The sequence below is a fragment of the Klebsiella sp. AqSCr genome (assembly GCF_008452795.1).
In the GTDB taxonomy this organism is placed as follows: domain Bacteria; phylum Pseudomonadota; class Gammaproteobacteria; order Enterobacterales; family Enterobacteriaceae; genus Klebsiella; species Klebsiella pneumoniae.
On record NZ_MJDM01000008.1, the window covers coordinates 1 to 57,435 of the forward strand.

The following is a 57,435-nucleotide window of genomic DNA, read 5'->3' on the forward strand; positions in this document are numbered from 1 at the left end:
GTTAGAATACCTGCCTGTCACGCAGGGGGTCGCGGGTTCGAGTCCCGTCCGTTCCGCCACTTATTTAACATTAAGCCTGCTCAAATAGCAGGCTTAGTGGTAAGAAAATTTTAGGGGCGTAGTTCAATTGGTAGAGCACCGGTCTCCAAAACCGGGTGTTGGGAGTTCGAGTCTCTCCGCCCCTGCCATTTATAAGAATCCTTTGCTCAGGCAAAGGATTTTTTTTTATCTCTAATCTCCATTGGCAATATCCCCTACGAAAATACCTTGCTGATCTCCGTCCATGGAGAGTAGCGTTTATTCCAGAATAGGGTTTTTCAGGATCTCATGGATCTGCGCCTGCTTATCGCTATTTTGTAACCAGATCGCATAAAGTGGACGGGATAACGTAGCGCTGTCCATGACCGTATGTAACCCATGCTTCTCTTTCGCCCAGCGAGCAGGTAGCCAACAGCAGCCGTTCAGGCGCGATAATTGCTGATAGATCAGTTCAGCTGAAGAGGTAGTGAGCAGCGGAACATCATCGCTTCCTATCAGTCCCACTTCGTTTTGCTGAAAATCAGGCCCCCATTCAAGGCGCAAGTAATTCAATTCATTTCTGTTTTTTGCAGGCGATGCGCAATACAGGGCAAGAGTAAAATTACCCAACAGCTGGCTGCTTAATTCATCCATCTTCGGCGATTCGGTGGTGATCAGCAGATCCAACTGGCGTTCGTGAAGCTGTTTAACCAACGACTGCCGCTGCGCGATACGGGCTTCAAACTGGAGATTGTAAGGTGCGCTGTAGAGGGTACCGAGCCAGCTGTTAAGCATACATTCCCACAGGGAGGCGCTGGCCCCAATGGAGAATTCATTATGTCGCGAAGAGTGTGCCACCTCCTTGCGCGCAGCCTGCCAGGTATTCATGAGCGTTTCGGCATAGGGGAGGAGCTTTTCGCCGGCGGTCGTCAGGCGGATGTTATTACGATGACGGGTGAACAGATTCACACCAAGTTGATTTTCCAGCTGACGAATACGAAAGCTGACTGCTGACTGTGTCAGGTAAAGCGCCTCTGCTGCTCGCCCAAAGTGACGAGTTCTACTCACTTCCAGGAAAGTCTTGAGCAATTCCGTATCCACACCGTTCTCCACAAAATTATTTGTCGTGATGATTTAAATGTTTTGTTTGACGCTCTGTCAAGCGTAACTAATACTCCGCGCCATAAATAGCTCGGCCAAAGAATCAGGAGCGTGTAGGATGGCGGAAAGCTTTACGACGACTAATCGTTTTTTCGACAATAAAAATTATCCACGCGGGTTCTCCCGTCACGGTGATTTCACCATCAAAGAGGCGCAACTGCTGGAACGTCATGGTTATGCCTTTAACGAACTGGAACTGGGTAAGCGCGAACCTGTTACCGAAGATGAAAAACAATTTGTCTCGGTGTGCCGTGGTGAACGTGAGCCGGTGACGGAAGCAGAACGCGTATGGATTAAGTATATGGCGCGTATCAAGCGGCCGAAGCGTTTCCATACTCTGTCCGGCGGCAAACCGCAGATGGAAGGCGCTGACGATTACACCGAAAGCGATGACTAAGAAAAAAGGGCGTAAGCCCTTTTTTTACGCCATCATTTTCTGCAGATGGTTGAGCATCCGATCAATTGCCCGATAGCTGAGCGCCTCCTGCAAATGACAGCGTTCAATCTCTTCAACCTCTGCCAGATCGGCAATGGTTCTCGCAACCTTTAACAGACGCTGCCAGGCGCGAATAGAAAGCCCCAGCTGCGTTAGCGTCTGTTCCAGCCAGACAGCATCCTCCCGCCTTAAGCGACAGCAGTTCTTCATTTCACGATTCTCAAGATGGGCATTGAGTTTATTTTGCCTGAGCATTTGTCGTTCACGCGCCGCCAGCACCCGCTGCCGGACCGTTGCGCTCGATTCTTCGCCCTGCGAGCCCTGACTCAGTATTCCTGGCGGCGGCAATGGGATCTCTAAGGAAAGATCGAAGCGGTCGAGGAAGGGGCCTGACAGGCGTCCAAGGTAGCGCAATGTCTGCTCCGGCGATGCACGATTATGTTTACCCTGATAATGTCCTGTCGGGCTTGGATTCATCGCTGCAATAAGCTGAAAGCGCGCCGGATAGTCAATTTTGGCGCGCGAGCGTGATATGTGGATCTTGCCTGACTCAATGGGTTCGCGTAGCGCATCCAGTACCCGCCGCTCAAACTCCGGCAGTTCATCAAGAAACAGCACGCCATTATGGGCCAGGGAAATCTCACCGGGGACCGGTATCGAGCCGCCGCCCACCATCGCTGCCAGCGAGGCGCTATGGTGGGGGGCGCGGAACGGCCTCTGACGCCACCGCGTCTTTGCGGTGTGGAGGTTGACCAGACTCTGTATGGCCGCGCTCTCCAGCGCTTCCTGATTGCTTAATGGCGGCAGGAGACCGGGGAGTCGGCTGGCTAGCATGGTTTTCCCGGTCCCGGGCGGGCCTATCAGGAGCAGGTTGTGACCACCGGCGGCCACAATCTCCAGCGCTCGTTTGCCCTGCTGCTGGCCGATAACATCGAGCAGATCTTCGTAGCGTTCATCCCGAGCAGGCGCCTCGGCGAGAGGCGGCGAAAGCGATGTCTGCCCCGCAAGAAATGCGCAAACCTCCTGCAGATGGTCGGCGACCAGACAATCGCTGCCGCCGATCAGGCCGACCTCCGCCGCATTGTCAGAGGAGACGACAATGCGCCGGCCGGCTTTGATGGCCTCCATTGCGCTGGGGATCGCCCCTGGAACGCCTCGTAACCCACCTGTAAGGGCGAGTTCGCCCACAAACTCATATTGATTCAGTCGCGTCGTGTTGAGCTGCTCTGAGGCAACGAGAAGCGCGAGAGCGATGGGCAGATCGTATCGTCCGCCTTCTTTGGGCAGATCCGCTGGCGCCAGGTTAATGGTTATCTTCTTCGCAGGAAAAGCGTAGCCGCTGTTGATCAGGGCGCTGCGGACCCGGTCGCGGGCCTCTTTCACGGTGGTTTCCGGCAGCCCGACCATAGTTAGACCAGGAAGACCGTTGCTGAGATGAACCTCAACGGTAATCAATGGCGCTTCGATACCGAGCGCCGCGCGAGTATAGACGATAGCGAGCGACATAAAACCTCCTGGACAGAGAAGAATTATGGTTGGCATGACGTAAAGCGAGAATGGAAAAAGTGCGAATTTAGAACTGCGTATCCATACTTTTCGCGGCACATCGTTACATTTAGCCGAAAATGGACGTTTGATCGCAAAACAGAGCTATGTTGGCAAAGAGGGCGCCGAAGAGCGCGGCAGGGGTGAGAAAACTGAATTTTTTTCATTTTTGATTTTTTTCATATAAAACAATTATTTTTATTGAAACCGTTAGGCTGATCAGCAACGAAGATATAAAAAAATCTTGTGCTTTATGTGATGTCTGTGGTAACTCTTTAGGTATTCCTTCGAACAAGAAGCCAGAAAGTATAGAAAATGACAGCCCTTCTACGAGTGATTAGCCTGGTCGTGATTAGCGTGGTGGTGATTATTATCCCACCGTGCGGGGCTGCACTTGGACGAGGAAAGGCTTAGAAATCAAGCCTTAACGAACTAAGACCCCCGCACCGAAAGGTCCGGGGGTTTTTTTATAACTGAAATAACCTAAGCGAGGAGCAGATGATGACTTTTAGCATAAAATTCTGTTTCTCCCGATTTATGACGGGGAACTAACTATGAATGGCGCGCAGTGGGTGGTACATGCTTTGCGGACACAGGGAGTCGACACAGTTTTTGGCTATCCGGGTGGCGCAATTATGCCGGTTTACGATGCACTGTATGACGGCGGCGTGGAGCACCTGCTGTGCCGGCATGAGCAAGGGGCAGCCATGGCGGCCATTGGTTATGCGCGAGCAACCGGTAAAACCGGGGTGTGTATCGCGACGTCCGGCCCGGGCGCGACCAATCTGATCACCGGCCTGGCGGACGCCCTGCTTGACTCTATTCCCATCGTAGCTATCACCGGCCAGGTGGCCGCACCCTTCATCGGCACGGATGCGTTCCAGGAAGTAGACGTTCTCGGTTTGTCACTGGCCTGTACTAAGCACAGTTTCCTTGTGCAGTCTCTGGACGAACTGCCGCGGGTTATTGCTGAGGCTTTCCAGGTGGCAAACTCAGGCCGTCCAGGTCCGGTGCTGGTTGATATCCCTAAGGATATTCAGATGGCGCAGGGCGACCTCGATCCCCATTTCTCTACCGTCGCCGATGAGATGGCATTTCCGCAGGCGGAAGTGGCGCAGGCTCTGCAGATGCTGGCCCAATCGCAGCAACCGATGCTGTATGTTGGCGGCGGGGTCGGCATGGCGCAGGCGGTACCGGCTTTGCGCGAATTCTTGGCGGTGACCAGGATGCCGGCAACCTGCACCCTGAAAGGGCTGGGCGTGGTGGATGCTGATTATCCCTATTATCTCGGCATGCTGGGAATGCACGGCACTAAGGCGGCCAACCTGGCGGTACAGGAGTGCGATCTGCTGATCGCCGTCGGCGCGCGCTTTGACGATCGCGTGACCGGTAAGCTCAATACCTTCGCACCGCATGCCAAAGTGATCCACATGGACATCGATCCGGCGGAGCTGAACAAGCTGCGTCAGGCGCATATCGGTCTGACAGGCGATCTGAACTGCCTGCTGCCGGCGCTGCAGCAGCCGTTAGCTATCGATGGCTGGCGCGAGCGGAGTGCCGCACTGCGTGCCGAGCATGCCTGGCGTTACGATCATCCCGGTGAGGCAATCTACGCGCCGCTGCTGCTGAAGCAGCTTTCCGACCGCAAGCCGGCGGACAGCGTGGTGACCACCGACGTTGGCCAACACCAAATGTGGTCGGCTCAGCATATGACCTATACCCGCCCGGAAAACTTTATCACCTCCAGCGGCTTAGGCACCATGGGCTTTGGCCTGCCGGCCGCCGTTGGCGCCCAGGTGGCTCGCCCTAACGATACGGTGATCTGTATCTCCGGTGACGGCTCCTTCATGATGAATGTACAGGAGCTGGGCACCGTTAAACGCAAGCAGTTACCGCTGAAGATCGTGTTACTCGACAACCAGCGGTTAGGGATGGTTCGACAATGGCAGCAGCTGTTTTTCCAGGAACGTTATAGCGAAACCACTCTGACTGATAACCCTGATTTCCTCACGCTGGCCAGCGCCTTCGGTATTCCTGGCCAACACATCACCCGTAAAGACCAGGTTGAAGCGGCACTCGACACCATGCTTTCGAGCCAGGGGCCATACCTGCTTCATGTCTCAATCGACGAACTTGAGAATGTCTGGCCGTTGGTGCCGCCCGGCGCCAGTAACTCTGAAATGCTGGAGAAATTATCATGATGCAACATCAGGTCGCTTTACAGGCACGTTTCAATCCGGAAACCTTAGAGCGCGTGCTGCGCGTTGTCCGCCACCGGGGTTTCCACATCTGCGCAATGAACATGGAAACCGCGCCGGACGCACAGAACATAAATATCGAATTGACCGTTGCCAGCCCGCGGCCCGTCGAATTACTGTTTAGTCAATTAAGCAAACTGGTCGACGTTGCCTGCGTCGAGATCCAGCAACCCACATCACAACAAATCCGCGCCTGAGCGCAAAGGAAGAAAAATGACGACGAAAAAAGCTGATTACATTTGGTTCAATGGCGAGATGGTTCCGTGGGGCGAAGCGAAAGTTCATGTGATGTCCCATGCGCTGCACTACGGTACCTCGGTATTCGAGGGGATCCGTTGCTACGACTCGCACAAAGGCCCGGTGGTGTTCCGTCATCGCGAACATATGCAGCGTCTGCATGATTCAGCCAAAATTTATCGTTTCCCGGTCTCCCAGAGCGTCGACGAACTGATGGAAGCCTGCCGCGAAGTCATTCGAACCAATAATCTGACCAGCGCTTATATCCGTCCGCTGGTGTTTGTTGGCGATGTCGGCATGGGGGTAAACCCGCCTCCGGGTTACAACACTGACGTGATCATCGCGGCGTTCCCATGGGGAGCCTACCTCGGCGCAGAAGCGCTTGAGCAGGGGATCGATGCAATGGTCTCTTCCTGGAACCGCGCGGCGCCGAACACTATCCCGACGGCAGCGAAAGCCGGTGGTAATTATCTTTCCTCGCTGCTGGTTGGCAGTGAAGCGCGTCGCCATGGCTATCAGGAAGGTATCGCCCTCGATGTTAACGGCTATATCTCCGAAGGCGCAGGGGAAAACCTGTTTGAAGTGAAGGACGGTGTACTGTTCACCCCGCCGTTTACCTCTTCCGCGCTGCCGGGCATTACCCGCGACGCCATTATCAAGCTGGCGAAAGATCTTGGTATCGAAGTCCGCGAGCAGGTGTTGTCCCGTGAATCCCTGTATCTGGCGGATGAAGTCTTCATGTCCGGCACTGCGGCGGAAATCACCCCGGTACGCAGCGTGGACGGCATCCAGGTCGGCGCAGGCCGTCGCGGTCCGGTAACCAAACGCATTCAGGAAGCCTTCTTTGGCCTCTTCACCGGTGAAACAGAAGATAAATGGGGCTGGTTGGATCCGGTAAGTAAGTAATTAAAAATGGGACGGCACGCACCGTCCCATTTAATAAACACAGATGGGAGTAAAAAGAGCATGCCTAAGTACCGTTCCGCCACCACCACACATGGCCGCAATATGGCGGGCGCCCGCGCGTTGTGGCGCGCAACCGGAATGACCGATGCCGATTTCGGCAAACCGATTATCGCCGTCGTTAACTCCTTTACCCAGTTTGTCCCCGGGCACGTGCACCTGCGCGATCTCGGCAAACTGGTTGCCGAGCAGATTGAAGCCGCCGGTGGCGTGGCCAAAGAATTCAACACCATCGCAGTGGATGATGGGATCGCTATGGGCCACGGGGGTATGCTCTATTCACTGCCATCCCGCGAGCTGATCGCCGACTCGGTGGAGTATATGGTTAACGCCCACTGCGCTGATGCCATGGTTTGTATCTCCAACTGCGACAAAATCACCCCGGGGATGCTGATGGCTTCCCTGCGCCTGAACATTCCGGTGATCTTTGTGTCCGGCGGCCCGATGGAAGCCGGGAAGACCAAGCTGTCAGATAAAATCATCAAGCTTGACCTGGTGGATGCGATGATTCAGGGGGCGGATCCGAAAGTGTCCGACGAGCAGAGTAATCAGGTGGAACGCTCCGCCTGCCCGACCTGCGGCTCCTGTTCCGGGATGTTCACGGCGAACTCCATGAACTGCCTGACCGAAGCGCTGGGCCTGTCGCAGCCGGGCAACGGCTCTCTGCTGGCGACCCACGCCGATCGTAAGGAGCTGTTCCTAAACGCCGGGAAACGTATCGTGGAGCTGACCAAACGCTATTACGAGCAGGATGACGCTTCCGCGCTGCCGCGCAATATCGCCAGCAAGGCGGCCTTTGAGAACGCTATGACGCTGGATATCGCCATGGGCGGCTCCACCAATACCGTTCTGCACCTGCTGGCGGCGGCGCAGGAAGCTGAAATCGACTTCACCATGAGCGATATCGATAAGCTCTCCCGCAAAGTGCCGCAGCTGTGTAAGGTGGCGCCGAGCACGCAGAAATACCATATGGAAGATGTGCATCGCGCCGGCGGCGTGCTGGGCATTCTGGGCGAGCTGGACCGCGCCGGGCTGCTGAATCGCGAGGTCAAAAACGTCCTTGGCCTGACGCTGCCGCAGACCCTGGAACAGTACGATGTGATGGTGACCCAGGACGACGCGGTGAAAAAAATGTTCCGCGCCGGCCCGGCGGGCATTCGTACCACCCAGGCGTTCTCGCAAGACTGCCGCTGGGATACCCTGGATGACGATCGCGCCGAAGGCTGTATCCGTTCTCTGGAACACGCTTACAGCAAGGACGGCGGCCTGGCGGTGCTGTACGGCAATTTCGCAGAAAACGGTTGTATCGTGAAAACCGCCGGCGTGGACGACAGCATCCTGAAATTTACCGGTCCGGCGAAAGTATATGAGAGCCAGGACGATGCGGTTGAGGCCATCCTCGGCGGTAAAGTCGTGGAAGGCGACGTCGTGGTGATCCGCTACGAAGGGCCGAAAGGCGGGCCGGGGATGCAGGAGATGCTTTACCCCACCAGCTTCCTGAAGTCGATGGGGCTGGGCAAAGCGTGCGCGCTGATCACCGATGGCCGTTTCTCCGGCGGCACCTCAGGGCTCTCTATCGGTCACGTCTCTCCGGAAGCGGCGAGCGGCGGCAACATTGCGCTCATTGAAGATGGCGACATGATCGCGATTGATATTCCGAACCGCAGCATCCAGCTGCAGCTGAGCGATGCGGAAATTGCGGCGCGTCGTGAAGCCCAGGAAGCGCGTGGCGACCAGGCGTGGACGCCGAAGAATCGCCAGCGTCAGGTCTCCTTTGCTCTTCGCGCCTACGCCAGCCTGGCGACCAGCGCCGACAAAGGCGCGGTACGCGATAAATCCAAGCTGGGTGGCTAATCATGGCGGATTCACAACCCTTGTCCGGCGCCCCTGAGGGCGCCGAGTACCTGCGAGCAGTGCTGCGCGCGCCGGTTTATGAAGCGGTGCAGAAAACGCCGCTGCAAAAAATGGATAAGCTCTCGTCGCGGCTGGATAACGTTATTCTGGTGAAGCGTGAAGATCGCCAGCCGGTACACAGCTTTAAGCTGCGCGGCGCTTACGCGATGATGTCCAGCCTGACTGCCGAACAGAAATCCCACGGGGTGATCACCGCTTCGGCGGGCAACCATGCCCAGGGCGTGGCGTTTTCCGCATCGCGGCTGGGCGTTAAGGCGCTGATCGTGATGCCGGTAGCGACCGCCGATATCAAAGTCGATGCCGTTCGCGGCTTTGGCGGCGAAGTGCTGCTGCACGGCGCCAACTTTGACGAAGCGAAGGCGAGAGCGATTGAGCTGGCGCAACAGCAGGGTTTTACCTGGGTGCCGCCGTTCGATCACCCGATGGTCATCGCCGGACAGGGAACCCTGGCGCTGGAGCTGCTGCAGCAGGATGCCCATATTGACCGCGTATTCGTCCCGGTGGGCGGCGGCGGTCTGGCAGCGGGCGTGGCGGTGCTGATCAAGCAGCTGATGCCGCAGATCAAAGTGATCGCGGTGGAGGCGGAAGATTCTGCTTGCCTGAAGGCGGCGCTGGACGCAGGCCATCCGGTGGATCTGCCGCGCGTCGGCTTGTTTGCCGAAGGCGTGGCGGTCAAACGCATCGGCGATGAAACGTTCCGTTTATGCCAGGAGTATCTGGACGATATCATCACCGTCGATAGCGATGCTATCTGCGCGGCGATGAAAGATCTGTTCGAAGATGTGCGGGCGGTGGCGGAGCCTTCCGGCGCGCTGGCGCTGGCGGGGATGAAAAAGTATATCGCCCAGCATAACATCCGCGGCGAGCGTCTGGCTCATATTCTGTCCGGGGCCAACGTCAACTTCCACGGCCTGCGCTACGTGTCCGAGCGCTGCGAGCTCGGGGAACAGCGCGAAGCGCTGCTGGCGGTGACGATCCCGGAAGAGAAAGGTAGCTTTTTGAAGTTTTGCCAGCTACTGGGGGGCCGCTCGGTGACGGAGTTCAACTACCGCTTTGCCGATGCCAAAGACGCCTGTATTTTTGTCGGGGTACGGCTGAGTCGTGGCCTGGAAGAGCGGAAAGAGATCCTCCAGTTACTGAACGACGGCGGCTACAGCGTGGTGGATCTCTCTGATGATGAGATGGCTAAGCTGCATGTGCGCTATATGGTCGGCGGCCGGCCGTCAAAAGCGCTGCAGGAGCGGCTGTTCAGCTTCGAGTTTCCGGAATCGCCGGGGGCGCTGCTGAAATTCCTGCATACCCTTGGCACCCACTGGAATATTTCACTGTTCCACTACCGCAGCCACGGCACTGACTATGGTCGGGTACTGGCGGCCTTCGAGTTGGGCGAGCACGAGCCGGACTTTGAAACTCGTCTCAATGAGCTGGGCTATGAGTGCCACGACGAAACGCATAACCCGGCATTCCGCTTTTTCCTCGCGGGTTAGTGGTTGGGAAGAATTTTCCAGAAAGCATCAATAAGCGGCTCATGCAGCCGCTTTTTTTGTGCGCAAACGCCCAGCTCAAACGGCGTTTGCTCATCGCTGCGCTCCAGGATCATCACCCTGTTGCGTACCGGCTCCGGACTGTTCTCCAGCACCACTTCCGGCAGCAGCGCCACGCCGCATCCCAGGGCGACCATCGACACCATCGCTTCGTGCCCGCCGACGGTGGCGTAGATCGACGGATTGCTGATTTTATGCCGCCGAAACCACAGCTCGATGCGCCGACGTACCGGCCCCTGGTCGGCCATGATAAAGGGCACTGTCGACCAGTCGGGGCGCTCGACGGTCACCTGGTTGCGCACCGGGCAGGGAAGGGCCGGGGCAATTAACACCACGGCGAGGTTCTCCAGCATCGAAAACGCCACCGACCCTGGCAGAGTCTCCGGCTTACCGGCAATCGCCAGGTCGGCTTCGCCGGTGACGACCTTCTCCATAGCGTCGGCGGCGTCGCCGGTCGAGAGCTTGATCTCCACCGAGGGGTGCGCGGCGCGAAAGCGGTCGAGGATCGGCGGCAGATGGCTATAGGCGGCGGTGACAGAGCAGAAGATGTGCAGCTCGCCGGAGAGCGAAGGGCCCTGCTGATCGATGACGTGACGAAGCTGCTGATACTGCAATAAAGTCTGTTGGGCAAAGGTACGTAACTCTTCCCCGGCTTCGGTAAGGGTCACCGTGCGATTATCTCGCACGAACAGCGGCTGGCCGAGGTCCTCTTCCAGACGTTGGATCTGGCGCGAAAGCGTCGACGGGCTGACGTGCATGGCCCGCGCGCTGCGGCCAAAATGGCGGCTTTCCGCCAGATGCAGAAAAGTTTTCAGATCGCGTAAATCCACGGCGCGTACTCCCCGGTTTTGTATTTCATAAAATGCAACGTGACGTTGTGAATATATCAATTTCCGCAATAAAATTCCTGTCATATAGTAAGTTCATTCTCGCAAAAGCGAACCGAACAATAAGCACGACACAACATCACGGAGTTACAGACATGGCTAACTACTTTAATACACTGAACCTGCGCCAGCAGCTGGCACAGCTGGGCAAATGCCGCTTTATGGCGCGCGACGAATTCGCCGATGGCGCAAGCTACCTTCAGGGTAAAAAAGTGGTTATCGTCGGCTGCGGCGCGCAGGGCCTGAACCAGGGTCTGAACATGCGTGACTCCGGCCTGGATATCTCCTATGCGCTGCGTAAAGAAGCGATCGCTGAGAAGCGCGCCTCCTGGCGTAAAGCGACTGAAAACGGCTTCAAAGTCGGCACTTATGAAGAGTTGATCCCGCAGGCCGACCTGGTGGTTAACCTGACGCCGGACAAACAGCACTCAGACGTTGTGCGCTCCGTACAGCCGCTGATGAAAGACGGCGCAGCGCTGGGTTACTCCCACGGCTTCAACATCGTGGAAGTGGGCGAGCAGATCCGTAAAGACATCACCGTGGTGATGGTGGCGCCGAAGTGCCCGGGCACCGAAGTGCGTGAAGAGTACAAACGCGGTTTCGGCGTACCGACGCTTATCGCGGTACACCCGGAAAACGACCCGAAAGGCGAAGGCATGGCGATTGCCAAAGCATGGGCTGCGGCGACAGGCGGCCACCGCGCGGGCGTGCTGGAGTCTTCCTTCGTGGCGGAAGTGAAATCTGACCTGATGGGCGAGCAAACCATCCTTTGCGGCATGCTGCAGGCGGGTTCTCTGCTGTGCTTCGACAAGCTGGTGGCGGAAGGTACCGATCCGGCGTATGCAGAAAAACTGATTCAGTTCGGCTGGGAAACCATCACCGAAGCGCTGAAGCAGGGCGGCATCACCCTGATGATGGATCGCCTCTCCAACCCGGCGAAACTGCGCGCTTATGCGCTGTCCGAGCAGCTGAAAGAGATCATGGCGCCGCTGTTCCAGAAACACATGGACGACATCATCTCCGGCGAATTCTCCTCCGGCATGATGGCGGACTGGGCGAATGATGATAAGAAACTGCTGACCTGGCGTGAAGAGACCGGCAAAACCGCCTTCGAAACCGCGCCGCAATATGAAGGCAAAATCGGCGAGCAGGAGTACTTCGATAAAGGCGTTCTGATGATCGCGATGGTGAAAGCGGGCGTTGAGCTGGCCTTCGAAACCATGGTGGCCTCCGGCATCATCGAAGAGTCTGCTTACTACGAATCACTGCATGAGCTGCCGCTTATCGCCAACACCATCGCCCGTAAGCGTCTGTATGAGATGAACGTGGTTATTTCCGATACCGCTGAATATGGTAACTACCTGTTCTCTTACGCTTGCGTACCGCTGCTGAAAGAGTTCATGACCACCCTGCAGACCGGCGACCTGGGCACAGCGATTGCCGAAGGCGCGGTAGATAACGCGCAGCTGCGCGATGTGAACGAAGCGATTCGCAGCCACGCTATCGAGCAGGTTGGTAAGAAACTGCGCGGTTATATGACCGATATGAAGCGTATCGCGGTAGCCGGCTAATTCCTCGTCGTCTTTCGACTTGCCGATGCGTTGGCTACGGTACGTACACCCCAGTCACATAGTAATCTTTGTTGCTGGGGATGTACTTCCTTGCCGCCTTCCGGCAAGCCGAAATCCATAGAGGCATGGATTTGTTTAGTAGGCCTGATAAGCGAAGCGCCATCAGGCAAAAACCCGGAGATTAAGATCCCCGGGTTTTTTTATTATTTCCGGTACAGCACTTTGATGATGTGGTAGCCGAACTGGGTATGCAGCGGGCCGGTTGGCTCCAGTTCAGGGCAGGAGAAGACCACTTTATCGAAGGCCGGTACCATCTGGCCCTGGCGGAACTCACCCAGATCGCCGCCGCGTTTGCCTGACGGACAAATGGAGTGTTTCTTTGCCAGCTTGCCGAAATCGGCGCCGTTTTTGAGCTGCTCGAGCAGATCGAGCGCCAGTTTCTCTTCTTTTACCAGGATATGCAGTGCTGCCGCGGTTTTAGCCATGATTGCGCCTTGAGTGAGTTGGGATAAATCAGGGCGCCATAGTATCACGCGCTAGCGGCGATACAGCACCTTGATGATGTGGTAGCCGAATTTGGTTTTCACCGGGCCATAGGGTTTGAGCAGCGGACAGCTGAAGACGGCTTGATCAAACGGACCGACCATCGCGCCTTGCTGAAACTCGCCTAAGTCGCCGCCGTTGCGGCCAGACGGACATTTAGAATAGCGTTTCGCCAGATGATCGAAGCTGACGCCCCGCTCCAGTTTGGCGAGGATCTCCAGCGCCAGTTTCTCTTCTTTGACCAGGATATGCAGGGCCGCTGCGCTTTTTGCCATGACATCATTCTCAGGATGGTTTGCGTGGCTGACACTTTACCATCAGTCAGTAAATCTCGGCTCCGCTTTCTGCTACAATCCCCACCCCGTTCGAAGATTGAGCAAGACTCCCATGCGTTTAAACCCTGGCCAACAACAAGCCGTCGAATTCGTCACCGGACCGTGCCTGGTGCTGGCGGGCGCCGGTTCCGGTAAGACCCGCGTTATTACGAATAAAATCGCCCACCTGATCCGCGGCTGCGGCTATCAGGCGCGCCATATCGCGGCCGTGACCTTTACCAACAAAGCCGCGCGCGAGATGAAAGAGCGCGTTGGGCAAACGCTGGGGCGCAAAGAGGCGCGTGGGCTGATGATTTCCACCTTCCACACTTTGGGGCTGGATATCATTAAGCGCGAATACGCTGCGCTGGGTATGAAGTCTAACTTTTCCTTATTCGACGATACCGACCAGGTGGCGCTGCTTAAGGAACTGACCGAAGGGTTGATCGAAGATGACAAAGTGGTGCTTCAGCAGCTGATCTCGACGATCTCCAACTGGAAAAACGATCTAAAAACCCCGGCGCAGGCCGCCGCTGGCGCGAAAGGCGAACGGGATCGTATTTTCGCCCACTGCTATGGGCTATACGACGCGCACATGAAGGCCTGCAATGTCCTCGATTTTGACGATCTGATCCTGCTGCCAACGCTGCTGCTGCAGCGCAACGAGGAGGTGCGCGAGCGCTGGCAAAATAAGATCCGCTACCTGCTGGTGGATGAGTATCAGGATACCAATACCAGCCAGTATGAGCTGGTGAAACTGCTGGTGGGTCAGCGGGCGCGCTTTACCGTGGTGGGCGATGACGACCAGTCGATCTACTCCTGGCGCGGCGCGCGGCCGCAGAACCTGGTGCTGCTCAGCCAGGACTTCCCGGCGCTGCAGGTGATCAAGCTTGAGCAGAACTACCGCTCATCCGGGCGTATTCTGAAAGCCGCCAACATTTTGATCGCCAATAACCCTCACGTCTTTGAAAAGCGGCTGTTCTCCGAACTGGGATATGGCGCGGAGCTGAAAGTGCTCTCCGCCAACAATGAAGATCATGAAGCGGAGCGCGTGGCCGGGGAGCTGATCGCCCACCACTTCATTAATAAAACCAATTACAAAGACTACGCGATCCTTTATCGCGGCAATCACCAGTCGCGGGTCTTTGAAAAGATGCTGATGCAGAACCGCATCCCGTACAAAATCTCCGGCGGCACGTCGTTCTTTTCGCGTCCGGAAATTAAAGATCTGCTGGCCTATCTGCGCGTGCTGACCAACCCGGACGACGACAGCGCCTTCCTGCGTATCGTCAACACGCCGAAGCGCGAGATCGGCCCGGCGACGCTGCAAAAGCTCGGTGAGTGGGCGATGGGCCGCAACAAAGGATTGTTCACCGCCAGCTTTGATATGGGTCTCAGCCAGACGCTGACCGGGCGCGGCTATGAATCTCTCACCCGCTTCACCCACTGGCTACGCGAGATCCAGCAGCTGGCCGAACGCGAGCCGGTCAACGCCGTGCGCGATTTGATTCGCGGGATCGACTACGAATCCTGGCTGTATGAAACCTCGCCCAGCCCGAAAGCCGCGGAAATGCGCATGAAAAACGTCAACCAGCTGTTTACCTGGATGACCGAGATGCTGGAAGGCAGCGAAATCGATGAGCCGATGACCCTGACCCAGGTGGTCACCCGCTTTACCCTGCGCGACATGATGGAGCGCGGCGAATCGGATGAAGAGCTGGATCAGGTGCAGCTGATGACTCTCCATGCGTCAAAGGGGCTGGAGTTCCCCTACGTTTATCTGGTGGGAATGGAAGAGGGATTGCTGCCGCACCAAAGCAGCATTGATGAAGATAACGTCGATGAAGAGCGCCGCCTGGCCTACGTTGGCATCACCCGTGCGCAGAAAGAGCTGACCTTTACGCTCTGTAAGGAGCGCCGGCAATATGGCGAGCTGGTGCGTCCTGAACCGAGTCGTTTTCTGCTGGAGCTCCCTCAGGACGACCTTATCTGGGAGCAGGCACGCAAAACCATTACGCCTGAAGAGCGGATGCAAAAAGGCCAGGCCAACGTCGCTAATATTCGGGCGATGCTGGCAAAGGCGAAAAAAGCTTAGCGTCTCAGGCGATAAACTGCTGCCAGGCGGCGGAGAAGGGCATCACCAGTATTAGCGAGGGCAGCATATTGGCGGTAGGGAAGGCACGGATCCCGCACAGACGGAAACCGGTCGCCAGCATAATGATGCCGCCGCAGGCGGTGAAGTCGGCGATCATCGACGGATTGATTAACGCCATGATAAAGGTTGCCGCGAAAAACAGGATAACGAAAACAATCAGCTGGGGAATAAAGATCACGGTGATGATATACCCCAGCGTGGAGGCGAAAATCGCGGCAGTAAAAAAGTCGAGGATCGACTTGGTCAGCAGAATGGTCGGGTCGCCGGTCATCCCTTCGGTTAAGGCGCCGAAGATGCCGGTACCGCTGGCGCAGAACAGGATCAGCACGGCGATAAACTGATTCATAAAATCTTCCGCACCGACGCTGGCGCTGGACTGCGCCGGAAAGATACGTTCAATGGGGCTGCGCAGCGTTGTTCCGGCTCGTTCAATCCATTTTTCAATATTCAACAGGCCGCCGATAATCGTGCCGACAATAATAGCCAGGGCAATCGGCGGCAGGTTATGCAATTTATTGACAAAGAATATGCCCATACTGATTGAGATCAGTCCGGCGATCAACGGTAAGGTTTTTTTGAAATGTTCCGGAATAAAACGATTCAGTGAAGCGCCCGCCAGCGCACCAACGAGAAGCGAGCCGCTACAGACAAATATACCTATAGCCATAATTTATTTTCCCTAATAAAAATCAGGGCCTGAATATACAGACCCTGAAATATTTGAATTAATTATTTAATGTTAAATACGCGGCTGGCATTACCCCAGGCGATTTTCTCTTTCAGGCCTGCTTCAAGTTCTAAAGGATCAAACCAGTCGCAGGCCTGATGAATATCTTCATACGGATAATCGACAGAGAACATCACGCGATCGGCGCCCATGACTTCAATAGCATTATTCAGTGAATGGGTATTGAAATGGCCGCTGGTGGTAACGATGAAGTTATTCTGCAGGTAGTGCATTAACGGTTTTTCCGCTTTACCCAGACCGCAGCCGAAACGCTGACGATAGAGACGATGTTGAGTGCGCGGCAGCATATGTACCAGCCCTTCGCCGAGGTGACCCAGCACCATATTGAGGTTAGGATAACGATCGAACAGACCGCTCATCATCAGACGAATAGCATGCACTGCCGTTTCCTGAGCGAAGCCCCAGGCAGAGCCGATCAGGCTTTCGTAACCGGTATAGATGCCACGCGCCGGGCCTTCCAGCGGTTCACGAGGATGCAGATAGACAGGCACGTTCAGCTCGTTGACCTTATCCCAGAATACCAGCATGGATTCGTCATCAAGATACAGGCCATGCTCGCTATCTTTAACGTTGGTGTAGCCGTTGATCAGCGCACCTTTCATGCCTAACTTTTTCACGGCGCGCTCCAGCTCTTCCGCCGCGGCTTCCGGGTTCTGCAATGCCAGGGTGGCGAAGGCGCTGAATTTGTCCGGATTTGGCTTAACATAATTCTCAACGATAAAATCGTTGGTATCGCGGGCAAAAGAGACGGCTTTGGCTTTATCTAAAATAGACTGGGCGCCAGGTGAAGTCAGAGAAAGAATTACATGATCAATATGACGCTGCGCCATTTCTTCCAGCTGAATGCTGCGATCCAGCAGGCGGCGTTCAACATCTTTCATATATTCTGTGCCGTTACGACCTGCTTCACCAGATGAATCCCACAGACGGTTATTTTCAGGAGTGGATACGTGTTCTTCTAAAGCAATTTTTCCGCGCATGATATTTTCCTTGCGATATGAGTCAGTGTGGCTTGATGCGAGGAGAATAAAAGCTTTCACGTATTACCAGCAATAAACCAAACGTAATAGGGGTTATTAATAAAACCAATACACGGGCGTATTTTGTTACTTAGATTTTAATAGAAGTACTCTGCTGTGCGGGATCGGCAAGCGTAGCGATCAGCGAGCGTAGCCAGATATGTCCGGGATCGCGGTGCAGCCGCTGATGCCAGACCTGACGGATGGCGATTTTGGCGAGGGGAAAAGGCAGCGGCCAGCTGCGGCAGGGATAGCGCCGGGTGATATGCCGCGCCACCTGTTCCGGGACGACGGCAATCATATCGCTTTCGGCCACCAGCTCACCGGTACCTAAAAAACTTGGTAACGTTAGCGCAATGCGCCGGGGCATGTGGTGCTCATCAAGCAGCTTATCCATATCGCCATGGGCAGTCCCCTCCACGCGGATCGCCAGATGCTTTTCCTGGCGCCAGTCTTCGGCGCGGAGCTGTGCGCGAATGCGAGGATGGTTTTCCGCAGCCAGGCAGACATATGATTGATCGAAGAGATGTTGCTGGTAGACGCTTTCCGGAAGCTGCGTCAGATAGCCGATCGCGAGATCGCATTTCCCGGATTCGAGGGCGTTGAGGGTCTGCTCATCCAGATTCTGTACCGTAAAGGTGATCCCGTCCGCCGCCTGCTGCTGGAGCGCAATTTGCAATAAAGGCAGCAGCGTCATTTGGCTGATATCGGTCATACCGATCGTAAAATTACGCTGGCTCTGCTGGGGAAGAAATTCAGGTTTGACCGCTAAATCGTTATCGGCAAGCTGGAGAAGAGTCGAGATGGTGGGGGCGATCGCGTCCGCTCGCGGCGTCGGGATCATCCGCTGCCCGACCCGGACAAACAGCGGGTCAGCAAAATGATCTCGTAGTTTTTTCAGCAAAAGGCTGCCGGTGGGCTGGCTGATATCGAGCGCGTCCGCTGCTGGGGAAACATTGCCCAAGCGGTAGAGCGCAGAGAAAAAGCGTAGCGATTTGAAATCCAGTTCTTCCCGCATCCGCCCTCCTGGCTGGATATTATTTCAGCGTATCGCCGCTGGCGACCCGAAGTATCCAGTGGACGTAGCTTTGCCACTGACACTCCTGATCGACCATCTCCCGACCCAGCGGATGTTCATCCAGCCAGTTTCCCGGCAATATCAGCGTCAGTTGTTCGTCTTGAGCGGTCAGCTGAATGGCGGGCAACAGATCGTCGCGCCGCCGGCTGGCAAACAGGATTGCCAGTCGCAGCAGACGACACAGATGCTCAGCCACCCGCGGCGGGACGGCATTCTGTTGATGAAGCGAAGAGAGGTCGATAGCGTTAGTCTGGTTAAGGAGCAGCGTGGCAATCAGCTTCTTCTGCGCCGGGGTAAACCCCGGCAGGTCGAGGTTATTGACCAGATAGGCGGCGTGCTGCGGCGCGCGCTTAAAATCCACGCTCAGCCCAATCTCATGCAGCGCACAGGCGCTAAGGAGTAAATCACGGCTTAGCGGATCCAGCTCCCAGCTGCCATCCAACTGACTGAGCAGATGACTGGCAAGGCCGCCGACGCGCTGGGCCTGTTCGGTGTCGATCATAAAACGACGCTGAATATTACGCAGCGTGCGGCTGCGGATGTCCTGCTCAACGGAGAGATGCAGCATGCCGTACACCAGGCCTTCGCGTAACGCGCCGCCCGCGAGGGTCATACACTGAATATTCAGTTCGCTGAAGATAGCGATCAGGATCGCCAGCCCGCTAGGAAACACCAGCGCCCGCTCAAGGGTTAAGCCTTCGATCTCCAGCTCTTCCAGACGTCCGCACTGGATAGCGCGCTGTTTAAGCTGCTGGAGTTTGGCGAGGGTGATTCGTTCATCCATCCCCTGCGCCATCATAATTTCCTGCAGAGCCTGAACGGTGCCGGAGGCGCCAACGCACACTTTCCATCCGTGATAGCGCAGCACATCGGCGACGGGCAGTAGCACCTCGCGCGCAGCCGCTTCGGCGAGATCGAAATTCTCTTTCGTCAGACTACGGTCGGCAAAATAGCGTTCAAGCCAGGTGACACAGCCCATCGACAGGCTAAACAGCGAGGTTGTTTGTGCGCCGGTCCCGGTCACCAGCTCGGTGCTGGCGCCGCCGATATCGACCACCAGGCGCTGATCGGCGCCGCCGGTGGTGTGGGCGACACCCTGGTAAATCAGGCGCGCTTCTTCTTCGCCGCTGATCACTTGCACTGGAGTGCCGAGGATCTCCTGCGCTTTCGCCAGAAACTCCCCCGCATTGACGGCAAGACGCAGCGTGGCGGTGGCCACGACGCGGATTTGCGTCGGCGGAATATCCTGCAGGCGCTCGGCAAACAGGCGTAAGCACTGCCAGCCCCGTTCCATCGCTTCTGCGGAGAGGGTGTTGTCGCTATTCAGGCCGGCGGCCAGTCGAACCTTACGCTTAATGCGGCTCAGCGTCTGGATGCTGCCCGCCACCTCGCGCACCACCAACATATGGAAACTATTAGAGCCCAAATCAATGGCGGCATATAGCGAGGTGGAGCTCATGCTCTTCATCGTTCAGAAGGCTCCCTGGTCGGCGGGGCGCTTAGGCCCGATCCACATCACTGAGCGGGTCGCCAGAGGAAGGTCGCCCTGGCAGATTCTGAATGACTGAGCGTATGGCATAGATCTCTTAACCTGAACGACGACGATTGCGCGGTGGACCGTTACGGCGCGGGCCGTTGCCTGGGCGCGCACGGGTCAGACGCAGCGGCTTAGGCAGGTCGGTCATCAGCGCGTCCGGGTTGTACTTACTGACCGGAATTGAGTGACCAATATAGGTTTCGATCGCCGGCAGATTCAGCGCATACTCTTCGCAGGCGAGGCTAATGGAGTGACCGCTGGCGCCAGCGCGACCGGTACGGCCGATGCGGTGAACGTAATCTTCGCAGTCGTCCGGCAGATCGTAGTTAAAGACGTGAGTCACGGCCGGAATATGTAAGCCACGGGCGGCAACATCGGTCGCGACCAGAATATCGAGGTCGCCACGGGTAAATTCTTCGAGAATGCGCAGACGTTTTTTCTGCGCCACGTCGCCGGTCAGCAGACCTACGCGATGGCCGTCGGCGGCGAGATGGCCCCAGATATCTTCGCAACGGTGCTTGGTATTGGCGAAAACGATGGCGCGATCGGGCCACTCTTCTTCCAGCAGCGTCTGCAGCAGGCGCATTTTTTCTTCGTTGGACGGGTAGAAGAGCTCTTCTTTAATACGGTGGCCCGTTTTCTGTTCCGGCTCGACTTCAACGTACTCGGCGTTATTCATTTGTTCGAACGCCAGTTCGCGGACGCGATAAGAAAGGGTCGCGGAGAACAGCATGTTCAGGCGCTGAGTGGCCGGCGGCATGCGGCGGAACAGCCAGCGGATATCTTTAATAAAGCCGAGATCGTACATGCGATCGGCTTCGTCCAGCACGACAACCTGAATGGCGCCGAGGTTAATGTGGTTCTGCTTCGCGTAATCGATCAGACGACCAGTGGTGCCGATCAGAATATCGACGCCGCTTTCCAGCACTTTCAACTGCTTATCGTAGCCGTCGCCGCCGTAAGCCAGACCCAGCTTCAGACCGGTGGCCTGCGCCAGTGGCTCAGCGTCGGCGTGGATCTGTACCGCCAGTTCACGCGTCGGCGCCATAATCAGCGCGCGCGGTTGGTTAACCTGGCGATCGGCGATAGCCGGGTGAGAGAGAAGATAATGAAACGTTGACGTCAGGAACGCCATCGTTTTACCGGTACCGGTTTGCGCCTGCCCGGCGACATCGCGGCCTTCCAGCGTCAGCGGAAGGGCGAGGGCCTGAATGGGTGTGCAATTATGAAACCCTTTCTTTTCAAGGGCTTCAATGACTGCCGGGTGCAGGGCGAAGTCGGAAAACTTCTGTTCTGTTAAATGTGTTTTGCTCATAGTGTGGTAGAATATCAGCTAACTATTGCATTAAGAAAGCGTATCCGGTGAAATAACGTCAACCTTTCGTTGGCGGTGTACGAAATTATTCAAGGTACGTCTACGGTAACTGAACGAATCCAGGATAGCTTAGACTACTAAGCGAGTCGGGAGCGATAAATCTGCAGCATGCAGTTCGCGTTCGGGCACCCTGGCGTCAACAGGCGAGTCCATGATGGATTGCGCCAGTTGGCAGGCCAGAGAATTGAGGTATCCTGAAGAATAGCGTGCATAACGTAGCCGCAGCGCGTCGTTGATGGCTACGACACCAACACACCAGGCTTATTCCTGTGGAGTTAAATATGAGCGATAAAATTATTCACCTGACTGACGACAGTTTTGACACGGACGTACTCAAGGCTGACGGGCTGACCCTCGTCGATTTCTGGGCAGAGTGGTGTGGTCCGTGCAAAATGATCGCCCCGATTCTGGATGAGATCGCTGAAGAGTATCAGGGCAAACTGACCGTAGCTAAGCTGAACATTGACCAGAACCCGGGCACTGCGCCGAAATACGGCATTCGCGGTATCCCAACCCTGCTGCTGTTTAAAAACGGCGAAGTGGCGGCCACTAAAGTTGGCGCACTGTCCAAGGGTCAGCTGAAAGAGTTCCTCGACGCTAACCTGGCGTAAGCGAATTGCTGTTCCGGCGTCCAGATTCCTATTTTTTGCGGAACTCTGGACGCCCGGCTGGAGTCGTGCTAAGTTAATCCACAGACTTCGTTTTAAACATACCTTGTTTGAATCTTGTTTTACCCGAAGCATCCCGCATAAATGCGCGTGAAGCTAATAATTCCGGGCTTTTCACTCATTCCGTCTAGTCGTTTCAGTTCTGCGTTCTTTCCTGTGACCAGGCAACGTACAGACACGAGATGAAGGCCGTTAACAGGCATGGAAGTTCCTGCCATACCATTCACAACATTAAGTTCGAGATTTACCCCGAGTTTAAGAACCCACACCACTATGAATCTTACCGAATTAAAGAATACGCCGGTTTCTGAGCTGATTACTCTCGGCGAAAATATGGGGCTGGAAAACCTGGCTCGTATGCGTAAGCAGGATATTATTTTTGCCATCCTCAAGCAGCATTCGAAGAGTGGCGAAGATATCTTTGGCGACGGCGTACTGGAGATACTGCAGGATGGATTTGGATTCCTCCGCTCCGCAGACAGCTCCTACCTCGCCGGCCCTGACGACATCTACGTATCCCCCAGCCAAATCCGCCGTTTCAACCTCCGCACTGGTGACACCATTTCCGGTAAGATTCGTCCTCCGAAAGAGGGTGAACGTTACTTTGCGCTGCTGAAAGTTAACGAAGTTAACTACGACAAGCCGGAAAACGCGCGTAACAAGATCCTGTTCGAGAACTTAACGCCGCTGCACGCGAACTCTCGCCTGCGTATGGAGCGTGGTAACGGTTCTACCGAAGACTTAACCGCTCGCGTACTGGATCTGGCCTCCCCGATTGGCCGCGGCCAGCGTGGCCTCATCGTCGCGCCGCCGAAAGCCGGTAAAACCATGCTGCTGCAGAACATCGCGCAGAGCATCGCATACAACCACCCGGACTGTGTCCTGATGGTACTGCTGATCGACGAACGTCCGGAAGAAGTGACCGAGATGCAGCGTCTGGTGAAAGGTGAAGTGGTTGCTTCCACCTTTGACGAGCCGGCATCGCGTCACGTGCAGGTTGCCGAGATGGTTATTGAGAAAGCGAAACGTCTGGTTGAACACAAGAAAGACGTTATCATCCTGCTCGACTCTATTACCCGTCTGGCGCGTGCCTACAACACCGTGGTTCCGGCTTCCGGTAAAGTGTTGACCGGTGGTGTGGACGCCAACGCCCTGCACCGTCCGAAGCGTTTCTTTGGTGCGGCACGTAACGTCGAGGAGGGCGGTAGCCTGACCATCATCGCCACGGCGCTGATCGACACCGGTTCCAAAATGGACGAAGTTATCTACGAAGAGTTTAAAGGCACCGGTAACATGGAACTGCACCTCTCTCGTAAGATTGCTGAAAAACGCGTCTTCCCGGCTATCGACTACAACCGTTCCGGTACCCGTAAAGAAGAGCTGCTTACCACTCAGGAAGAGCTGCAGAAAATGTGGATCCTGCGCAAAATTATCCATCCGATGGGTGAGATTGATGCGATGGAATTCCTCATCAATAAGCTGGCAATGACCAAGACGAATGATGACTTCTTCGATATGATGAAGCGCTCGTAAGGTAAAAAAAGCCAAAAACGCCACGCCTTTGCGTGGCGTTTTCATTTTTGGGTTTGTATGATCCAGAGACAGAGAAAGCGGGACGAAAGTTGTCGTATAATGGCGCCGGATAGCAGGCGGAGACAGCTTTAACAGACTAAAATCTATACAATAAATTTGTAATGTTCTGCTTTTCCCCTTCTGGAGTTGGGGCATCATCGCTATACTTCCCGGATTAACTATGCTGAGAGCACATGCGTTGTGAATTTACTCACTGCTATTACTGAATTAATCAGTATTTTCTTATTCACGACCCTCTTTATTTTTGTCGCGCGGAAAGTGGCAAAAAAGATCGGGTTAGTGGATAAACCCAACTATCGCAAACGGCATCAGGGGTTGATTCCGTTGGTCGGTGGTATCTCAGTTTATGCAGGTATCTGTTTCACTTTCGCCATCGCCGATTATTATATTCCTCACGCCTCGCTGTATCTGGCCTGCGCGGGGGTATTGGTGCTGGTTGGCGCGCTTGACGATCGCTTCGACATCAGCGTGAAAATTCGCGCGGTCATTCAGGCCGCGATCGCCGTGATTATGATGATGGCAGGGAATCTGCATCTGAGTAGTTTGGGCTTTATTTTTGGCTCGTGGGAACTGGTGCTGGGGCCCTTCGGCTTCTTCCTGACGCTGTTTGCCGTCTGGGCCGCTATCAATGCGTTCAACATGGTCGATGGTATCGACGGCCTGCTCGGCGGACTGTCATCGGTCTCTTTTGCGGCGACCGGGATTATCCTTTGGTTTGATGGTCAGTACAGCCTGGCGATGTGGTGTTTCGCGATGATCGCCGCCATTCTACCCTATATTCTTCTCAATCTTGGCGCCCTCGGCCGCCGCTATAAAGTCTTTATGGGTGACGCCGGCAGCACGATGATTGGCTTCACCATCATCTGGATCCTGCTGGAAACCACGCAAGGTAAAACGCATCCCATTAGCCCGGTGACCGCGCTGTGGATTATCGCTATCCCGCTGATGGACATGGTGGCGATTATGTATCGCCGCCTGCGCAAAGGCATGAGTCCTTTCTCACCGGACCGTCAGCATATTCATCATTTGATCATGCGCGCCGGGTTTACTTCCCGCCAGGCGTTTGTCCTGATTACCCTGGCCGCCGCCCTGCTGGCGCTGGTTGGCGTCGTGGCGGAGTACACCCGCATTGTGCCGGAATGGGTGATGTTAATTCTCTTTTTGGTAGCCTTCTTTCTTTATGGCTACTGTATTAAGCGCGCCTGGAAAGTGGCGCGCCTGGTTAAGCGCATCAGACGCAGAATTCGGCGACACAGCGGCAATAATCCGAAACTAACCAAGTAGAGCTGGGGATGTGATGACTCAACCATTACCGGGAGCACAAGCAGTGAACGTTGAGAACGAGCTGGATATTCGCGGGCTGTTTCGCGCTTTATGGGCAGGAAAAGGCTGGATAGTCGGCGGCGCCGTACTCTTCGCCGCCATCGTGCTGGTGTACACCTTCTTTGCTCGCCAGGAGTGGAGCGCCACGGCGATCACCGATCGGCCTACTGTCAATATGTTGGGGGGATACTATTCCCAACAGCAGTTCTTACGCAATCTGGACATTAAAGCCGACCTCGCCTCGGTCGACCAGCCTTCCGCCATGGATGAAGCGTATAAAGAGTTCATCATGCAGCTGGCCTCCTGGGATACCCGGCGCGATTTCTGGCTGCAAACGGACTACTACAAGCAGCGTCAGTCGGGTAATGCCCGCGCTGATGCGGCGATGCTGGATGACCTGATTAACAATATCCAGTTTATGCCAGGCGATGCGGCCAAGAGCATTAACGACAGCGTCAAACTGACCGCCGAGACCGGGCAGGATGCCAATAATCTGTTGCGTCAGTATGTGGCCTTCGCCAGCCAGCGGGCGGCAGGCCATCTTAACGACGAACTTAAAGGCGCCTGGGCGGCGCGGACGGTGCAGATGAAGGCGCAGGTGAAGCGCCAGGAAGAGGTGGCCGAGGCCATCTTCAACCGCCGGACGCACAGCGTGGAGCAGGCGCTGAAGGTGGCTCAGCAGCACAATATTTCACGTAGCGAAACGGATGTTCCTGCCGATCAGTTGCCGGATTCAGAGCTATTTTTATTGGGCAGGCCGATGCTGCAGGCCAGGCTGGAAAACCTGCAGGCCGTCGGGCCGGAATATGACCTCGATTACGACCAGAACCGCGCCATGCTGAGCACGTTGAACGTCGGTCCAACGTTAGATCCGCGTTTTCAGACTTACCGGTATTTGCGGACGCCGGAAGAACCTGTAAAACGCGATAGCCCGCGCCGTGTATTTCTGATGGTGATGTGGGGGATTGTGGGTGCGCTCATCGGCGCAGGCGTGGCGTTATCGCGTCGTCGTGTCCTGTGATTGCGGCCTGTGGTGAAGGGCAGATGACCTTCATCGCCTAATCGAAGAGAATCGATGTGAAAGTACTAACTGTATTTGGCACGAGGCCGGAAGCCATCAAGATGGCGCCTCTGGTCCATGCGCTGGCAAAGGATCCTCATTTTGAGGCGAAAGTATGCGTGACCGCGCAGCATCGGGAGATGCTCGATCAGGTGTTGAAACTTTTCTCTATTGTCCCGGACTACGATCTCAACATCATGAAGCCGGGGCAGGGGCTGACCGAGATCACCTGTCGCATCCTTGAAGGGCTGAAGCCGGTGCTGGAGTCGTTTAAACCCGACGTGGTGCTGGTGCATGGCGATACCACCACCACCATGGCGGCGAGCCTGGCGGCGTTTTACCAGCGGATACCGGTGGGTCACGTAGAGGCCGGCCTGCGCACCGGCGATTTAAGTTCGCCGTGGCCGGAAGAAGGCAACCGTACGTTGACCGGCCATCTGGCGACATACCATTTCGCCCCCACGGAAACCTCGCGGCAGAACCTGCTGCGGGAAAATATTGCCGACAGTCGGATCACGGTTACCGGGAATACGGTCATTGACGCCCTGTTCTGGGTGCGGGATCGGGTGCTGGGTGATGAAGCGCTACGGGAGACCCTGCTGCAGCGCTATCCTTTCATCAGCCACGGTAAAAAGATGATTCTGGTTACCGGCCACCGGCGGGAAAGCTTTGGGCTCGGTTTTGAACAGATCTGCCAGGCGCTGGCCGAGATAGCCCATACCCACCCTGAGGTGCAGATTGTCTATCCGGTTCACCTGAATCCTAATGTCAGCGAGCCGGTGAATCGTATTCTTGGTCATATTGACAATGTGATGTTGATTGAACCGCAGGATTACCTGCCGTTCGTCTGGCTGATGGATCGCGCCTGGCTGATCCTGACCGATTCCGGCGGCATTCAGGAAGAGGCCCCCTCGCTGGGTAAGCCGGTGCTGGTCATGCGCGATATGACCGAACGTCCGGAAGCGGTGGCCGCCGGCACCGTGTGTCTGGTGGGCACCGACAGCCAGCGCATCGTCGCGGAAGTGACGCGACTGCTGGAGGATGATGCTGCATACCAGGCGATGAGCCGCGCGCATAATCCCTATGGCGATGGCGAAGCATGTCGTCGCATTTTGTCTGCACTTAAAAATAATCAGGTAACGCTATGAGTTTTTCTACCATTTCAGTGATTGGCCTTGGCTATATCGGGCTGCCAACCGCTGCCGCGTTCGCCTCCCGGCAGAAGCGGGTGGTCGGCGTTGATGTTAATCAACATGCCGTGGAGACCATTAACCGTGGAGAGATTCATATCGTGGAGCCAGATCTGGCGAGCGTGGTGAAGACCGCGGTCGAGCAGGGGTATTTAAGCGCCACCACCACCCCGGTGGAGGCGGATGCTTACCTGATTGCCGTGCCGACGCCGTTTAAAGATCGCCACGAGCCGGATATGGTGTTTGTCGAGTCGGCCGCCAAATCTATTGCGCCGACGTTAAAGAAAGGGTCGCTGGTGATCCTCGAGTCCACTTCGCCGGTCGGGTCGACCGAACAGATGGCCGAGTGGCTGGCGGAGATGCGCCCGGATCTTAGCTTCCCCCAGCAGGTGGGTGAAGCGGCGGACGTGAATATCGCCTACTGCCCGGAGCGGGTATTGCCCGGTCAGGTGATGGTCGAGCTGATTAAAAACGACCGCGTTATCGGCGGCATGTCGCCGGTCTGCTCCGCTCGCGCCAGCGAGCTGTATAAAATCTTCCTTGAAGGCGAATGCGTGGTGACCAACTCGCGCACCGCCGAGATGTGCAAGCTGACGGAAAACAGCTTCCGCGACGTCAACATCGCTTTTGCCAACGAGCTGTCGCTGATTTGCGCCGACCAGGGGATTAACGTCTGGGAGCTGATCCGCCTGGCGAACCGCCATCCGCGCGTCAATATCCTGCAGCCGGGCCCGGGTGTTGGCGGCCACTGTATCGCCGTCGACCCATGGTTTATCGTGGCGCAAAACCCGCAGCAGGCGCGTCTGATCCGCACCGCTCGCGAGGTCAACGACCACAAGCCGGAATGGGTTATCGAACAGGTGAAAGCGCAGGTGGCGGACTGCCTGAATGCCACCAACAAGCGGGCCAGCGAACTGACGATCGCCTGTTTTGGCCTCGCTTTTAAACCGAATATTGACGACCTGCGCGAAAGTCCGGCGATGGAAATTGCCGCGCAGATTGCCCGCTGGCACAGCGGCACGACCCAGGTGGTTGAGCCCAACATTCACGCGCTGCCGAAGAAACTCGATGGACTGTGTACGCTGGCGACCCTTGAGGCGGCGCTGGCCAGCGCCGATGTGTTGGTGATGTTGGTCGATCATAACCAATTTAAAGCCGTTAGCGGCGATAGCGTCACCCAGGCGTTTATCGTCGACACCAAAGGAGTGTGGCGGTGAGAACCATTCTGGTCACCGGCGGCGCGGGCTTCATTGGTTCGGCGGTAGTGCGGGAGATTATCCAGCACACCGCCGATCGCGTGGTGGTGGTGGATAAACTGACCTACGCCGGCAATTTAATGTCGCTGGCGCCGGTGGCGCAGGATGCGCGTTTCGCCTTTGAACAGGTGGATATCTGCGACCGCGCCGAGCTGGATCGCATTTTTCGTCAGCATCAACCGGATACGGTGATGCACCTGGCGGCGGAAAGCCATGTCGATCGTTCGATTGACGGCCCGGCGGCGTTTATCGAGACCAATATCGTGGGCACCTATACGCTGCTGGAGGCGGCCCGTAGCTGGTGGAATACCCTGGCTACGGCGCAAAAATCGGCGTTTCGCTTCCATCACATCTCCACCGATGAAGTGTATGGCGATCTGCACGGCAGCGATGATTTCTTTACCGAGACCACGCCCTATGCGCCAAGCAGCCCCTATTCGGCTTCGAAAGCCAGCAGCGACCACCTGGTGCGCGCCTGGCTGCGAACCTATGGCCTGCCGACGCTTATCACCAACTGCTCAAATAACTACGGCCCGTATCACTTTCCCGAAAAGCTGATCCCGCTGACGATCCTTAACGCGCTGGCGGGCAAGCCGCTGCCGGTGTATGGCAATGGACAACAGATCCGCGACTGGCTGTACGTGGAAGATCACGCCAGAGCGCTGTATCTGGTGGCGACCCGCGGCGAACCGGGCGAAACTTACAATATCGGCGGTCATAACGAACGTAAAAATATCGAGGTGGTGGAAACCATTTGTCAGCTGCTGGAAGAGCTGGCGCCGGATAAGCCGCAAGGCGTGGCGCACTATCGCGATCTGATCGCCTTCGTTGCCGATCGTCCGGGCCACGATCTGCGCTATGCCATTGATGCCTCGAAGATTGCCCGCGAGCTGGGCTGGACGCCGGCAGAGACTTTCACCTCCGGTATGCGTAAGACCGTGGCGTGGTATCTGGCGAACGAGGCCTGGTGGCGTCAGGTTCAGGACGGAAGCTATCAGGGCGAGCGTCTTGGGCTGCAAAGCTAATCATCTCTGGGGGGAATGATGAAAGGTATTATTCTGGCGGGCGGTTCCGGAACGCGGCTACATCCCATCACCCGCGGCGTATCGAAGCAGCTGTTGCCGATCTACGATAAGCCGATGATCTACTACCCGCTGTCGGTATTAATGCTGGCCGGGATCCGTGAGATCCTGATTATCACCACGCCGGACGACCTACGTGATTTCCAGCGCCTGCTCGGCGATGGCTCAGAGTTTGGCATTGCGCTGCACTATGCCGTACAGCCGACGCCGGATGGTTTAGCCCAGGCGTTTATCATCGGCGAAGCCTTTCTTAACGGCGAACCGGCGTGTCTGGTGTTAGGCGACAATATCTTCTTCGGCCAAAGCTTTAGCCCGAAGCTGCGCAGCGTCGCTGCCCGCACGGAAGGGGCGACGATTTTTGGCTATCAGGTGATGGATCCTGAGCGCTTTGGCGTGGTGGAGTTTGATGATAACTTCCGTGCGCTATCGCTGGAAGAGAAGCCGAAGCAGCCGAAGTCGAACTGGGCGGTCACCGGTCTCTATTTCTACGATGGCAAGGTGACGGAGTATGCCAAACGGGTCAAACCATCCGAGCGCGGCGAGCTGGAAATCACCTCCATCAACCAGATGTATCTGGAGGATGGCGCATTGACTGTCGAACTGCTTGGACGCGGCTTTGCCTGGCTGGACACCGGCACCCACGATAGCCTGATCGAGGCCAGCATGTTCGTGCAGACCGTCGAGAAGCGCCAGGGCTTTAAAATCGCCTGTCTGGAAGAGATCGGCTGGCGTAACGGCTGGCTGGACGACGACGGCGTCAAACGTGCGGCGAAGCGGCTGGAAAAAACCGGCTACGGCCAATATCTGCTGGATCTGCTCCGTGCCCGTCCGCGCCAGTATTGACCCCCTGGAGTGGGAGAACCGCTTCTTTGCCGTGAACAGCGCGATCGTGCGCTTTGACGAGCACGCGCCGCGGCTGACGCCTGAGGCGCTGGCGGGGTGGTCGCGAGTGCAGGCGAAGATCGCCGCCAGCGACACCGTCCGGCTGGACGCGCTGCAGCGGCTGGGTTTTCAGCTGGTGGAAGGTGAGGTCGATCTGGCGCTGCCGGTGGGCAGCCCTGCAGATGCCGGCGCAGACGTCGCCGTGGAAGCGGATATTGCGCCGCTGCGCGAGCAGGCGGCGCAGGCATTTGCCATGAGCCGCTTTCGCGCGCCCTGGTACGCTGCCGACGCTAGCGGCCGCTTCTATGCCCAGTGGATTGAAAATGCGGTGCGCGGCACCTTCGATCATCAGTGCCTGATTTACCGCCATCCTGAGGGCGATATTCGCGCCTTTGTCTCCCTGCGGCAGATCACTGCGACCGAAGCGCGTATCGGCCTGCTGGCCGGACGCGGCGCCGGGGCGCAGTTGATGCAGGCGGCGCGGTACTGGGCCGCCTCGCGCGGACTTTCTACACTGCGGGTGGCGACCCAGATGGGCAACACCGCCGCGCTTAAACGTTATATTCTCAGCGGTGCTAACGTGGAAAGCACCGCCTACTGGCTATACAGGTGACCCCCATGATCCCATTTAACGCGCCGCCGGTGGTTGGAACCGAGCTTGATTACATGCAGTCTGCGATGAACAGCGGCAAGCTGTGCGGCGACGGCGGCTTTACGCGCCGCTGCCAGCAGTGGATGGAGCAGCGATTTGGCACGGCAAAAGCGCTACTGACCCCTTCCTGCACGGCTTCGCTGGAGATGGCCGCGCTGCTGCTGGATATCCAGCCGGGCGACGAAGTGATTATGCCCAGCTATACCTTTGTCTCCACCGCCAACGCCTTTGTGCTGCGTGGGGCGAAAATCGTCTTCGTTGATATCCGTCGCGATACGATGAATATCGACGAAACGCTCATCGAAGCCGCCATCACCGATAAAACCCGGGCGATTGTCCCGGTGCATTATGCCGGCGTAGCCTGCGAGATGGACACCATCATGGCCATCGCCGACAAATACAACCTGTTTGTGGTGGAAGACGCCGCGCAGGGGGTGATGTCCACCTACAAGGGGCGCGCGCTGGGCACCATCGGCCATATCGGCTGCTTCAGCTTCCATGAAACCAAAAACTACACCGCCGGCGGTGAGGGCGGGGCGACGCTGATCAACGATCGCACGCTGGTGGAACGCGCGGAGATTATTCGCGAAAAAGGCACCAACCGCAGCCAGTTCTTTCGCGGCCTGGTGGATAAATATACCTGGCGGGACATTGGCTCCAGCTATCTGATGTCCGACCTGCAGGCCGCCTATCTGTGGGCGCAGCTGGAAGCGGCGGAGCGCATCAACCAGCAGCGCCTGGCCCTGTGGCAGAACTACTATGATGCGCTGCTGCCGCTGGCGCGCGCCGGGCGTATCGAACTGCCGACGGTTCCGGCCGACTGCGGGCAAAACGCCCACATGTTCTACATTAAGCTGCGCGATATCGAGGATCGCAGCAGACTGATCGCCTGGCTGAAAGAGGCGGAGATCCTCGCGGTATTCCATTACATTCCCCTGCACAGCTGCCCGGCAGGCGAACAGTTCGGCGAATTCCGCGGTGAAGACCGCTACACCACTCAGGAGAGCGAGCGTCTGGTACGCCTGCCGCTGTTTTACAATCTGTCTGTGGTGAACCAGCGGACGGTGATTAACTCGCTGCTGAGCTACTTCTCCTGATATGTCGTTAGCAAAAGCCTCACTGTGGACGGCGGCATCGACGCTGGTCAAAATCGGCGCCGGTCTGCTGGTCGTCAAGCTGCTGGCCGTCTCGTTTGGGCCGGCGGGCGTTGGCCAGGCCGGTAACTTCCGGCAACTGGTCACCGTACTCGGCGTGCTGGCCGGGGCCGGGATATTTAATGGCGTCACGAAGCTGGTGGCGCAGCATCACGACGATCCCCCGCGCCTGAAGCAGGTGGTGGGCACCTCGTCGGCGATGGTGCTTGGCTTTTCCACCCTGCTGGCGCTGGTATTTTTACTGGCGGCGGCGCCGATAAGCCAGGGGCTGTTCGGCCATACGCACTATCAGGGGCTGGTACGCCTGGTGGCGCTGGTGCAGATGGGGATCGCCTGGGCGAATTTCCTGCTGGCGCTGATGAAAGGCTTTCGCGATGCGGCGGGTAACGCCTTCTCGCTGATTGCCGGGAGCCTGATCGGCGTGGCGGCTTACTATGCTTGCTACGTGTTGGGCGGCTATCAGGGCGCGCTGCTGGGGCTGGCGTTAGTTCCAGCGCTGGTGGTGGTCCCGGCGGGTATTATGCTCTGGCGGCGGGGTAATATCCCGCTGAGCGCCCTGCGTCCGCGCTGGGATAACGGTCTGACGGGACAGCTATCGAAATTTACCCTGATGGCGCTGATAACCTCGGTGACCCTGCCGGTAGCCTATGTGATGATGCGTAATCTGCTGGCGGCGCATTACGGCTGGGAGGCGGTCGGGATCTGGCAGGGGGTTAGCAGCATCTCCGATGCCTACCTGCAGTTTATTACCGCCTCGTTTAGCGTCTATCTGCTGCCGACGCTGTCGCGGCTGAGCGCCAAAACGGATATCACCCACGAGATAGTCAAGTCGCTGAAATTCGTCCTGCCGGCAGTAGCGGCGGCGAGCCTGACGGTCTGGCTGCTGCGCGATTTTGCCATCTGGCTGCTGTTTTCCGATCGCTTTACCGCGATGCGTGACCTGTTTGCCTGGCAGCTGGTGGGCGACGTTTTAAAAGTAGGCGCCTACGTCTATGGCTATCTGGTGATCGCCAAAGCGTCGCTGCGTTTTTATATTCTGACGGAAATCAGCCAGTTCGCACTGCTGACCACATTCTCACACTGGCTTATACCGGCGCACGGCGCGGTTGGCGCGGCGCAGGCATATATGGCCACTTATATTGTTTATTTCGCCCTTTGTAGTGGCGTGTTTTTACTCTGGCGTAAACGGGCATGACAGCACTGATACATGTACTGGGATCGGATATCCCGCATCATAACCAGACCGTACTGCGGTTCTTTAACGACGAACTGGCCGCCGACCCGCAGGCCAGGAGATTTATGATCGTCGGTGATGAGGCCTGCGTGCGTGATGGGTATCCGGCGCTGGACATCACCTGCTATCCGGGGAAGAAATCGCTGGCGCAGGCAGTGATTGCTACCGCGAAAGCCAACCGCCAGCAGCGCTTTTTCTTCCACGGCCAGTTCAATACCGGGCTGTGGCTGGCGCTGTTGAGCGGCGGCATCCGCCCGTCGCAGTTTAACTGGCATATCTGGGGGGCGGATCTGTATGAAAATTCTGCCAGCCTGAAGTTTCGCCTGTTCTATCCGCTGCGCCGTATGGCGCAGGGGCGGGTAGGGCGCGTTTTCGCCACCCGCGGCGATCTCAGCTGGTTCGCTAACCGCCATCCGCGCGTCCCGGGCGAGCTGCTCTACTTCCCGACCCGTATGGATCCGGCGCTGAATACCCTGGCCGATAACGCTCCGCGCGGTGATACCCTGACTATTCTGGTCGGCAACTCCGGGGATCGCAGCAATGAACATATTGCCGCGCTGAAGGCAATCCATCAGCAGTTTGGCGATACGGTAAACGTCATCGTGCCGATGGGCTATCCAGCGAAAAACGACGCCTATATCAATGAGGTTCGCGAGGCGGGGGCGGCGCTGTTTAGCGGTGAGCATCTGCAGATCCTCAGCGAGAAGCTGGAGTTTCATGATTATCTGGCGCTGCTGCGCCGCTGCGATCTGGGCTATTTTCTGTTTGCCCGCCAGCAGGGGATCGGCACCCTGTGTCTGCTGATTCAGGCGGGCATACCCTGCGTGCTCAATCGGGAAAACCCGTTCTGGCAGGATATGGCCGAGCAGCATGTGCCGGTGCTGTTCACCAGCGACGCACTGGACGTCAGCGTGGTGCGCGAAGCGCAGCGTCAGCTGGCGAGCGTGGATAAATCCGCTATCGCCTTCTTCCGGCCGAACTATCTGACGGGCTGGCGGCGGGCGCTACGGTTAGCGGCGGAGGGGCAGGCATGACGTTAATGCAATTTAGCGGGCTGCTGGTGGTCTGGCTACTGTCGACGCTGTTCATCGCCACCGCCACCTGGTTTGAGTTCCGTCGGGTACGCTTTAACTTCAACGTTTTTTTCTCGTTGCTGTTTCTGCTGACCTTTTTCTTCGGCTTCCCGCTGACCAGTATTCTGGTGTTCCGCTTTGACGTCAGCGTGGCGCCGCCGGAGATTTTGCTGCAGACGCTGCTGATCGCGGTGTGCTTCTACGCAGTCTACTACGTGACCTATAAAACGCGGCTGCGTTCGGCATCGCGTGAGGTTGCGCATCGCCCGCTGTTTACCATGAACCGGGTGGAAACCCATCTGGCGTGGGGCATTTTGATGGGGCTGGCGCTGCTGTGCGTCGGCATCTTCTTCGCCCACAACGGTTTCCTGCTGTTTAAGCTCAACTCCTACAGCCAGATTTTCTCTGCTGAAGTGTCCGGCGTGGCGTTGAAGCGCTTCTTTTACTTCTTTATTCCGGCGATGCTGGTGGTCTATTTTCTGCGCCAGGATTATAAGGCGTGGATCTTCTTCCTCGTCAGCACGGTGGCCTTTGGTTTGCTGACCTACGCCATCGTCGGCGGGACGCGCGCCAATATTATCATCGCTTTCGCCATCTTTCTGTTCATCGGTATTATTCGCGGCTGGATCAGCCTGTGGATGCTGGCGGCGGCGGGTGTGCTGGGTATTGTCGGCATGTTCTGGCTGGCGCTGAAGCGCTACGGGATGAACGTCAGCGGCGACGAAGCGTTTTATACCTTTCTGTATCTCACGCGCGACACCTTCTCACCGTGGGAGAACCTGGCGCTGCTGCTGCAGAACTACGACAAGATCGATTTCCAGGGTCTGGCGCCGATGATCCGCGACTTCTACGTCTTTATCCCCAGCTGGCTGTGGCACGGTCGCCCGACGATGGTGCTCAATACCGCCAACTACTTTACCTGGGAAGTATTAAACAACCATTCGGGGCTGGCGATCTCGCCGACGCTGATTGGCTCGCTGGTGGTGATGGGCGGCGTCTGGTTCGTACCGCTGGGCGCCGTGGCGGTAGGGTTGATTATTAAATGGTTCGACTGGCTGTATGAGCTGGGCAACCGGGAGAGCAATCGCTATAAAGCGGCTATCCTGCACAGTTTCTGTTTCGGCGCTATCTTCAACATGATAGTGCTGGCGCGCGAGGGGCTGGATTCGTTCGGCTCCCGCGTGGTGTTTTTCCTCGTGATCTTTGGTATCTGCTTGCTGGCGGCGAAACTGCTGTACTGGTTCCTGGATAGCGTGGGACTGATTCATAAGCGCGTAAAACCGCTTTCGCAACCGCAAGTCTGAGAAGGATGGACATGACTGGGACCATTTCCGCGCCGTTGTACCTGTTAAGAGGGCTGCAGCTCATAGGCTGGCGCGATATGCAGCACGCTCTGGATTATTTGTTTGCCGACGGCGCGCTCCGGGAGGGGACGCTGGTAGCCATTAATGCTGAGAAAATGCTGGCCGTAGAGGATAACCCGGAGGTACGGGCGCTGATTGAGGCGGCGGAGTTTAAATATGCCGATGGCATCAGCGTGGTGCGTTCGCTGCGCAAAAAATACCCGCAGGCCCAGGTATCCCGCGTCGCCGGGGCCGATCTCTGGGAAGCGTTAATGCAGCGCGCCGGCGCTGAAGGGACACCGGTGTTTTTGGTTGGTGGTAAACCTGAGGTCCTGGCGCAGACAGAATCCAGGCTGCGTCAGCGCTGGCAGGTGAACATCGTCGGCAGCCAGGACGGTTATTTCACCCCTGAGCAACGCCAGGCATTGTTCGAACGCATTCGCGACAGCGGGGCGAAAATCGTCACCGTCGCGATGGGGTCGCCGCGCCAGGAGATCTTCATGCGCGACTGCCGGCGCCTGTATCCGCACGCGCTGTATATGGGCGTCGGCGGCACTTACGATGTTTTTACCGGGCACGTCCATCGGGCGCCGAAGTTCTGGCAGGATCTGGGGCTGGAGTGGTTCTATCGCCTGCTTTTGCAGCCGAGCCGTATCAAAAGACAGTTCCGTCTGCTGCGCTATTTACGTTGGCATTATTCCGGTAAGCTCTGATATTCCACTGCAACCAGGCGAGTTTGCATACATATTCTGTGTAATCTCTTCACTCGCCTGATACTTTATTTGCCATTTCCGCAAAATTAATTAACCATTCGCAGGCTTCATACGCGCCGGGGAGACCTGCGCGTCGGCAAGGCTATGGTTTCAGTTAATAACAATAACCGGGAGTACCCGGAATACGGCAAACACAAGAGGATATATGACTGAGAAAAAAGCGGAGCTTCAGCGTGGACTGGAGGCCCGGCATATTGAACTGATCGCCCTTGGCGGGACGATTGGCGTGGGGTTGTTTATGGGGGCGGCCAGTACCTTGAAATGGGCTGGGCCTTCCGTGCTGCTGGCGTACATTATCGCTGGCCTGTTCGTCTTTTTCATTATGCGCTCAATGGGCGAAATGCTGTTCCTTGAGCCTGTCACTGGCTCCTTCGCGGTGTATGCGCATCGCTATATGAGCCCCTTCTTCGGCTATCTGACCGCGTGGTCCTACTGGTTTATGTGGATGGCGGTGGGGATCTCGGAGATTACCGCCATCGGGGTCTATGTGCAGTTCTGGTTCCCGGAGATGGCGCAGTGGATCCCGGCGTTGATTGCCGTGGGGCTGGTGGCGCTGGCGAACCTCGCGGCGGTCCGGCTGTACGGTGAAATCGAGTTCTGGTTCGCCATGATAAAAGTGACCACCATTATCGTGATGATCGTCGTGGGTCTGGGCGTCATTTTCTTCGGCTTTGGCAACGGCGGCCACTCCATCGGTTTTGGTAATCTCACCGAACATGGTGGTTTCTTTGCTGGCGGCTGGAAGGGCTTCCTGACGGCGCTGTGTATCGTGGTCGCGTCCTATCAGGGGGTGGAGCTCATCGGCATTACCGCAGGTGAAGCGAAAAACCCCCAGGTGACGCTGCGCAGCGCGGTGGGCAAAGTGCTGTGGCGGATCCTGATTTTCTACGTCGGCGCGATTTTCGTTATCGTCACTATCTTCCCGTGGGATCAAATCGGCTCCAATGGCAGCCCGTTCGTACTGACGTTTGCCAAAATCGGTATTACCGCGGCGGCGGGAATTATCAACTTCGTGGTGCTGACGGCAGCGCTTTCCGGCTGCAACAGCGGAATGTACAGCTGCGGACGTATGCTGTACGCCCTGGCGAAGAACCGTCAGCTGCCGGCGGCGATCGGTAAGGTATCGCGCAACGGCGTTCCGTCCGTCGGTGTGGCGCTGTCGATTCTGATCCTGCTGGTGGGCTCCTGCCTGAATTACATTATTCCTAATCCGCAGCGGGTGTTCGTCTATGTCTATAGCGCCAGCGTCCTGCCGGGGATGGTGCCCTGGTTTGTGATCCTGATTAGTCAGCTGCGTTTCCGTCGCGTGCATCAGGCGGCGATTGCCAGCCATCCGTTCCGTTCGCTGCTGTTTCCGTGGGCCAACTATTTCACGATGGCCTTCCTGATCTGCGTGCTGGTCGGGATGGGACTGAATGATGAAACCCGCATGTCGCTCTTCGTCGGCATTATTTTTCTGGCCGCCGTCACCCTGATTTATAAGGTGTTTGGCCTCGGAAGACAGGGGCAAGTCAATAATACGGCTGAATAACCGTCAAAACGAACAAAGCATGAGCAAACGATAATTTTCTTTAAAAAGGCACTAGACAGCGGGGTAGGAAGTCCGTATTATCCGACCCCGCAACGGCGCTAAGCGCCCGTAGCTCAGCTGGATAGAGCGCTGCCCTCCGGAGGCAGAGGTCTCAGGTTCGAATCCTGTCGGGCGCACCATTAACCCGGTGCTGGAGCTGCGGTGGTTTTAATACCGCGTAAAAGGTTTGCAGTGGTGGCTATAGCTCAGTTGGTAGAGCCCTGGATTGTGATTCCAGTTGTCGTGGGTTCGAATCCCATTAGCCACCCCATTATTTGATAGAGTTGTGAATTTGCGAAGGTGGCGGAATTGGTAGACGCGCTAGCTTCAGGTGTTAGTGTTCTTACGGACGTGGGGGTTCAAGTCCCCCCCCTCGCACCACGACTTTAACGAATTGAACTAAAAATTCAAAAAGCAGTATTTCGGCGAGTAGCGCAGCTTGGTAGCGCAACTGGTTTGGGACCAGTGGGTCGGAGGTTCGAATCCTCTCTCGCCGACCAATTTTGAACCCCGCTTCGGCGGGGTTTTTTGTTTTCTGCTGCCGTCCGCCATCTCTTATTTCTCTGATCTTGCTGATAAAAAATCTTCTCTTTGCTTAAGAATACGCGTCAGGAAAACTCTCAATTCATCACTGTGGTAGATGCAATTTCCCCGGATCCTGTGCGATAATAACCGGGTAGATGCTCATTCCATCTCTTATGTTCGCCTTCGTGCCTCATAAACTCCGGAATGATGCAGAGCCGTTCTTACGGTGCTTATCGTCCACTGACAGATGTCGCATTTATGCCTCATCAAACACCATGGACATTACGTTGAGTGAAGCACCCAATTTGTTGTTAAACAGACCTGTTTTAACGCCTGCCCTGATTTCAGCGCAGGCGTTTTTTTCTTTCAGAGATCCGTCAATGCGAAGGCGGGGGAGAAGGGCTATCGCCCCGCAGGAGGCGATAGCCATGCCAGGTTATGGCTGAGGATTATTCTGCAGCGTCAGCAGCAGTCCATCGCGGCGCATAGCGGCGGCTTCTTCCGGCTGATGCAGGCGGTCCAGGGCATCCGCCAGCCAGGCGTAATCAAAGGCATCCGGACGCTGCTTAAGCGCGGCGCGGAAGGCGATGCTGGCCTCCTGCCATTCGCCGTGCCGCATCAGCGACTGGCCCAGGGTGCTCCACAGCAGCGGACGGTCGCCAACGGCTTTGATCTGCTGGCGCAGCACTTTCTCAAGCTGTTCCGGGTTATTGGTCTTCAGACGCGGGATCGGCATCACCAGACGGTCATCATACTGTTTCTTCAGACCATCAATGATAATTTGCTGCGCGGTATCGTGATCGTCGCTCTTGATGAGGCGCTCGGCCATCGCTACCTGCAGCGGCACCAGCGCCCGCGTTTTACGGCTCTGGTTGCGCCACCATTCGCGTAGTCCTTCGCTGCCGCCATCGGCCAGCGCTTTATCCATCAGGCCAACCCAGGCCAGCTGTTCCAGCGCCGCACGGTGCGCTTCATCGCCGACGTTAGCTTTCGCCATCGACGGAATGATGTCCAGCAGCGACTGCCAGGCGCCGGTGCGGGTGTATGCCTGTTCGGCGAGGCGCAGCACTTCCGGATGACGCGGGGTAATTTCCAGCAGCTTATCGATGCCATGGCGCGCAGCGTGATTTTCATTACGCGCCAGCTGCAGGCGAACGCGAGTGATTTCCACCGGGATCAGGTCATCGCCCGCCAGCTCGGTGGCGCGCTCCAGATGCTGGTTGGCCCGCGCTTCATCGCCGCGCTGCTGGGCCGCTTCCGCCGCCAGCAGATAGTTCACCACCGGCTGTTCGGCGTGATCGGCATTTTTCGCCATCAGCTTCTCAACCTGCTGGTAATCACCTTCCGCCAGCTTAAGCAGCGCCTGCTCGGTTTGCTTACGCGCGCGACGGCGTTTACGGCCGACAAACCAGCCGCGCGTATGCGCCCCGGTGCGGAAAATGCGGCGCAGCAGCCATTCAATGGCGAACAGCACCACCATGGCGAGGATCAGGATGATCACCAGCCCGGTCACGCTGGTCTCGATATTGTAATTATCGGTCTGGATCAGGACGTAGCCCTGATGCCCGGCGATCATCGGGCCAAGCACGATCCCGGCGATCAACAGTGCGAAGAGTAAAAGAATTTTCAGCATGCGTTACTCTCCTTGCGGCGCAGCGGGGGCGGCCGGCGCAGCAGGTACGGGCGAAGGCGCGCCGCCCGCGGTAACGGCAGGCTGCGCCATCAGGTTGCGCACTCGGGTCTGCATCAGTTTTTCCAGCAACGCCTGGCTCTGCAGCGTTTCCGGCACCGTCATGGTAATGCTTTGCTGACTGAGCTTATCCACCTCGTCGAGGAAGGCTTTGGTGGTGGCGTCATCGGTATCATAATAGGCGCGTACCCAGGTCGAGACGTTATCCAGCGACTGTTTCCAGGTCTCTTCCTGATGGCGCGGAACTGCCTGCGCGGCGACCAGCAGGCGAGAGCGAATATTTTCCCGCAGATAGATATCCTGATTCGGCGCCAGCAGCGGGACCGCCGTTTCATCGCGGCGGCGCACGGTGATAAAGCTGTCCATAAAGTTCTGCCAGCTTTTCTGCAGGTTGACGCGCCATTCGCTGATAGAGCTGGAAAGCTCATCGCTATCAGCGTCCATCGGCGAATCGTCATCGTTATTATCGGCCAGCCGCAGGTTATCGATTTGGTTCGCCAGCTGATTAACCTTGAGGATCATGCCGTCGTAGTCCACCTGGCTTACCGCGGAGAGGGTGGCGATGTCGTCGGTGATCGCCCGGCGGGCGCCGATGAGGCTTGGGTCGTTCATGTCGGCGAGGCTGGCGTCAGCGCTTTTCAGCAGCGCGGCGGCGGTGGTGACATCCTGATCGCTCCACAGCTTACGTCCCGCCAGCTTGACGAGGAAGTCGGCCTGGGCCAGCAGCCAGGTTTTGGCATCGCTACCGGAAATCACCGCCACTTTTTGCTGCAGCTCATCCAACTGTTTGGCCAGCGTCTCCTGCTGGTGTTTGGCTTCGTTTAGCTGGTCGGCCTGCTGTTTGATAACACCTTCCAGTTCACTTTTTTGATTTTCCTGCGCTTTTTGCAGCGCCGCGACCTGGCTTGCTAATTCAGAGGTAGTTGCGTTTTGCCGCGTGGCCTGTTGTTTGTTCAGGCCATACAGGCCGATGCCGGCGGCTATCGCAATGGCGATAGCGATCGCGCTGAGCGCCAGGCTGGTTTTGTTACCCGCCTTCTTCTTATCGTTGTTCTCTGGCTGTGGTGTGGTTTCCACGGCCTCCCTGGTCTCTTCAACCACGGCGGATTGATTTTGTTGTTCCGTCATTATGGCTTCCAATGTTGAGAGTTATTGTAATGCGCGTAGCAGCGCATCGTTGTCGGCGCTATCGGCAACCTGAATCTCCTGCCAGCCCAGTTCCCGGGCCTGAAGGGCCAGACGTTCGCTGACAACGACAACGCGGCAGTGCAGGAGCCACTGTTCGCGATACCATTGCGGTATTAACGACCATAGCTGCTGCAGCATCTCGCCGCTGGTGACCACCAGCGTGGTGACTCCGCGAGATTGCCAGCGCATCGCTTCTTCTGCGCCATCGTAATGTTTTGCACTACGTTGATAACATTCACAAAATGTGACCCTGGCGCCGCGCTCGGTCAGCGTCGCGCCTAAGAGTTCCCGCCCGCCATTGCCGCGTAGGATCAGCGCATTTTTCCCGGCAATGTTTTGTAATTCAGGTAATTGTAGCAAGACTTCGCTAATTTCCCGATCTAACGGGTAATGGATATGCTGCCCACTGACCGTATGCAGGGCCAGCGCCGTCGTGCGGCCAATGGCAAAATAGCGCGGAGAAGTGGGCCAGGGCAGGCCCTGCTGCTGCAGACGGGCATGGGCGAATTCCACCGCATGCTGGGATAGCGCAAATAGCAGATCGTCGGGCCCCAGTCGGGCAAGCGCATCGCCCAGCGCGGGAAGCTCCCTGCCGGGCGTAAATTCTATCAGCGGAAAGCTCCAGGCCACGCGTCCCATGGCCCGCAGACGGCTGACCAGCGCTTCTCCTTGCGGTAGTGGACGAGTGACCAGGATGCTCATCGCGGGGCTTCTCCATCATAAACCGCCGCGAGAATCTCGCGGGCGCCATTATCCAGAAGCTCTTCCGCCAGCGAGATGCCGAGGGCTTCCGCTTGTTCCGCTGGCCCGCGTCGTTCGCCGCGCACCAGCTGTGAACCATCCGGAGCGCCAACCAGCGCCCGCAGCCACAGTTCCCCGTCCTTCAGTTCCGCATAGCTGCCGATCGGCACCTGGCAGCCGCCTTCGAGGCGGGTGTTCATCGCCCGCTCGGCGCGCACGCGCACCGCCGTTTCCGTATGGTTGAGAGGCGCTAACAGCCCCCGGGTCCATGCATCATCAAGACGGCATTCGATGCCGACCGCGCCCTGGCCGACCGCCGGCAGAGATTGCTCAGGCGACAGCGGCTGGCGAATACGCGCTTCCAGCTGCAGACGCTTCAGGCCGGCGGCGGCGAGGATGATGGCGTCGTACTCGCCGTTATCCAGCTTACTCAGCCGGGTACCGACGTTACCGCGCAGAGAGCGGATCGCCAGGTCCGGACGGGTGGCGGCCAGCTGGCACTGACGGCGTAAACTTGACGTGCCAACGACGCTGCCGGCCGGCAGTTCGTCAATCGAGGCATAGCGATTGGAGACAAACGCGTCGCGCGGATCGTCGCGCTCGCAGATAGTCACCAGCCCCAGGCCCTCCGGGAATTCCACCGGCACATCTTTCATCGAATGGACGGCGATATCGGCGCGCCCTTCGAGCATGGCGAGCTCTAACTCTTTCACAAATAAGCCTTTGCCCCCCACCTTTGCCAGCGGAGTATCAAGGATGACATCCCCGCGCGTGACCATCGGCACCAGCTCGACCTTCAGTCCGGGATGCGCTTGTTCCAGGCGCGCTTTAACATACTGCGCCTGCCATAGCGCAAGCGGGCTTTGCCGTGTGGCAATTTTCAAAACTTTGTCTAACATGCTTGTTACCGTCATTATCGACCACTATCCATCCTAACATTGTTGTCTTACGGATGTTAGTTTTCACGGTTTATGTGGGAGGTGGCTCCGGCCCACTCTTTTTTAACCTTTCATGCGCGTGGCGGTTGCCGGAGGCGTAGTGAGGAATTTACAGGTAATAAACGGTGCTACACTTGTATGTAGCGCATCTTTCTTTACGGTCAATGAGCAAGGTGTTAAATTGATCACGTTTTAAACCATTTGTCAGTCCGCTGCTCATCACAACCACACCGACGACGAATGGTGACGGTTTTTGTTGAAATACTGAAATCCTCCGTACTATTGTACCTCGGGTTTTTGAACATCAGGCGATATGTCTTGTACCTCTATATTGAGACACTGAAACAGAGACTGGATGCCATCAACCAATTGCGCGTGGATCGCGCGCTTGCTGCCATGGGACCCGCTTTCCAGCAGGTTTACAGTCTACTGCCAACGTTATTACATTATCATCACCCGCTGATGCCGGGTTACCTTGACGGTAACGTTCCCCGTGGCATTTGCCTCTACACGCCTGATGAAACCCAACGCCACTATCTTGAGGAACTGGAACTGCATCGCGGTATGCAGACTCAGGAGCCGCCGAAAGGCGAGCTGCCGATCACCGGCGTCTACTCGATGGGCAGTACTTCCTCCGTCGGCCAGAGCTGCTCTTCCGATCTTGATATCTGGGTATGTCACCAGGCCTGGCTGGATAGCGAAGAGCGTCAGCTGCTGCAGCGAAAATGCAGCCTGCTTGAGAGCTGGGCTGCCTCGCTCGGCGTGGAAGTCAGCTTCTTCCTGATCGACGAAAACCGTTTCCGTCATAACGAAAGCGGTAGCCTCGGCGGCGAAGACTGCGGTTCGACCCAGCATATCCTGTTGCTTGATGAGTTCTACCGCACCGCGGTACGCCTCGCCGGCAAGCGTATTCTGTGGAATATGGTGCCGTGCGATGAAGAAGAGCATTACGATGATTACGTGATGGGGCTGTATGCCCAAGGCGTGCTGACGCCTAACGAATGGCTCGATCTCGGCGGCCTCAGTTCGCTGTCGGCGGAAGAGTACTTCGGCGCCAGCCTGTGGCAGCTGTATAAAAGTATCGACTCCCCCTATAAAGCGGTGCTGAAAACGCTGCTGCTGGAAGCCTACTCCTGGGAATACCCCAATAACCGCCTGTTAGCGAAAGATATCAAACAGCGTTTGCACGACGGGGAGATTGTCTCCTTCGGCCTCGACCCGTACTGCATGATGCTGGAGCGCGTGACCACCTATCTGCAGGCCATCGAAGATGAAACCCGCCTCGATCTGGTGCGCCGCTGCTTCTACCTGAAAGTTTGTGAAAAACTCAGCCGCGAACGCGCCTGCGTCGGCTGGCGTCGCGAAGTTGTCAGCCAGTTGGTGAATGCCTGGGGCTGGGACGAAAAGCGTCTGATGATGCTCGACAACCGCGCCAACTGGAAAATCGATGAAGTGCGCAAGGCGCACAACGAACTGCTCGACGCCATGATGCAGAGCTATCGTAATCTGATCCGCTTCGCGCGGCGCAATAACCTTAGCGTATCCGCCAGCCCGCAGGATATTGGCGTGCTGACCCGTAAGCTGTATGCGGCCTTTGAAGCGCTGCCGGGGAAAGTGACGCTGGTAAACCCGCAAATTTCGCCGGATCTGTCGGAACCGAACCTGACCTTTATCCACGTACCGCCGGGCCGCGCCAACCGTACCGGTTGGTATCTGTACAACCGCGCGCCGGATATGGAATCGATCATCAGCCATCAGCCGCTGGAATATAACCGTTATCTTAATAAGCTGGTGGCCTGGGCCTGGTTTAACGGCCTGCTGACCTCACGCACCCGCCTGTTTATTAAGGGCAACGGCATCGTCGATCTGGCGAAGCTGCAGGAGATGGTGGCGGACGTGTCGCACCACTTCCCGCTGCGCCTGCCGGCGCCGACGCCAAAGGCGCTGTACAGCCCGTGCGAAATCCGCCACCTGGCGATTATCGTCAATCTCGAATATGACCCAACCGCGGCCTTCCGCAACCAGGTGGTGCACTTCGATTTCCGTAAGCTGGATGTTTTCAGCTTCGGCGAAGAGCAAAAATGCCTGATCGGCAGCGTCGACCTGCTGTATCGCAACTCGTGGAACGAAGTGCGTACGCTGCACTTTAACGGCGAGCAGGCGATGATCGAGGCGCTGAAAACGATCCTCGGCAAAATGCACCAGGACGCCGCGCCGCCGGACAGCGTGGAGGTGTTCTGCTATAGCCAGCACCTGCGCGGCCTGATCCGCACCCGCGTGCAGCAGATGATCTCCGAATGTATCGAACTGCGTCTCTCCAGTACCCGCCAGGATACCGGGCGCTTCAAAGCGCTGCGCGTCTCCGGCCAGACGTGGGGGCTGTTCTTCGAGCGGCTTAACGTTTCGGTGCAGAAGCTGGAAAACGCCATTGAGTTCTACGGCGCTATCTCGCACAACAAGCTGCACGGGCTGTCGGTGCAGGTGGAAACCAATCACGTTAAGCTGCCGGCGGTGGTGGATGGCTTCGCCAGCGAAGGGATTATTCAGTTCTTCTTTGAAGACGCGGATAACAACGACAGCGGCTTTAACATCTATATTCTTGATGAGAGCAACCGCGCCGAGGTCTATCATCACTGCGAGGGCAGTAAAGAGGAGCTGGTGCGCGACGTCAGCCGTTTCTATTCGTCATCGCACGATCGTTTCACCTACGGCTCCAGCTTTATCAACTTCAACCTGCCGCAGTTCTATCAGATTGTCGAGGTAGACGGGCGCACCCAGGTGATCCCTTTCCGCACTCAGGCGATTGCCGCCGCGATACCCACCAGCCAGGACGTTACCGCCTCGCCGGTGCTGCAGCAGCGCTACTCGTAGATTTGGCCCGGAGAAGGCGTGAGCCGCTATCCGCAGATATTCCCTGCTGGCGCTGCGCTTAGCAGGGCTACGGTTCTAAGTCGTCGGGTAGCCCGGATAAGGCGCGATGCGCCGCTATCCGGGAAACACGTCATTAACGGAATTTCACCGTCTCACCGGCCTGCTGGCTCGCCGCCTGCTCCAGCAGATCCCAGAAGGTTTCGCCGCTGCGATCGCAGATCCACTCGTCGCCTTTGAGATCGAAGTGATAGCCGCCCTGTTTGGTGGCCAGCCACACCTGGTGCAGCGGCTCCTGACGGTTAATAATGATTTTGCTGCCGTTTTCAAAGCTGATGGTCAGCACGCCGCCGTTGATTTCGCAGTCGATGTCGCTATCGCCGTCCCAGTCGTCCAGACGTTCTTCGATGGTCATCCACAGGCTATCGGCCAGGCGATGGAATTCACTGTCGTTCATAATTTGATTCTGCTTTTTTGATTTTTGAAGATGGGTCGCAGTATAGCGCGAAACAAAAGCGCGCGCAGTCGGATGCTAAAGGCTTGCTTTTACGTCTTCTCCTGCGATGATAGAAAGCAGAAAGAATGAATCACGGGCAACTATCAATGAAAAACGTTTTTCCTACGCTTGCCGTTTTGTTTGCGATCTTCAGCCTGACCGGCTGTGGTCTGAAAGGGCCTCTCTATTTCCCACCGGCGGACAAAACCGCGCCGCCGCCGACCAAACCGGTTAACCCTGGCATTCAGAGCGCAACGCCGGATCGTAACGATCGTGGCGATACCGGTGGTCCGAGCCAGGTCAATTACTAACGATAACGTTCTGTTCCGCGCAACTGGAGTAGATGATGCAGTTCTCTAAAATGCATGGCCTTGGCAACGATTTTATGGTCGTTGACGCGGTAACGCAGAATGTTTTTTTCTCGCCGGAGCTGATTCGCCGCCTGGCGGATCGCCACCTTGGCGTCGGGTTCGATCAGCTATTGGTCGTCGAACCGCCCTACGATCCGGATCTGGATTTCCACTACCGGATCTTTAACGCCGACGGCAGCGAAGTGTCGCAGTGCGGCAACGGCGCGCGCTGTTTTGCCCGCTTCGTTCGGCTGAAAGGCCTGACCAATAAACGTGATATCCGCGTGAGTACGGCCAACGGGCGTATGGTATTAAGCGTAACGGAAGACGATCTGGTGCGGGTGAACATGGGCGAGCCCAACTTCGAGCCGTCCCAGGTGCCGTTCCGCGCCAACAAAGCGGAAAAGACCTATATCATGCGTGCCGCCGAGCAGACAGTATTGTGCGGCGTGGTGTCCATGGGAAATCCGCACTGCGTCATCCAGGTTGATGATGTGGATACGGCAGCGGTGGAAACTCTCGGCCCGGTGATGGAAAGCCATGAGCGTTTTCCGGAGCGCGCCAATATCGGCTTTATGCAGGTGGTCGGCCGGTCTCATATCCGTCTGCGCGTCTACGAACGCGGCGCGGGGGAAACCCAGGCCTGCGGCAGCGGTGCCTGCGCCGCGGTGGCGGTGGGGATCCAGCAGGGGCTGCTGGCGGAAACGGTACGCGTGGAATTACCCGGCGGTCGTCTTGATATCGCCTGGAAAGGCCCGGGCCAGCCGCTGTTTATGACCGGCCCGGCGGCCCATGTCTATGATGGATTTATTCATTTATGAAACCAATCGGGGAAGAACAGCAGGAGGTTGCCAGCGCGTTGAACGATCGCGCAGTGGTGGACTATCTGTTGCAACATCCTGAATTTTTTATTCGTAATGCCGCCCAGGTCGAACATCTCCGCGTCCCGCATCCGGTACGCGGTACGATTTCGCTGGTGGAGTGGCACATGATGCGGGCGCGTAACCATATTCATGTGCTGGAAGAAAATATGTCGCTGCTGATGGAGCAGGCGGTCGCTAATGAAAGCCTGTTCCAGCGCCTGCTGCAGCTGCAAACGCGGCTGGCGGCGGCGGAGAGCCTTGACGATATGCTCAACCGCCTTCACCGCTGGGCACGCGAGCTGGGGCTGGCGGGCGCCACGGTGCGCCTGTTTCCTGACTGCTGGCGCCTCGGCGCGCCCTCGAAGTTTACCCATCTGGCATTAAACCGGCAGGCGTTTGAGCCGATCCGTATTCAACGTCTGGGCCAGGCGCGCCACTATCTTGGACCGCTGAACGGCCCGGAGCTGCTGGTGGTGCTGCCGGAGGCGAAGGCCATTGGGTCTGTGGCGATATCGCTGCTGGGGGGCGATAATGCCCCGGGGGTGATGCTCTTCAGCAGCCGCGATGCGCAGCATTATCAGCCAGGGCAGGGGACGCAGCTGTTGCAGGAGATTGCCCAGATGCTGCCCGGCCTGCTGGAGCGCTGGATTGAACGCGCATGACCGATTCTCCTCTCTTCTCCGCCGTCGCCCGCTTTCTTCGCCATCTTGGCGTTGAACGCCAGCTCAGCCCGATCACGTTACTGAATTACCAGCGACAGCTGGACGCGCTGATCGCCCTGGCGGATGAGGCGGGCCTGAAAAGCTGGTCGCAGTGCGATGCCGCTCAGGTGCGAAGCTTTGCGGTGCGTAGTCGCCGCGCGGGGTTAGGCCCGGCAAGCCTGGCGCTTCGCCTGTCGGCGCTGCGCAGTTTCTTCGACTGGCTGGTCGGTCAGGGCGAGCTCAGCGCCAATCCGGCGAAGGGGATTGCCGCGCCGAAAATTCCCCGCCACCTGCCAAAAAATATTGACGTCGATGACGTCAATCGACTGCTGGATATCGATCTCAACGATCCGCTGGCGGTGCGCGATCGGGCGATGCTGGAGGTGATGTACGGCGCGGGATTGCGTTTGTCCGAACTGGTCAACCTGGATATCAAACACCTCGATCTCGAAAGCGGTGAGGTCTGGGTGATGGGCAAAGGCAGCAAGGAGCGTCGTTTGCCGATCGGTCGCAACGCGGTGGCATGGATTGAGCACTGGCTGGATTTGCGCGGCCTGTTCGGTACCGACGACGACGCGCTGTTTTTGTCGAAGCTGGGCAAACGTATTTCGGCGCGCAACGTACAGAAGCGATTCGCCGAGTGGGGCATTAAGCAGGGGCTGAACAGCCATGTGCACCCGCATAAGCTGCGCCACTCCTTTGCCACCCATATGCTGGAGTCGAGCGGCGATCTGCGCGGCGTGCAGGAGCTGCTGGGGCATGCTAACCTCTCCACCACCCAAATCTATACCCATCTTGATTTTCAACACCTTGCCTCGGTGTACGATGCCGCGCATCCGCGCGCTAAACGGGGGAAATAATGCGTTTTTACCGACCTCTGGGCCAGATTTCCGCGCTGACGTTTGACCTGGACGATACCCTTTACGATAACCGCCCGGTGATTGACCGGACGATGCACGAGTCGCTGGCCTTTGTGCGCAGCTACCATCCTTCGCTCAGCCAGTTCGACGCCCATGAGCTTAATCAGCTGCGTCAGACGCTGCTGGCTGCTGAACCTGAGATTTATCATGACGTGACCGTCTGGCGCCACCGTGCGCTGGAGTTAGGTATGCGTAATGCCGGGCTCTCCGCCGAAGCGGCGAAAGCGGGGGCCGATGCGGCGATGGAACACTTCGCCCACTGGCGCAGCCGCGTCGATGTCCCGCAGGAAACGCACGATACGCTGGCGAAGCTGGCGAAGAAGTGGCCGCTGGTGGCGATTACCAATGGCAACGCCCGCCCGGAACTGTTCGGTCTGAGCGACTATTTCCGCTTCGTGCTGCGCGCCGGGCCGGATGGCCGCTCCAAGCCGTTTGCCGACATGTACCACCTTGCGGCGGAGCGTCTGAATGTGCCGCTCGGGCAGATTCTGCACGTCGGCGATGATCTGACCACCGACGTGGCCGGCGCTATTCGCTGTGGGATGCAGGCCTGCTGGATCAAACCGCAAGGCGCGGACCTGATGCACACCGCGGACAGCCGCCTGCTGCCGCATATTGAAATTTCACGGTTGGCATCTCTGACCTCGCTGATATAATCACCAGTCACTCTGTATATATTAACAGGGGTTCGTGGAACCCCTTCTCTTCCGGCGGTGCCAATGGACGTTTCTTACCTGCTCGACAGCCTTAATGACAAACAGCGTGAAGCCGTAGCGGCCTCGCGCACCAATATGCTGGTTCTGGCAGGGGCGGGCAGTGGTAAGACGCGCGTTCTGGTGCACCGTATCGCCTGGCTGCTGAGCGTGGAGAACTGTTCCCCGTATTCCATTATGGCGGTGACCTTTACCAACAAAGCGGCGGCGGAGATGCGTCACCGTATCGGCCAGCTGATGGGCACCACCCAGGGCGGCATGTGGGTGGGCACCTTCCACGGCCTGGCGCACCGTTTGCTGCGCGCGCACCATCTGGATGCCAACCTGCCGCAGGACTTCCAAATCCTCGACAGCGAAGACCAGCTGCGTCTGCTGAAGCGTCTGATTAAGGCGATGAACCTCGATGAGAAACAGTGGCCGCCGCGCCAGGCAATGTGGTACATCAACAGCCAGAAAGATGAAGGACTGCGCCCACATCATATTCAGAGCTACGGCAACCCGGTCGAGCAGACCTGGCAGAAGGTCTATCAGGCCTATCAGGAAGCCTGCGACCGCGCCGGGCTGGTGGACTTCGCCGAGCTGCTGCTGCGCGCCCACGAGCTGTGGCTGAACAAACCGCATATCCTGCAGCACTACCGCGAGCGCTTCACCAATATCCTCGTCGATGAATTCCAGGATACCAACAACATTCAGTACGCCTGGATCCGCCTGCTGGCGGGCGATACCGGCAAGGTGATGATCGTCGGCGATGACGATCAGTCTATCTATGGATGGCGCGGCGCGCAGGTCGAGAACATTCAGCGCTTCCTTAACGACTTCCCCGGCGCGGAAACCATCCGCCTGGAGCAGAACTATCGCTCGACCAGCAATATTCTCAGCGCTGCCAACGCCCTGATTGAAAACAACAACGGGCGCCTGGGCAAAAAGCTGTGGACCGACGGCGCCGACGGCGAGCCGATTTCGCTGTACTGCGCCTTCAACGATCTCGACGAAGCGCGCTTTGTGGTGAACCGAATTAAAACCTGGCAGGAGAACGGCGGCGCGCTGGAGCAATGCGCCATTCTCTATCGCAGTAACGCCCAGTCGCGCGTGCTGGAAGAGGCCCTCCTGCAGGCCAGCATGCCGTACCGTATCTACGGCGGCATGCGCTTCTTCGAGCGTCAGGAAATCAAAGACGCGCTCTCTTACCTGCGCCTTATCGCCAACCGCAACGACGACGCGGCGTTCGAGCGAGTGGTTAATACGCCGACCCGCGGCATTGGCGACCGCACGCTGGACGTGGTGCGCCAGACGTCGCGCGATCGCCAGCTGACGCTATGGCAGGCCAGTCGCGAGCTATTGAAAGAAAAAGCGCTGGCCGGTCGCGCCGCCAGCGCCCTGCAGCGCTTTATGGAGCTGATTGACGCGCTGGCGCATGAGACCACCGATATGCCGCTGCACGTTCAGACCGATCGGGTGATTAAAGACTCCGGCCTGCGCGCGATGTACGAGCAGGAGAAAGGCGAGAAGGGCCAGACCCGTATTGAAAACTTAGAGGAGCTGGTGACGGCGACGCGCCAGTTCAGCTACAACGAAGAAGATGAAGATCTGATGCCGCTGCAGGCGTTTCTCTCCCACGCCGCGCTGGAAGCGGGCGAGGGGCAGGCGGACACCTGGCAGGACGCGGTTCAGCTGATGACCCTGCACTCGGCGAAAGGGCTGGAGTTCCCGCAGGTGTTCATCGTCGGCGTCGAAGAAGGGATGTTCCCGAGCCAGATGGCCCTAGATGAAGGCGGCCGCCTGGAGGAGGAGCGTCGCCTGGCCTACGTCGGCGTAACGCGCGCCATGCAGAAGCTGACGCTGACCTATGCGGAAACCCGCCGTCTGTACGGGAAAGAGGTTTATCACCGCCCGTCGCGCTTTATCGGCGAGCTGCCGCAGGAGTGCGTAGAAGAAGTGCGTCTGCGAGCCACGGTGAGCCGCCCGGTAAACCATCAGCGACTGGGCGCGCCGATTGCCGAGAGCGATACCGGCTACAAGTTAGGCCAGCGCGTACGGCATCCGAAGTTTGGCGAAGGCACTATTGTCAACCTCGAAGGCAGCGGCGAGCACAGCCGACTGCAGGTGGCTTTTCAGGGCCAGGGAATCAAATGGCTGGTGGCGGCTTACGCCCGGCTGGAGGCAGTGTAACTTTAAGAAAAATATCATTATTTTGTAATATTCTGCTACCTTTATACGTTAAGGCGCCTGATTTGCGCTTTCGCGTTCCGTTGCGTGTTGACGCCGATTTTGCGCTGGCGTAACATGCGCGCACGATTACGCTAAGAGGACATTCGCCTTGGACACACCCAGTAGATGCTGGCTCAACTTCCTGTCATTCAGGAACAACTCCTAAGGCTATCCTCTTATGCTGATAGCCTTAGCGGTTGTCAGCGACCTGCCCCATTCCCGTCGCGCTGAGTCAGGCTTAATGGTCTGAAACCCAATTTGTTTCTGTGTGCCCACCGAACTGTCCGATAATTTTTTTGCATTGGGAGTCCCGGTCATGCTGAGCGCATTTCAACTGGAAAACAATCGTTTAACGCGCCTGGAAGCCGATGAGATCAAACACCTCGCCAGCTCGGTGTGGGTCGATCTGGTCGAGCCTGACGACGATGAGCGAAGCCGCGTGCAGACGGAACTGGGTCAAAACCTGGCGACGCGCCCGGAACTGGAAGATATCGAAGCCTCCGCGCGTTTCTTTGAAGATGAAGACGGGTTACACATCCACTCGTTCTTCTTTTTTGAAGATGCCGACGATCACGCCGGCAACTCTACCGTGGCGTTTACCATCCGCGAAGGCCGCCTGTTCACGCTGCGCGAGCGCGAACTACCCGCTTTCCGCCTCTACCGTATGCGCGTGCGTAACCAGACGCTGGTCGACGGCAACGCCTACGAACTGCTGCTCGACCTGTTCGAGACCAAAATCGAGCAGCTGGCGGATGAAATTGAAAACATCTACAGCGACCTGGAAAAGCTGAGCCGCGTCATTATGGAAGGCCATCAGGGCGACGAGTACGACGAAGCGCTGTCGACGCTGGCGGAACTGGAAGATATCGGCTGGAAGGTGCGACTCTGTCTGATGGATACCCAGCGCGCGCTGAACTTCCTCGTGCGCAAGGCGCGCCTGCCGGCGGGCCAGCTGGAGCAGGCGCGGGAGATCCTGCGCGATATCGAATCTCTGCTGCCGCACAACGAATCGCTGTTCCAGAAGGTGAACTTCCTGATGCAGGCGGCGATGGGTTTTATCAATATCGAGCAGAACCGCATCATCAAGATCTTCTCGGTGGTCTCGGTGGTATTCCTGCCGCCAACTCTGGTGGCCTCCAGTTACGGGATGAACTTTGAATTTATGCCGGAACTACACTGGAGCTTTGGTTATCCGGGAGCCATCGTGTTTATGATGCTGGCCGGCCTGGCGCCATATCTCTACTTCAAGCGTAAAAACTGGCTGTAAAAAAAGGGAGCGTCGGCTCCCTTCTTTACTGGCTGATGCAGGCTTAGCCTCTGCGCAACCGGCGCTGGGTATACAGCGCATCGACGATAAACACCGCCAGCGCGACCCAGATAAAGCCAAAGGTCACCATTTTATCCTTGCCCGGCACTTCGCCGTAGAACGTCACCGCCAGCAGGAACATCAGCGTTGGGCCGATGTACTGGAAAAAGCCCAGCGTGGAGAGCCGCAGACGCGTTGCCGCCCCGGTAAAGCACAGCAAAGGGATGGTGGTCACCACGCCCGCGGCCATCAGCAGCAGATTGAGCGACCAGGGGTTCTCGCCCATATGGCTGGTCGGGCTGTCGGTGATGCCGAACAACCAGATTGCCGCCACCGGCAGCAGCCACAGCGTTTCCACCAGCATGCCGGTTTGCGCATCGACAGCAATTTTCTTTCGCACCAGGCCGTAAAAGGCAAAACTGAAAGCCAGCCCAAGACCGATTATCGGCAGCGAACCAAAGGTCCACAGCTGGACCAGCACGCCGCAAAAGGCGAGGATCACCGCCAGCCACTGCAGACGACGAAAGCGTTCGCCGAGGAAAATCATCCCCAACAAAATATTCACCAGCGGGTTGATAAAGTAGCCGAGGCTGGCTTCCAGCATATGGTGGTTATTCACCGCCCAGATGAACAACAGCCAGTTACCGCCGACCAGCACTGCCGAGAGCGCCAGCAGGAAGATCTTGCGCGGCGTTTTCAGCAGCTTTTTCACCTGTGGCCACTGGCGGCTGACGCTGATGAGCGCCACCATGAAGAAGAAAGACCAGATCACGCGATGGGTTAGAATTTCATCGGCGGGAACATAGTAGATAAGTTTGAAGTACGCTGGCGCGATACCCCAGATAAAGTAGGCGGCGAGGGCCAGAATGATCCCCAACCGCGTCTGTTTCGCATCCATCGGTAAAATCCATTGCCAAAGAGAGTGATGTTACTCGATTTTGGCCAATCAACCCACCATATAGGTGGCCGTTGCGCTGGCAATATAGACCTGAGCTTCGTTATGCAGTTCCACGCGGGCAACCGCCACTTTATTGCCGGCGCGCAGCAGGGTGCTGGTGGCGGTAAAACGTTCGCCGCGGCCCGGACGCAGGTAGTCCACGCGCAGGTCGATGGTTCCCATACGGGAAAGCCGTTGGCGCAACTCTTCTTCGTTGATGGTGTCATGGCGGGTAAGGGTACTGCCGACGCAGACCAGGCCAGCGGCAACGTCCAGCGCGGAGGCGATCACCCCGCCATGCAGGATGCTTTGCGCCCAGTTGCCGACCATCATCGGCTGATTATTAAAGCTAAGCTGGGCAAACGCTTTTTCGTAGCGTTCCAGTTCGAGACCGAGGGCGCGGTTAAACGGCATGTGATAGACGAAAATCTCCCCTACCAGTTTCAGGGCTGCTTCGGCAGTAAGTTCAGACATAACACCGGTTCCATTCGTTAATAAAATGTTGATTTTATGCTTCTAAAATATTGATTTCCACTTTCGGAGCGGATTAGGGGGCAGGTGATTAATAAACAGGTAGAATGGCTTCAGGTTAAACAAAAATAAAAACTATTTTTCAGGAGACCAGCATGCGTATCTCTTTGGCCTGCCTGGTGGCGCTGTGCGCGCTACCGGCCGGTGTTATGGCGCAGGACGCGTCGGTACACGACAAACCGGCAGTGCGCGGCAGCATTATCGCCAACCTGCTCCAGGACCATGATAATCCTTTCCTGCTCTACCCTTATGAGAGCAACTATCTGCTCTATACGTGGACCAGCGACCTCAATAAAGAGGCGATCCGCAGCTATGACTGGGCCGAAAATGCCCGTAAAGATGAAGTGAAGTTTCAGCTAAGCCTGGCGTTCCCGCTGTGGCGCGGTATCCTGGGCGATAATTCGCTGCTGGGCGCGTCCTATACCCAGAAATCCTGGTGGCAGCTCTCTAACAGCAAAGAGTCGGCGCCGTTTCGCGAAACCAATTATGAACCCCAGCTGTTTTTGGGCTTTGCGACCGACTACCAGTTTGCCGGCTGGACGCTGCGCGATATCGAGATGGGGTATAACCACGACTCGAATGGGCGTTCCGACCCCACCTCGCGCAGCTGGAATCGGCTTTATGCCCGCCTGATGGCGCAAAACGGTAACTGGCTGGTGGAAGTGAAGCCCTGGTATGTGGTGGGCAACACCGATGATAACCCGGATATCACCAAATATATGGGCTATTACCGGCTGAAGGTGGGCTACCAGCTGGGAGAGGCGATCCTCAGCGCGCAGGGGCAATACAACTGGAACACCGGCTACGGCGGGGCGGAACTTGGCGTGAGCTATCCCATTACCAAACATGTTCGCGCCTATACGCAGATCTACAGCGGCTATGGCGAGTCGCTTATCGACTATAACTTTAACCAAACGCGCGTCGGCGTCGGGCTAATGCTCAACGATCTGTTTTAATCGTTGCACTCTGGCTCGCAGGCGCTGAAAATAGCGCCTGTTTTCTTTTCAGGCAAATGGGGTCAACGTGGCACAGGCGGAAGTATTAAATCAGGAATCGCTGGCTAAGCAGGTTTTACAAGAGACCTTCGGCTACCAGCAGTTCCGTCCTGGCCAGGAAACGATTATCGAGACGGCGCTCGAAGGCCGGGACTGCCTGGTGGTCATGCCGACCGGTGGCGGCAAGTCGCTGTGCTATCAGGTGCCGGCGCTGGTCATGGGCGGTCTGACGGTCGTGGTCTCACCGCTGATCTCGCTGATGAAGGACCAGGTCGATCAGCTGCTGGCCAACGGCGTGGCGGCGGCTTGTCTGAACTCGACGCAAAGCCGCGAGCAGCAGCAGGAGGTGATGGCCGGCTGCCGCAGCGGGCAGGTTCGTCTGCTGTATATCGCGCCGGAACGGCTGATGCTGGATAACTTTCTTGAGCATCTGGCGAACTGGAACCTGGCGATGCTGGCGGTAGACGAGGCGCACTGTATCTCGCAGTGGGGCCATGACTTCCGTCCGGAATATGCCGCGCTGGGCCAGCTGCGTCAGCGGATGCCGCAGATCCCGTTTATGGCGTTGACCGCCACCGCCGATGATACCACCCGCCGCGATATCGTCCGCCTGCTGGGGCTTAACGATCCGCTGATTCAGGTCAGCAGCTTCGACCGGCCAAACATCCGCTATATGCTGATGGAGAAATTCAAGCCGCTCGATCAGCTGATGCGCTACGTTCAGGATCAGCGCGGCAAATCGGGCATTATCTACTGCAACAGCCGTTCGAAAGTGGAAGACACCGCCGCCAGGCTGCAAAGCCGCGGTATTAGCGCGGCGGCTTACCATGCCGGTCTGGAAAACGACGTGCGCGCCGAGGTGCAGGAGAAATTCCAGCGCGACGATCTGCAGATCGTGGTGGCGACGGTGGCCTTCGGGATGGGCATTAACAAGCCGAACGTCCGCTTTGTGGTGCATTTTGATATTCCGCGCAATATAGAATCCTACTATCAGGAGACCGGCCGCGCCGGGCGTGATGGTCTGCCGGCGGAAGCGATGCTGTTTTACGATCCGGCGGATATGGCGTGGCTGCGCCGCTGTCTGGAAGAAAAACCCGCCGGGCCGCTACAGGATATCGAACGGCATAAGCTGAATGCGATGGGGGCGTTTGCCGAAGCGCAGACCTGTCGCCGTCTGGTGCTGCTGAACTATTTTGGCGAAGGGCGTCAGGAGCCGTGCGGCAACTGCGATATCTGTCTTGACCCGCCAAAGCAGTACGATGGCTTAATGGACGCCCGCAAGGCGCTTTCAACGATTTACCGGGTCAAT

Annotated in this window: 53 protein-coding genes and 5 tRNA genes (1 of these 58 only partly in view); 41 read left to right on the forward strand and 17 right to left on the reverse strand. The window is 57.2% G+C overall.

Translation table 11 applies throughout. From position 1 onward, the window contains the following. The first annotated feature begins 112 nt into the window (after positions 1-112). A tRNA-Trp gene (locus BHE81_RS23395) sits at positions 113-188 on the forward strand. Positions 189-297: 109 nt separating this feature from the next. On the opposite strand, the gene hdfR is transcribed toward BHE81_RS23395, so the two are convergent. Beyond that, a complete protein-coding gene (gene hdfR / locus BHE81_RS23400) occupies positions 298-1,119 on the reverse strand; it encodes an HTH-type transcriptional regulator HdfR (RefSeq protein WP_002883081.1) in 822 nt (273 codons plus the stop codon). Positions 1,120-1,237: 118 nt separating this feature from the next. Between hdfR and BHE81_RS23405 the strand changes: the two genes are divergently transcribed. Further along, a complete protein-coding gene (locus BHE81_RS23405) occupies positions 1,238-1,576 on the forward strand; it encodes a DUF413 domain-containing protein (RefSeq protein ID WP_004146520.1) in 339 nt (112 codons plus the stop codon). A gap of 24 nt (positions 1,577-1,600) precedes the next feature. On the opposite strand, the gene BHE81_RS23410 is transcribed toward BHE81_RS23405, so the two are convergent. Then, entirely contained in the window at positions 1,601-3,121 is a 1,521-nt protein-coding gene (locus BHE81_RS23410; protein WP_002883134.1) for a YifB family Mg chelatase-like AAA ATPase, read from the reverse strand. Positions 3,122-3,475: 354 nt separating this feature from the next. Between BHE81_RS23410 and ilvL the strand changes: the two genes are divergently transcribed. From ilvL to ilvA, 7 genes are all read left to right on the forward strand, one after another. After that, positions 3,476-3,574 carry an ilv operon leader peptide gene (gene ilvL / locus BHE81_RS23415; protein ID WP_001311244.1) on the forward strand — a complete coding sequence of 33 codons (99 nt, stop codon included), beginning with the start codon at positions 3,476-3,478 and terminating at the stop codon, positions 3,572-3,574. Positions 3,575-3,661: 87 nt separating this feature from the next. Then, entirely contained in the window at positions 3,662-3,712 is a 51-nt protein-coding gene (gene ilvX, locus BHE81_RS29155; protein WP_175426296.1) for a peptide IlvX, read from the forward strand. Between the two features lie 2 nt (positions 3,713-3,714). Beyond that, positions 3,715-5,361 (forward strand): acetolactate synthase 2 catalytic subunit, encoded by a 1,647-nt coding sequence (gene ilvG, locus BHE81_RS23420; protein WP_002883142.1) that lies wholly within the window; start codon positions 3,715-3,717, stop codon positions 5,359-5,361. Further along, complete coding sequence (ilvM, locus tag BHE81_RS23425) at positions 5,358-5,615, forward strand: acetolactate synthase 2 small subunit (RefSeq protein ID WP_002883170.1); 258 nt, start codon at positions 5,358-5,360, stop codon at positions 5,613-5,615. Before ilvG ends, ilvM begins: the two co-directional genes overlap by 4 nt. 16 nt (positions 5,616-5,631) lie before the next feature. Next, complete coding sequence (gene ilvE, locus BHE81_RS23430) at positions 5,632-6,561, forward strand: branched-chain-amino-acid transaminase (protein ID WP_002883171.1); 930 nt, start codon at positions 5,632-5,634, stop codon at positions 6,559-6,561. 60 nt (positions 6,562-6,621) lie between these two features. Further along, positions 6,622-8,472 carry a dihydroxy-acid dehydratase gene (gene ilvD, locus BHE81_RS23435; protein ID WP_002883173.1) on the forward strand — a complete coding sequence of 617 codons (1,851 nt, stop codon included), beginning with the start codon at positions 6,622-6,624 and terminating at the stop codon, positions 8,470-8,472. 2 nt (positions 8,473-8,474) lie between these two features. Then, positions 8,475-10,019 carry a threonine ammonia-lyase, biosynthetic gene (gene ilvA / locus BHE81_RS23440; RefSeq protein WP_002883174.1) on the forward strand — a complete coding sequence of 515 codons (1,545 nt, stop codon included), beginning with the start codon at positions 8,475-8,477 and terminating at the stop codon, positions 10,017-10,019. Here the strand turns inward: ilvA and ilvY are convergent. Beyond that, positions 10,016-10,906 (reverse strand): HTH-type transcriptional activator IlvY, encoded by an 891-nt coding sequence (gene ilvY, locus BHE81_RS23445; RefSeq protein WP_002883176.1) that lies wholly within the window; start codon positions 10,904-10,906, stop codon positions 10,016-10,018. The two genes, ilvA and ilvY, sit on opposite strands and share 4 nt — an antisense overlap. Before the next feature lie 152 nt (positions 10,907-11,058). Between ilvY and ilvC the strand changes: the two genes are divergently transcribed. Beyond that, positions 11,059-12,534, forward strand: coding sequence for a ketol-acid reductoisomerase (gene ilvC, locus BHE81_RS23450; protein ID WP_002883178.1), 1,476 nt, complete (start codon positions 11,059-11,061; stop codon positions 12,532-12,534). 203 nt (positions 12,535-12,737) lie between these two features. Here ilvC and ppiC (BHE81_RS23455) read toward each other — a convergent pair whose 3' ends face one another. Together ppiC (BHE81_RS23455) and ppiC (BHE81_RS23460) are read right to left on the reverse strand one after the other, a co-directional pair. Next, a complete protein-coding gene (ppiC, locus tag BHE81_RS23455; RefSeq protein WP_002883180.1) occupies positions 12,738-13,019 on the reverse strand; it encodes a peptidylprolyl isomerase PpiC in 282 nt (93 codons plus the stop codon). Positions 13,020-13,070: 51 nt separating this feature from the next. Beyond that, positions 13,071-13,352 (reverse strand): peptidylprolyl isomerase PpiC, encoded by a 282-nt coding sequence (gene ppiC / locus BHE81_RS23460; protein WP_002883181.1) that lies wholly within the window; start codon positions 13,350-13,352, stop codon positions 13,071-13,073. 112 nt (positions 13,353-13,464) lie between these two features. On the opposite strand from ppiC (BHE81_RS23460), the gene rep reads away from it, so the two are divergent. Then, entirely contained in the window at positions 13,465-15,486 is a 2,022-nt protein-coding gene (gene rep / locus BHE81_RS23465; protein ID WP_004181641.1) for a DNA helicase Rep, read from the forward strand. 4 nt (positions 15,487-15,490) lie between these two features. Here rep and BHE81_RS23470 read toward each other — a convergent pair whose 3' ends face one another. The 5 genes from BHE81_RS23470 to rhlB all read right to left on the reverse strand — a co-directional run bounded on the left by BHE81_RS23470 (position 15,491) and on the right by rhlB (position 21,243). Continuing rightward, complete coding sequence (locus BHE81_RS23470) at positions 15,491-16,213, reverse strand: DUF554 domain-containing protein (protein WP_002883185.1); 723 nt, start codon at positions 16,211-16,213, stop codon at positions 15,491-15,493. Between the two features lie 62 nt (positions 16,214-16,275). After that, entirely contained in the window at positions 16,276-17,274 is a 999-nt protein-coding gene (locus BHE81_RS23475; protein WP_021469958.1) for an amidohydrolase family protein, read from the reverse strand. A gap of 130 nt (positions 17,275-17,404) precedes the next feature. After that, positions 17,405-18,331 (reverse strand): LysR family transcriptional regulator, encoded by a 927-nt coding sequence (locus BHE81_RS23480; RefSeq protein ID WP_002883211.1) that lies wholly within the window; start codon positions 18,329-18,331, stop codon positions 17,405-17,407. Positions 18,332-18,350: 19 nt separating this feature from the next. Next, entirely contained in the window at positions 18,351-19,859 is a 1,509-nt protein-coding gene (gene gppA / locus BHE81_RS23485) for a guanosine-5'-triphosphate,3'-diphosphate diphosphatase (protein WP_004150419.1), read from the reverse strand. Between the two features lie 118 nt (positions 19,860-19,977). Continuing rightward, positions 19,978-21,243, reverse strand: a complete 1,266-nt coding sequence (gene rhlB, locus BHE81_RS23490; RefSeq protein ID WP_002883222.1) for an ATP-dependent RNA helicase RhlB — start codon at positions 21,241-21,243, stop codon at positions 19,978-19,980. Positions 21,244-21,584: 341 nt separating this feature from the next. Here rhlB and trxA point away from each other — a divergent pair, with 341 nt between their 5' ends. The 19 genes from trxA (at position 21,585) to BHE81_RS23590 (ending at position 38,656) form a co-directional block, all read left to right on the forward strand. After that, positions 21,585-21,914, forward strand: a complete 330-nt coding sequence (gene trxA, locus BHE81_RS23495) for a thioredoxin TrxA (protein WP_002883224.1) — start codon at positions 21,585-21,587, stop codon at positions 21,912-21,914. Positions 21,915-22,244: 330 nt separating this feature from the next. Next, complete coding sequence (rho, locus tag BHE81_RS23505; RefSeq protein ID WP_002883293.1) at positions 22,245-23,504, forward strand: transcription termination factor Rho; 1,260 nt, start codon at positions 22,245-22,247, stop codon at positions 23,502-23,504. Between the two features lie 240 nt (positions 23,505-23,744). After that, complete coding sequence (wecA, locus tag BHE81_RS23510; protein ID WP_002883295.1) at positions 23,745-24,848, forward strand: UDP-N-acetylglucosamine--undecaprenyl-phosphate N-acetylglucosaminephosphotransferase; 1,104 nt, start codon at positions 23,745-23,747, stop codon at positions 24,846-24,848. Positions 24,849-24,861: 13 nt separating this feature from the next. Next, positions 24,862-25,908: an ECA polysaccharide chain length modulation protein gene (gene wzzE / locus BHE81_RS23515; protein WP_002883296.1), complete on the forward strand. Its 1,047-nt coding sequence runs from the start codon at positions 24,862-24,864 to the stop codon at positions 25,906-25,908. A gap of 56 nt (positions 25,909-25,964) precedes the next feature. Continuing rightward, positions 25,965-27,095 (forward strand): non-hydrolyzing UDP-N-acetylglucosamine 2-epimerase, encoded by a 1,131-nt coding sequence (gene wecB / locus BHE81_RS23520; protein ID WP_002883297.1) that lies wholly within the window; start codon positions 25,965-25,967, stop codon positions 27,093-27,095. Beyond that, positions 27,092-28,354, forward strand: a complete 1,263-nt coding sequence (gene wecC / locus BHE81_RS23525; RefSeq protein WP_004186361.1) for a UDP-N-acetyl-D-mannosamine dehydrogenase — start codon at positions 27,092-27,094, stop codon at positions 28,352-28,354. Before wecB ends, wecC begins: the two co-directional genes overlap by 4 nt. Beyond that, a complete protein-coding gene (gene rffG / locus BHE81_RS23530) occupies positions 28,351-29,418 on the forward strand; it encodes a dTDP-glucose 4,6-dehydratase (protein ID WP_002883303.1) in 1,068 nt (355 codons plus the stop codon). Before wecC ends, rffG begins: the two co-directional genes overlap by 4 nt. Before the next feature lie 18 nt (positions 29,419-29,436). After that, positions 29,437-30,318 carry a glucose-1-phosphate thymidylyltransferase RfbA gene (gene rfbA, locus BHE81_RS23535; protein WP_002883307.1) on the forward strand — a complete coding sequence of 294 codons (882 nt, stop codon included), beginning with the start codon at positions 29,437-29,439 and terminating at the stop codon, positions 30,316-30,318. After that, positions 30,296-30,970, forward strand: coding sequence for a dTDP-4-amino-4,6-dideoxy-D-galactose acyltransferase (gene rffC / locus BHE81_RS23540; RefSeq protein ID WP_004146507.1), 675 nt, complete (start codon positions 30,296-30,298; stop codon positions 30,968-30,970). Before rfbA ends, rffC begins: the two co-directional genes overlap by 23 nt. Before the next feature lie 5 nt (positions 30,971-30,975). Further along, positions 30,976-32,106 carry a dTDP-4-amino-4,6-dideoxygalactose transaminase gene (gene rffA, locus BHE81_RS23545; protein ID WP_002883310.1) on the forward strand — a complete coding sequence of 377 codons (1,131 nt, stop codon included), beginning with the start codon at positions 30,976-30,978 and terminating at the stop codon, positions 32,104-32,106. Between the two features lies 1 nt (position 32,107). After that, on the forward strand, positions 32,108-33,358 hold the full coding sequence (gene wzxE, locus BHE81_RS23550) for a lipid III flippase WzxE (protein ID WP_023342565.1): 1,251 nt from the start codon (positions 32,108-32,110) through the stop codon (positions 33,356-33,358). Next, positions 33,355-34,431: a TDP-N-acetylfucosamine:lipid II N-acetylfucosaminyltransferase gene (locus tag BHE81_RS23555; RefSeq protein ID WP_004150425.1), complete on the forward strand. Its 1,077-nt coding sequence runs from the start codon at positions 33,355-33,357 to the stop codon at positions 34,429-34,431. Before wzxE ends, BHE81_RS23555 begins: the two co-directional genes overlap by 4 nt. Beyond that, the gene (wzyE, locus tag BHE81_RS23560; protein WP_004186365.1) at positions 34,428-35,774 is read left to right on the forward strand and encodes an ECA oligosaccharide polymerase; all 1,347 of its coding nucleotides are present in this window, start codon (positions 34,428-34,430) and stop codon (positions 35,772-35,774) included. The genes BHE81_RS23555 and wzyE overlap by 4 nt, the downstream gene beginning before the upstream one ends. Positions 35,775-35,785: 11 nt before the next feature. Next, on the forward strand, positions 35,786-36,526 hold the full coding sequence (gene wecG / locus BHE81_RS23565; protein WP_004181648.1) for a lipopolysaccharide N-acetylmannosaminouronosyltransferase: 741 nt from the start codon (positions 35,786-35,788) through the stop codon (positions 36,524-36,526). Positions 36,527-36,731: 205 nt separating this feature from the next. Continuing rightward, positions 36,732-38,117 (forward strand): bifunctional threonine/serine APC transporter ThrP, encoded by a 1,386-nt coding sequence (thrP, locus tag BHE81_RS23570; RefSeq protein WP_002883322.1) that lies wholly within the window; start codon positions 36,732-36,734, stop codon positions 38,115-38,117. Between the two features lie 102 nt (positions 38,118-38,219). Beyond that, positions 38,220-38,296 (forward strand) — tRNA-Arg (locus BHE81_RS23575). 55 nt (positions 38,297-38,351) lie between these two features. Next, positions 38,352-38,427 (forward strand) — tRNA-His (locus BHE81_RS23580). Between the two features lie 23 nt (positions 38,428-38,450). Then, positions 38,451-38,537, forward strand: a tRNA-Leu gene (locus BHE81_RS23585). 42 nt (positions 38,538-38,579) lie between these two features. After that, positions 38,580-38,656: transfer RNA gene (locus BHE81_RS23590), tRNA-Pro, on the forward strand. Positions 38,657-39,117: 461 nt separating this feature from the next. On the opposite strand, the gene hemY is transcribed toward BHE81_RS23590, so the two are convergent. The 4 genes from hemY to hemC are packed head-to-tail and all read right to left on the reverse strand — an operon-like array spanning position 39,118 to position 43,199. Then, a complete protein-coding gene (gene hemY / locus BHE81_RS23595) occupies positions 39,118-40,314 on the reverse strand; it encodes a protoheme IX biogenesis protein HemY (RefSeq protein WP_023302334.1) in 1,197 nt (398 codons plus the stop codon). A 3-nt stretch (positions 40,315-40,317) separates the two neighbouring features. Then, entirely contained in the window at positions 40,318-41,499 is a 1,182-nt protein-coding gene (gene hemX / locus BHE81_RS23600) for a uroporphyrinogen-III C-methyltransferase (protein WP_023302335.1), read from the reverse strand. Positions 41,500-41,520: 21 nt separating this feature from the next. After that, positions 41,521-42,261 carry a uroporphyrinogen-III synthase gene (gene hemD, locus BHE81_RS23605; RefSeq protein WP_002883380.1) on the reverse strand — a complete coding sequence of 247 codons (741 nt, stop codon included), beginning with the start codon at positions 42,259-42,261 and terminating at the stop codon, positions 41,521-41,523. Continuing rightward, positions 42,258-43,199 carry a hydroxymethylbilane synthase gene (hemC, locus tag BHE81_RS23610; protein WP_002883381.1) on the reverse strand — a complete coding sequence of 314 codons (942 nt, stop codon included), beginning with the start codon at positions 43,197-43,199 and terminating at the stop codon, positions 42,258-42,260. The genes hemD and hemC overlap by 4 nt, the downstream gene beginning before the upstream one ends. A 357-nt stretch (positions 43,200-43,556) precedes the next feature. Here hemC and cyaA point away from each other — a divergent pair, with 357 nt between their 5' ends. Then, positions 43,557-46,109: a class I adenylate cyclase gene (gene cyaA / locus BHE81_RS23615; protein WP_002883383.1), complete on the forward strand. Its 2,553-nt coding sequence runs from the start codon at positions 43,557-43,559 to the stop codon at positions 46,107-46,109. A 133-nt stretch (positions 46,110-46,242) separates the two neighbouring features. On the opposite strand, the gene cyaY is transcribed toward cyaA, so the two are convergent. After that, entirely contained in the window at positions 46,243-46,563 is a 321-nt protein-coding gene (gene cyaY, locus BHE81_RS23620; protein WP_002883389.1) for an iron donor protein CyaY, read from the reverse strand. A gap of 146 nt (positions 46,564-46,709) precedes the next feature. Between cyaY and lptM the strand changes: the two genes are divergently transcribed. From lptM to corA, 8 genes are all read left to right on the forward strand, one after another. Then, the gene (gene lptM, locus BHE81_RS23625; RefSeq protein WP_002883392.1) at positions 46,710-46,913 is read left to right on the forward strand and encodes an LPS translocon maturation chaperone LptM; all 204 of its coding nucleotides are present in this window, start codon (positions 46,710-46,712) and stop codon (positions 46,911-46,913) included. A gap of 35 nt (positions 46,914-46,948) precedes the next feature. Then, positions 46,949-47,773 (forward strand): diaminopimelate epimerase, encoded by an 825-nt coding sequence (gene dapF / locus BHE81_RS23630; RefSeq protein WP_002883394.1) that lies wholly within the window; start codon positions 46,949-46,951, stop codon positions 47,771-47,773. Continuing rightward, positions 47,770-48,477 carry a DUF484 domain-containing protein gene (locus tag BHE81_RS23635; protein WP_002883395.1) on the forward strand — a complete coding sequence of 236 codons (708 nt, stop codon included), beginning with the start codon at positions 47,770-47,772 and terminating at the stop codon, positions 48,475-48,477. Before dapF ends, BHE81_RS23635 begins: the two co-directional genes overlap by 4 nt. After that, the gene (gene xerC / locus BHE81_RS23640) at positions 48,474-49,376 is read left to right on the forward strand and encodes a tyrosine recombinase XerC (RefSeq protein ID WP_002883396.1); all 903 of its coding nucleotides are present in this window, start codon (positions 48,474-48,476) and stop codon (positions 49,374-49,376) included. Before BHE81_RS23635 ends, xerC begins: the two co-directional genes overlap by 4 nt. Further along, positions 49,376-50,092, forward strand: a complete 717-nt coding sequence (gene yigB, locus BHE81_RS23645; protein ID WP_002883397.1) for a 5-amino-6-(5-phospho-D-ribitylamino)uracil phosphatase YigB — start codon at positions 49,376-49,378, stop codon at positions 50,090-50,092. The genes xerC and yigB overlap by 1 nt, the downstream gene beginning before the upstream one ends. 63 nt (positions 50,093-50,155) lie before the next feature. Further along, positions 50,156-52,318, forward strand: a complete 2,163-nt coding sequence (gene uvrD / locus BHE81_RS23650) for a DNA helicase II (protein ID WP_023302336.1) — start codon at positions 50,156-50,158, stop codon at positions 52,316-52,318. 148 nt (positions 52,319-52,466) lie between these two features. Further along, entirely contained in the window at positions 52,467-52,523 is a 57-nt protein-coding gene (gene ysgD / locus BHE81_RS29160) for a YsgD/CorL family protein (RefSeq protein WP_349815745.1), read from the forward strand. A 150-nt stretch (positions 52,524-52,673) separates the two neighbouring features. After that, a complete protein-coding gene (gene corA, locus BHE81_RS23655) occupies positions 52,674-53,624 on the forward strand; it encodes a magnesium/cobalt transporter CorA (protein ID WP_002883400.1) in 951 nt (316 codons plus the stop codon). A gap of 43 nt (positions 53,625-53,667) precedes the next feature. On the opposite strand, the gene rarD is transcribed toward corA, so the two are convergent. Both rarD and yigI read right to left on the reverse strand, forming a co-directional pair. Further along, positions 53,668-54,561 (reverse strand): EamA family transporter RarD, encoded by an 894-nt coding sequence (rarD, locus tag BHE81_RS23660; RefSeq protein ID WP_002883402.1) that lies wholly within the window; start codon positions 54,559-54,561, stop codon positions 53,668-53,670. Positions 54,562-54,609: 48 nt separating this feature from the next. Further along, positions 54,610-55,074: an acyl-CoA thioesterase YigI gene (gene yigI, locus BHE81_RS23665; RefSeq protein WP_002883404.1), complete on the reverse strand. Its 465-nt coding sequence runs from the start codon at positions 55,072-55,074 to the stop codon at positions 54,610-54,612. Positions 55,075-55,226: 152 nt separating this feature from the next. Here yigI and pldA point away from each other — a divergent pair, with 152 nt between their 5' ends. Together pldA and recQ are read left to right on the forward strand one after the other, a co-directional pair. Continuing rightward, positions 55,227-56,087 (forward strand): phospholipase A, encoded by an 861-nt coding sequence (pldA, locus tag BHE81_RS23670; RefSeq protein ID WP_002883408.1) that lies wholly within the window; start codon positions 55,227-55,229, stop codon positions 56,085-56,087. A 67-nt stretch (positions 56,088-56,154) separates the two neighbouring features. Continuing rightward, a protein-coding gene (gene recQ / locus BHE81_RS23675; RefSeq protein WP_004152055.1) for an ATP-dependent DNA helicase RecQ crosses the window boundary here: on the forward strand, positions 56,155-57,435 show its 5' portion. It continues 546 nt past the right edge of the window; only the first 1,281 of its 1,827 coding nucleotides appear in the window; it begins with the start codon at positions 56,155-56,157; its stop codon lies beyond the right edge, outside the window.

What these genes read in the sequence shown, in the direction of transcription:
- BHE81_RS23405 (WP_004146520.1), top strand. Translation starts at nt 1,238, where the DNA reads ATGGCGGAAAGCTTTACGACGACTAATCGTTTTTTCGACAATAAAAAT.
- BHE81_RS23410 (WP_002883134.1), bottom strand. Translation starts at nt 3,121, where the DNA reads ATGTCGCTCGCTATCGTCTATACTCGCGCGGCGCTCGGTATCGAAGCG.
- ilvL (WP_001311244.1), top strand. Translation starts at nt 3,476, where the DNA reads ATGACAGCCCTTCTACGAGTGATTAGCCTGGTCGTGATTAGCGTGGTG.
- ilvG (WP_002883142.1), top strand. Translation starts at nt 3,715, where the DNA reads ATGAATGGCGCGCAGTGGGTGGTACATGCTTTGCGGACACAGGGAGTC.
- ilvM (WP_002883170.1), top strand. Translation starts at nt 5,358, where the DNA reads ATGATGCAACATCAGGTCGCTTTACAGGCACGTTTCAATCCGGAAACC.
- ilvE (WP_002883171.1), top strand. Translation starts at nt 5,632, where the DNA reads ATGACGACGAAAAAAGCTGATTACATTTGGTTCAATGGCGAGATGGTT.
- ilvD (WP_002883173.1), top strand. Translation starts at nt 6,622, where the DNA reads ATGCCTAAGTACCGTTCCGCCACCACCACACATGGCCGCAATATGGCG.
- ilvA (WP_002883174.1), top strand. Translation starts at nt 8,475, where the DNA reads ATGGCGGATTCACAACCCTTGTCCGGCGCCCCTGAGGGCGCCGAGTAC.
- ilvC (WP_002883178.1), top strand. Translation starts at nt 11,059, where the DNA reads ATGGCTAACTACTTTAATACACTGAACCTGCGCCAGCAGCTGGCACAG.
- ppiC (WP_002883180.1), bottom strand. Translation starts at nt 13,019, where the DNA reads ATGGCTAAAACCGCGGCAGCACTGCATATCCTGGTAAAAGAAGAGAAA.
- ppiC (WP_002883181.1), bottom strand. Translation starts at nt 13,352, where the DNA reads ATGGCAAAAAGCGCAGCGGCCCTGCATATCCTGGTCAAAGAAGAGAAA.
- rep (WP_004181641.1), top strand. Translation starts at nt 13,465, where the DNA reads ATGCGTTTAAACCCTGGCCAACAACAAGCCGTCGAATTCGTCACCGGA.
- BHE81_RS23470 (WP_002883185.1), bottom strand. Translation starts at nt 16,213, where the DNA reads ATGGCTATAGGTATATTTGTCTGTAGCGGCTCGCTTCTCGTTGGTGCG.
- BHE81_RS23475 (WP_021469958.1), bottom strand. Translation starts at nt 17,274, where the DNA reads ATGCGCGGAAAAATTGCTTTAGAAGAACACGTATCCACTCCTGAAAAT.
- BHE81_RS23480 (WP_002883211.1), bottom strand. Translation starts at nt 18,331, where the DNA reads ATGCGGGAAGAACTGGATTTCAAATCGCTACGCTTTTTCTCTGCGCTC.
- gppA (WP_004150419.1), bottom strand. Translation starts at nt 19,859, where the DNA reads ATGAAGAGCATGAGCTCCACCTCGCTATATGCCGCCATTGATTTGGGC.
- rhlB (WP_002883222.1), bottom strand. Translation starts at nt 21,243, where the DNA reads ATGAGCAAAACACATTTAACAGAACAGAAGTTTTCCGACTTCGCCCTG.
- trxA (WP_002883224.1), top strand. Translation starts at nt 21,585, where the DNA reads ATGAGCGATAAAATTATTCACCTGACTGACGACAGTTTTGACACGGAC.
- rho (WP_002883293.1), top strand. Translation starts at nt 22,245, where the DNA reads ATGAATCTTACCGAATTAAAGAATACGCCGGTTTCTGAGCTGATTACT.
- wzzE (WP_002883296.1), top strand. Translation starts at nt 24,862, where the DNA reads ATGACTCAACCATTACCGGGAGCACAAGCAGTGAACGTTGAGAACGAG.
- wecC (WP_004186361.1), top strand. Translation starts at nt 27,092, where the DNA reads ATGAGTTTTTCTACCATTTCAGTGATTGGCCTTGGCTATATCGGGCTG.
- rfbA (WP_002883307.1), top strand. Translation starts at nt 29,437, where the DNA reads ATGAAAGGTATTATTCTGGCGGGCGGTTCCGGAACGCGGCTACATCCC.
- rffA (WP_002883310.1), top strand. Translation starts at nt 30,976, where the DNA reads ATGATCCCATTTAACGCGCCGCCGGTGGTTGGAACCGAGCTTGATTAC.
- wzxE (WP_023342565.1), top strand. Translation starts at nt 32,108, where the DNA reads ATGTCGTTAGCAAAAGCCTCACTGTGGACGGCGGCATCGACGCTGGTC.
- BHE81_RS23555 (WP_004150425.1), top strand. Translation starts at nt 33,355, where the DNA reads ATGACAGCACTGATACATGTACTGGGATCGGATATCCCGCATCATAAC.
- wzyE (WP_004186365.1), top strand. Translation starts at nt 34,428, where the DNA reads ATGACGTTAATGCAATTTAGCGGGCTGCTGGTGGTCTGGCTACTGTCG.
- wecG (WP_004181648.1), top strand. Translation starts at nt 35,786, where the DNA reads ATGACTGGGACCATTTCCGCGCCGTTGTACCTGTTAAGAGGGCTGCAG.
- thrP (WP_002883322.1), top strand. Translation starts at nt 36,732, where the DNA reads ATGACTGAGAAAAAAGCGGAGCTTCAGCGTGGACTGGAGGCCCGGCAT.
- hemY (WP_023302334.1), bottom strand. Translation starts at nt 40,314, where the DNA reads ATGCTGAAAATTCTTTTACTCTTCGCACTGTTGATCGCCGGGATCGTG.
- hemX (WP_023302335.1), bottom strand. Translation starts at nt 41,499, where the DNA reads ATGACGGAACAACAAAATCAATCCGCCGTGGTTGAAGAGACCAGGGAG.
- hemD (WP_002883380.1), bottom strand. Translation starts at nt 42,261, where the DNA reads ATGAGCATCCTGGTCACTCGTCCACTACCGCAAGGAGAAGCGCTGGTC.
- hemC (WP_002883381.1), bottom strand. Translation starts at nt 43,199, where the DNA reads ATGTTAGACAAAGTTTTGAAAATTGCCACACGGCAAAGCCCGCTTGCG.
- cyaY (WP_002883389.1), bottom strand. Translation starts at nt 46,563, where the DNA reads ATGAACGACAGTGAATTCCATCGCCTGGCCGATAGCCTGTGGATGACC.
- lptM (WP_002883392.1), top strand. Translation starts at nt 46,710, where the DNA reads ATGAAAAACGTTTTTCCTACGCTTGCCGTTTTGTTTGCGATCTTCAGC.
- dapF (WP_002883394.1), top strand. Translation starts at nt 46,949, where the DNA reads ATGCAGTTCTCTAAAATGCATGGCCTTGGCAACGATTTTATGGTCGTT.
- BHE81_RS23635 (WP_002883395.1), top strand. Translation starts at nt 47,770, where the DNA reads ATGAAACCAATCGGGGAAGAACAGCAGGAGGTTGCCAGCGCGTTGAAC.
- xerC (WP_002883396.1), top strand. Translation starts at nt 48,474, where the DNA reads ATGACCGATTCTCCTCTCTTCTCCGCCGTCGCCCGCTTTCTTCGCCAT.
- yigB (WP_002883397.1), top strand. Translation starts at nt 49,376, where the DNA reads ATGCGTTTTTACCGACCTCTGGGCCAGATTTCCGCGCTGACGTTTGAC.
- uvrD (WP_023302336.1), top strand. Translation starts at nt 50,156, where the DNA reads ATGGACGTTTCTTACCTGCTCGACAGCCTTAATGACAAACAGCGTGAA.
- corA (WP_002883400.1), top strand. Translation starts at nt 52,674, where the DNA reads ATGCTGAGCGCATTTCAACTGGAAAACAATCGTTTAACGCGCCTGGAA.
- rarD (WP_002883402.1), bottom strand. Translation starts at nt 54,561, where the DNA reads ATGGATGCGAAACAGACGCGGTTGGGGATCATTCTGGCCCTCGCCGCC.
- yigI (WP_002883404.1), bottom strand. Translation starts at nt 55,074, where the DNA reads ATGTCTGAACTTACTGCCGAAGCAGCCCTGAAACTGGTAGGGGAGATT.
- pldA (WP_002883408.1), top strand. Translation starts at nt 55,227, where the DNA reads ATGCGTATCTCTTTGGCCTGCCTGGTGGCGCTGTGCGCGCTACCGGCC.